This is a genomic window from Nevskia sp. (assembly GCF_051860985.1).
Classification (GTDB): domain Bacteria; phylum Pseudomonadota; class Gammaproteobacteria; order Nevskiales; family Nevskiaceae; genus Nevskia.
Genome location: NZ_JBIMKV010000010.1, coordinates 1 through 55,419 on the forward strand (window position 1 = coordinate 1; position 55,419 = coordinate 55,419).

The 55,419-nt window shown below is 69.0% G+C and carries 53 protein-coding genes and 2 tRNA genes (1 of these 55 only partly in view); 26 read left to right on the forward strand and 29 right to left on the reverse strand.

Features of this window, described 5'->3' with window-relative positions:
• Positions 1–63: 63 nt before the first annotated feature.
• From ACTIGJ_RS11165 to modA, 4 genes are all read left to right on the forward strand, one after another.
• Positions 64–987 (forward strand): porin, encoded by a 924-nt coding sequence (locus tag ACTIGJ_RS11165; protein ID WP_439640396.1) that lies wholly within the window; start codon positions 64–66, stop codon positions 985–987.
• Between the two features lie 174 nt (positions 988–1,161).
• Positions 1,162–1,875: a phosphate signaling complex protein PhoU gene (gene phoU, locus ACTIGJ_RS11170; protein ID WP_439640397.1), complete on the forward strand. Its 714-nt coding sequence runs from the start codon at positions 1,162–1,164 to the stop codon at positions 1,873–1,875.
• A gap of 18 nt (positions 1,876–1,893) precedes the next feature.
• Positions 1,894–2,253 (forward strand): winged helix-turn-helix domain-containing protein, encoded by a 360-nt coding sequence (locus ACTIGJ_RS11175; RefSeq protein ID WP_439640398.1) that lies wholly within the window; start codon positions 1,894–1,896, stop codon positions 2,251–2,253.
• Positions 2,254–2,343: 90 nt separating this feature from the next.
• The gene (gene modA / locus ACTIGJ_RS11180) at positions 2,344–3,123 is read left to right on the forward strand and encodes a molybdate ABC transporter substrate-binding protein (RefSeq protein ID WP_439640399.1); all 780 of its coding nucleotides are present in this window, start codon (positions 2,344–2,346) and stop codon (positions 3,121–3,123) included.
• Between the two features lie 16 nt (positions 3,124–3,139).
• Here the strand turns inward: modA and ACTIGJ_RS11185 are convergent, their stop codons facing one another.
• The 5 genes from ACTIGJ_RS11185 to ACTIGJ_RS11205 all read right to left on the reverse strand — a co-directional run bounded on the left by ACTIGJ_RS11185 (position 3,140) and on the right by ACTIGJ_RS11205 (position 7,211).
• Positions 3,140–3,607, reverse strand: coding sequence for a hotdog fold domain-containing protein (locus ACTIGJ_RS11185; protein ID WP_439640400.1), 468 nt, complete (start codon positions 3,605–3,607; stop codon positions 3,140–3,142).
• 27 nt (positions 3,608–3,634) lie between these two features.
• Positions 3,635–4,594 carry a ribose-phosphate diphosphokinase gene (locus ACTIGJ_RS11190; protein WP_439640401.1) on the reverse strand — a complete coding sequence of 320 codons (960 nt, stop codon included), beginning with the start codon at positions 4,592–4,594 and terminating at the stop codon, positions 3,635–3,637.
• A gap of 141 nt (positions 4,595–4,735) precedes the next feature.
• Positions 4,736–4,810: transfer RNA gene (locus ACTIGJ_RS11195), tRNA-Gln, on the reverse strand.
• A 77-nt stretch (positions 4,811–4,887) separates the two neighbouring features.
• Entirely contained in the window at positions 4,888–5,517 is a 630-nt protein-coding gene (lolB, locus tag ACTIGJ_RS11200; protein WP_439640402.1) for a lipoprotein insertase outer membrane protein LolB, read from the reverse strand.
• Positions 5,514–7,211: a tetratricopeptide repeat protein gene (locus ACTIGJ_RS11205; RefSeq protein ID WP_439640403.1), complete on the reverse strand. Its 1,698-nt coding sequence runs from the start codon at positions 7,209–7,211 to the stop codon at positions 5,514–5,516. Before ACTIGJ_RS11205 ends, lolB begins: the two co-directional genes overlap by 4 nt.
• Before the next feature lie 173 nt (positions 7,212–7,384).
• Here ACTIGJ_RS11205 and hemA point away from each other — a divergent pair, with 173 nt between their 5' ends.
• The 5 genes from hemA (at position 7,385) to ACTIGJ_RS11230 (ending at position 11,889) form a co-directional block, all read left to right on the forward strand.
• Positions 7,385–8,650 (forward strand): glutamyl-tRNA reductase, encoded by a 1,266-nt coding sequence (hemA, locus tag ACTIGJ_RS11210; RefSeq protein ID WP_439640404.1) that lies wholly within the window; start codon positions 7,385–7,387, stop codon positions 8,648–8,650.
• Between the two features lie 101 nt (positions 8,651–8,751).
• A complete protein-coding gene (prfA, locus tag ACTIGJ_RS11215) occupies positions 8,752–9,840 on the forward strand; it encodes a peptide chain release factor 1 (protein WP_439640405.1) in 1,089 nt (362 codons plus the stop codon).
• A complete protein-coding gene (prmC, locus tag ACTIGJ_RS11220) occupies positions 9,837–10,754 on the forward strand; it encodes a peptide chain release factor N(5)-glutamine methyltransferase (protein WP_439640406.1) in 918 nt (305 codons plus the stop codon). Before prfA ends, prmC begins: the two co-directional genes overlap by 4 nt.
• Positions 10,751–11,482 (forward strand): HesA/MoeB/ThiF family protein, encoded by a 732-nt coding sequence (locus tag ACTIGJ_RS11225; protein ID WP_439640407.1) that lies wholly within the window; start codon positions 10,751–10,753, stop codon positions 11,480–11,482. The genes prmC and ACTIGJ_RS11225 overlap by 4 nt, the downstream gene beginning before the upstream one ends.
• A gap of 8 nt (positions 11,483–11,490) precedes the next feature.
• Entirely contained in the window at positions 11,491–11,889 is a 399-nt protein-coding gene (locus ACTIGJ_RS11230; protein ID WP_439640408.1) for a hypothetical protein, read from the forward strand.
• A gap of 15 nt (positions 11,890–11,904) precedes the next feature.
• On the opposite strand, the gene ACTIGJ_RS11235 is transcribed toward ACTIGJ_RS11230, so the two are convergent.
• Together ACTIGJ_RS11235 and ACTIGJ_RS11240 are read right to left on the reverse strand one after the other, a co-directional pair.
• Positions 11,905–13,599 (reverse strand): AMP-binding protein, encoded by a 1,695-nt coding sequence (locus ACTIGJ_RS11235; protein ID WP_439640409.1) that lies wholly within the window; start codon positions 13,597–13,599, stop codon positions 11,905–11,907.
• Between the two features lie 53 nt (positions 13,600–13,652).
• A complete protein-coding gene (locus tag ACTIGJ_RS11240) occupies positions 13,653–15,509 on the reverse strand; it encodes an AMP-binding protein (protein WP_439640410.1) in 1,857 nt (618 codons plus the stop codon).
• Positions 15,510–15,600: 91 nt separating this feature from the next.
• On the opposite strand from ACTIGJ_RS11240, the gene ACTIGJ_RS11245 reads away from it, so the two are divergent.
• The 12 genes from ACTIGJ_RS11245 to ACTIGJ_RS11300 all read left to right on the forward strand — a co-directional run bounded on the left by ACTIGJ_RS11245 (position 15,601) and on the right by ACTIGJ_RS11300 (position 26,442).
• Positions 15,601–16,404 carry a crotonase/enoyl-CoA hydratase family protein gene (locus tag ACTIGJ_RS11245; RefSeq protein WP_439640411.1) on the forward strand — a complete coding sequence of 268 codons (804 nt, stop codon included), beginning with the start codon at positions 15,601–15,603 and terminating at the stop codon, positions 16,402–16,404.
• A 66-nt stretch (positions 16,405–16,470) separates the two neighbouring features.
• Positions 16,471–17,427, forward strand: a complete 957-nt coding sequence (locus ACTIGJ_RS11250) for a TetR/AcrR family transcriptional regulator (RefSeq protein WP_439640412.1) — start codon at positions 16,471–16,473, stop codon at positions 17,425–17,427.
• A 159-nt stretch (positions 17,428–17,586) separates the two neighbouring features.
• Entirely contained in the window at positions 17,587–19,047 is a 1,461-nt protein-coding gene (lpdA, locus tag ACTIGJ_RS11255) for a dihydrolipoyl dehydrogenase (RefSeq protein WP_439640413.1), read from the forward strand.
• Between the two features lie 33 nt (positions 19,048–19,080).
• On the forward strand, positions 19,081–19,803 hold the full coding sequence (locus ACTIGJ_RS11260; RefSeq protein WP_439640414.1) for a YebC/PmpR family DNA-binding transcriptional regulator: 723 nt from the start codon (positions 19,081–19,083) through the stop codon (positions 19,801–19,803).
• A 2-nt stretch (positions 19,804–19,805) separates the two neighbouring features.
• On the forward strand, positions 19,806–20,369 hold the full coding sequence (gene ruvC, locus ACTIGJ_RS11265) for a crossover junction endodeoxyribonuclease RuvC (RefSeq protein ID WP_439640415.1): 564 nt from the start codon (positions 19,806–19,808) through the stop codon (positions 20,367–20,369).
• 11 nt (positions 20,370–20,380) lie between these two features.
• Positions 20,381–20,980, forward strand: a complete 600-nt coding sequence (gene ruvA / locus ACTIGJ_RS11270; RefSeq protein WP_439640416.1) for a Holliday junction branch migration protein RuvA — start codon at positions 20,381–20,383, stop codon at positions 20,978–20,980.
• Between the two features lie 46 nt (positions 20,981–21,026).
• Positions 21,027–21,584, forward strand: a complete 558-nt coding sequence (locus tag ACTIGJ_RS11275; protein WP_439640417.1) for a UPF0149 family protein — start codon at positions 21,027–21,029, stop codon at positions 21,582–21,584.
• Positions 21,585–21,593: 9 nt separating this feature from the next.
• Complete coding sequence (pepP, locus tag ACTIGJ_RS11280) at positions 21,594–22,916, forward strand: Xaa-Pro aminopeptidase (RefSeq protein WP_439640418.1); 1,323 nt, start codon at positions 21,594–21,596, stop codon at positions 22,914–22,916.
• A complete protein-coding gene (locus ACTIGJ_RS11285; protein WP_439640419.1) occupies positions 22,917–23,864 on the forward strand; it encodes a DUF3667 domain-containing protein in 948 nt (315 codons plus the stop codon). It begins immediately after the preceding gene.
• A 19-nt stretch (positions 23,865–23,883) separates the two neighbouring features.
• Entirely contained in the window at positions 23,884–25,068 is a 1,185-nt protein-coding gene (gene ubiH / locus ACTIGJ_RS11290) for a 2-octaprenyl-6-methoxyphenyl hydroxylase (RefSeq protein WP_439640420.1), read from the forward strand.
• Entirely contained in the window at positions 25,065–26,261 is a 1,197-nt protein-coding gene (locus ACTIGJ_RS11295) for an FAD-dependent monooxygenase (RefSeq protein WP_439640421.1), read from the forward strand. Before ubiH ends, ACTIGJ_RS11295 begins: the two co-directional genes overlap by 4 nt.
• A 104-nt stretch (positions 26,262–26,365) precedes the next feature.
• A tRNA-Pro gene (locus ACTIGJ_RS11300) sits at positions 26,366–26,442 on the forward strand.
• An 84-nt stretch (positions 26,443–26,526) separates the two neighbouring features.
• Here ACTIGJ_RS11300 and ACTIGJ_RS11305 read toward each other — a convergent pair.
• Positions 26,527–26,721, reverse strand: coding sequence for a hypothetical protein (locus tag ACTIGJ_RS11305; RefSeq protein ID WP_439640422.1), 195 nt, complete (start codon positions 26,719–26,721; stop codon positions 26,527–26,529).
• A 166-nt stretch (positions 26,722–26,887) separates the two neighbouring features.
• On the reverse strand, positions 26,888–28,513 hold the full coding sequence (locus ACTIGJ_RS11310) for a cytochrome P450 (protein WP_439640423.1): 1,626 nt from the start codon (positions 28,511–28,513) through the stop codon (positions 26,888–26,890).
• A gap of 148 nt (positions 28,514–28,661) precedes the next feature.
• Here ACTIGJ_RS11310 and ACTIGJ_RS11315 point away from each other — a divergent pair, with 148 nt between their 5' ends.
• Positions 28,662–29,234 carry a winged helix DNA-binding protein gene (locus tag ACTIGJ_RS11315; protein ID WP_439640424.1) on the forward strand — a complete coding sequence of 191 codons (573 nt, stop codon included), beginning with the start codon at positions 28,662–28,664 and terminating at the stop codon, positions 29,232–29,234.
• Positions 29,235–29,515: 281 nt separating this feature from the next.
• Here the strand turns inward: ACTIGJ_RS11315 and ACTIGJ_RS11320 are convergent, their stop codons facing one another.
• The 7 genes from ACTIGJ_RS11320 to ACTIGJ_RS11350 form a co-directional block, all read right to left on the reverse strand.
• Entirely contained in the window at positions 29,516–30,574 is a 1,059-nt protein-coding gene (locus ACTIGJ_RS11320) for a DUF5924 family protein (protein WP_439640425.1), read from the reverse strand.
• 121 nt (positions 30,575–30,695) lie between these two features.
• Positions 30,696–32,825, reverse strand: coding sequence for a TonB-dependent siderophore receptor (locus ACTIGJ_RS11325; RefSeq protein ID WP_439640426.1), 2,130 nt, complete (start codon positions 32,823–32,825; stop codon positions 30,696–30,698).
• 164 nt (positions 32,826–32,989) lie between these two features.
• Entirely contained in the window at positions 32,990–33,544 is a 555-nt protein-coding gene (locus ACTIGJ_RS11330; protein ID WP_439640427.1) for a DUF1003 domain-containing protein, read from the reverse strand.
• A gap of 51 nt (positions 33,545–33,595) precedes the next feature.
• Positions 33,596–34,051, reverse strand: a complete 456-nt coding sequence (locus ACTIGJ_RS11335) for a Csu type fimbrial protein (RefSeq protein ID WP_439640428.1) — start codon at positions 34,049–34,051, stop codon at positions 33,596–33,598.
• A complete protein-coding gene (locus tag ACTIGJ_RS11340; RefSeq protein ID WP_439640429.1) occupies positions 34,048–36,402 on the reverse strand; it encodes a fimbria/pilus outer membrane usher protein in 2,355 nt (784 codons plus the stop codon). The genes ACTIGJ_RS11335 and ACTIGJ_RS11340 overlap by 4 nt, the downstream gene beginning before the upstream one ends.
• Complete coding sequence (locus ACTIGJ_RS11345; protein ID WP_439640430.1) at positions 36,377–37,120, reverse strand: fimbrial biogenesis chaperone; 744 nt, start codon at positions 37,118–37,120, stop codon at positions 36,377–36,379. Before ACTIGJ_RS11345 ends, ACTIGJ_RS11340 begins: the two co-directional genes overlap by 26 nt.
• A 19-nt stretch (positions 37,121–37,139) precedes the next feature.
• Positions 37,140–37,652, reverse strand: a complete 513-nt coding sequence (locus ACTIGJ_RS11350) for a Csu type fimbrial protein (protein ID WP_439640431.1) — start codon at positions 37,650–37,652, stop codon at positions 37,140–37,142.
• Positions 37,653–37,837: 185 nt separating this feature from the next.
• Between ACTIGJ_RS11350 and dbpA the strand changes: the two genes are divergently transcribed.
• The gene (dbpA, locus tag ACTIGJ_RS11355) at positions 37,838–39,223 is read left to right on the forward strand and encodes an ATP-dependent RNA helicase DbpA (RefSeq protein ID WP_439640432.1); all 1,386 of its coding nucleotides are present in this window, start codon (positions 37,838–37,840) and stop codon (positions 39,221–39,223) included.
• 72 nt (positions 39,224–39,295) lie between these two features.
• Here dbpA and ACTIGJ_RS11360 read toward each other — a convergent pair whose 3' ends face one another.
• The 9 genes from ACTIGJ_RS11360 to ACTIGJ_RS11400 form a co-directional block, all read right to left on the reverse strand.
• Positions 39,296–39,802, reverse strand: a complete 507-nt coding sequence (locus ACTIGJ_RS11360; protein ID WP_439640433.1) for a hypothetical protein — start codon at positions 39,800–39,802, stop codon at positions 39,296–39,298.
• Between the two features lie 242 nt (positions 39,803–40,044).
• Positions 40,045–41,403: an ATP-binding protein gene (locus ACTIGJ_RS11365; RefSeq protein ID WP_439640434.1), complete on the reverse strand. Its 1,359-nt coding sequence runs from the start codon at positions 41,401–41,403 to the stop codon at positions 40,045–40,047.
• Between the two features lie 25 nt (positions 41,404–41,428).
• Positions 41,429–42,106: a response regulator transcription factor gene (locus tag ACTIGJ_RS11370; protein WP_439640435.1), complete on the reverse strand. Its 678-nt coding sequence runs from the start codon at positions 42,104–42,106 to the stop codon at positions 41,429–41,431.
• Positions 42,107–42,161: 55 nt separating this feature from the next.
• Positions 42,162–42,458, reverse strand: a complete 297-nt coding sequence (locus tag ACTIGJ_RS11375; RefSeq protein WP_439640436.1) for a hypothetical protein — start codon at positions 42,456–42,458, stop codon at positions 42,162–42,164.
• A 45-nt stretch (positions 42,459–42,503) separates the two neighbouring features.
• A complete protein-coding gene (locus ACTIGJ_RS11380; RefSeq protein ID WP_439640437.1) occupies positions 42,504–43,049 on the reverse strand; it encodes a glycine zipper 2TM domain-containing protein in 546 nt (181 codons plus the stop codon).
• 125 nt (positions 43,050–43,174) lie between these two features.
• Complete coding sequence (locus ACTIGJ_RS11385) at positions 43,175–44,446, reverse strand: MFS transporter (RefSeq protein WP_439640544.1); 1,272 nt, start codon at positions 44,444–44,446, stop codon at positions 43,175–43,177.
• An 11-nt stretch (positions 44,447–44,457) separates the two neighbouring features.
• On the reverse strand, positions 44,458–45,882 hold the full coding sequence (locus ACTIGJ_RS11390; RefSeq protein ID WP_439640438.1) for a short-chain fatty acid transporter: 1,425 nt from the start codon (positions 45,880–45,882) through the stop codon (positions 44,458–44,460).
• 91 nt (positions 45,883–45,973) lie between these two features.
• Positions 45,974–46,978, reverse strand: a complete 1,005-nt coding sequence (locus ACTIGJ_RS11395; RefSeq protein ID WP_439640439.1) for a hypothetical protein — start codon at positions 46,976–46,978, stop codon at positions 45,974–45,976.
• A 71-nt stretch (positions 46,979–47,049) separates the two neighbouring features.
• Entirely contained in the window at positions 47,050–47,862 is an 813-nt protein-coding gene (locus tag ACTIGJ_RS11400) for a TIGR00266 family protein (RefSeq protein ID WP_439640440.1), read from the reverse strand.
• A 215-nt stretch (positions 47,863–48,077) separates the two neighbouring features.
• On the opposite strand from ACTIGJ_RS11400, the gene prpF reads away from it, so the two are divergent.
• Entirely contained in the window at positions 48,078–49,265 is a 1,188-nt protein-coding gene (gene prpF, locus ACTIGJ_RS11405; protein WP_439640441.1) for a 2-methylaconitate cis-trans isomerase PrpF, read from the forward strand.
• A gap of 66 nt (positions 49,266–49,331) precedes the next feature.
• Here prpF and ACTIGJ_RS11410 read toward each other — a convergent pair whose 3' ends face one another.
• Positions 49,332–50,474 (reverse strand): hypothetical protein, encoded by a 1,143-nt coding sequence (locus ACTIGJ_RS11410; protein ID WP_439640442.1) that lies wholly within the window; start codon positions 50,472–50,474, stop codon positions 49,332–49,334.
• Between the two features lie 92 nt (positions 50,475–50,566).
• The gene (locus ACTIGJ_RS11415; protein WP_439640443.1) at positions 50,567–51,238 is read right to left on the reverse strand and encodes a LuxR C-terminal-related transcriptional regulator; all 672 of its coding nucleotides are present in this window, start codon (positions 51,236–51,238) and stop codon (positions 50,567–50,569) included.
• A 44-nt stretch (positions 51,239–51,282) separates the two neighbouring features.
• On the opposite strand from ACTIGJ_RS11415, the gene ACTIGJ_RS11420 reads away from it, so the two are divergent.
• Both ACTIGJ_RS11420 and ACTIGJ_RS11425 read left to right on the forward strand, forming a co-directional pair.
• Positions 51,283–53,661 carry a protein kinase domain-containing protein gene (locus ACTIGJ_RS11420; RefSeq protein ID WP_439640444.1) on the forward strand — a complete coding sequence of 793 codons (2,379 nt, stop codon included), beginning with the start codon at positions 51,283–51,285 and terminating at the stop codon, positions 53,659–53,661.
• Positions 53,658–54,323, forward strand: a complete 666-nt coding sequence (locus ACTIGJ_RS11425; RefSeq protein ID WP_439640445.1) for a sensor histidine kinase — start codon at positions 53,658–53,660, stop codon at positions 54,321–54,323. Before ACTIGJ_RS11420 ends, ACTIGJ_RS11425 begins: the two co-directional genes overlap by 4 nt.
• An 18-nt stretch (positions 54,324–54,341) precedes the next feature.
• On the opposite strand, the gene ACTIGJ_RS11430 is transcribed toward ACTIGJ_RS11425, so the two are convergent.
• Both ACTIGJ_RS11430 and ACTIGJ_RS11435 read right to left on the reverse strand, forming a co-directional pair.
• A complete protein-coding gene (locus tag ACTIGJ_RS11430; RefSeq protein ID WP_439640446.1) occupies positions 54,342–55,016 on the reverse strand; it encodes a transglutaminase-like domain-containing protein in 675 nt (224 codons plus the stop codon).
• A gap of 28 nt (positions 55,017–55,044) precedes the next feature.
• Positions 55,045–55,419 carry the end of an acyl-CoA dehydrogenase family protein gene (locus ACTIGJ_RS11435; RefSeq protein WP_439640447.1) on the reverse strand. It continues 789 nt past the right edge of the window, so 375 of the gene's 1,164 nt are visible here — the last part of the coding sequence; the start codon falls outside the window, past its right edge; the stop codon is at positions 55,045–55,047.

Sequence of the window (55,419 nt, forward strand, 5' to 3'; positions counted from 1 at the left end):
AAGGCTGCACTGAAACTTTCAACCCAACAGGGCGCCAGCCTCTAGGCTCCGCTGGTCCGAAGAATGCCGGCAGGTCACATCCTGATTGGGCAGCACAAGCCGTTTCGCGGCCTTGAGGAACTGGCGAGTTCCAACGAACTGTCGTTGATGGAGCGTCCGTCGTTCGCGACCGCTGCATTTGGCGGCAACATCGCGCGCCAGTTTCAGCCGGGCGTGTTCTGGCGGCGGCCGCTGTCGAAAACGCTGCTGCTGCAGCTATCGGCCTACAACGCGCATCACGGTCTCGGTCAGCCGGTCGGACCGGGTGTCGGTACGGCCAATCGCCTGAGCTGGATTCCGGTCAACAGCCCTGAGCAGCTGGTCTACTTCGGTGGCTCGATCGGCTACGACCACTTTTCCAAGGACGCCGCGCCTGGCGTGCGTTCGGTGAACTACGCCGGCCGCAGCAGCGCCGGTGGCAATGTCGTCGGCCCGTCGCAGCGGATCGTCGAGGTCGGCGGCGATGCCGGCCAGTTCTTCACCGGGCTGGAAGCGGCCGTCGGCGTTGGCGCGCTGCACCTGCAGAGCGAAGTGGTGCTGACCTCCAACGAAGACGCCCGCGGCCCGGGTCGTGATGACCAGGTGCTGTCGTACTACGGCCAGGCCAGCTATTTCCTGACCGGCGAGCGCAAGGAGTACCAGGCCAGCAAGGCGCGCTTCGGTACGCCGCACGCGTTTCGCCACGGCTGGGGTGCGGTCGAGCTGACCGCCCGCTACGACTCGATCGAGAATCTCGATCGCCGCGCGGGCGCGGGCAGCGGCACCTGCCTGGCCAACGCCGCCGTCGCGGTGGTCGGCGCCGAATGCGCGACCCATTCCTACACAGTGGGCGCCAACTACTACGTGAACCCGCTGATTCGCGTGATGTTCAACCTGGTCAACGGTTTCGACGAAGTGGCCGACGATCACACGCAGTCCTACAACCTGCGGATGCAGATCGCGTTCTGATCGCAGCCGGATTCGCCGGGTGGTGCGCGATGTTCTGCAACAGACGGCGGGCACCATCCGGTGCGTCGACCGGTCACCGCCACGGGCGGCCCGCGCGTCGGATCGGCTGATAGCTCGGTACACTGACGCGCCATCTTCCATTCCGGTTTTTCCAGTCGAGGTCTGCACGCGCACATGAGCACGCTTTCCTACCGGTCGCACATCTCCAGCCAGTACAACTCGGAGCTCGAGGATGTGCGCCAGCGCGTGCTGGCGATGGGCGGGCTGGTCGAGCAGCAGATCATCGAGGCCACGCGCGCCCTGGTGGAATCGGACGCCGAGTTGGCCGAGCAGGTGTCGCGCAACGACCTGCGCGTGAACCAGCTGGAAGTGCAGATCGACGAGGAATGCAGTGGCATCCTCGCGCGTCGTCAGCCGACTGCTGGCGACCTGCGGCTGGTCTATGCGGTGGTCAAGACCATCACCGATCTCGAACGGATCGGCGATGAAGCGGAAAAGATCGCCCGGATGGCTGCCGACCTGGCCAGCCAGGAACGCACCGGTGCGCCGCTGGTCGAGGTCGGCCATCTGTCGCGGCACGTTTCGCAGATGGTGCATGACGCGCTTGATGCCTTCGCGCGCATGGACGTCGATGCCGCGCTGGCCGTGGCCCGCGAGGATCTGGCGGTCGATCGCGAATACGAGGCGCTGATGCGCCAGTGCATCACCTTCATGATGGAAGACCCGCGCACCATCCGCCGCGTGCTCGACGTGATCTGGTCGGTGCGGGCGCTGGAGCGCATCGGCGATCATGCCCGCAACATCTCCGAGTACGTCATCTACTTCGTCAAGGGCAAGGACGTGCGCCATCTCGGCCTCGAGGCGATGGAGCGCGAGGCGCGCAGCTAGCCCGCTCGCGACGCCCCGATGCCGCTCCGTCATTCGGTCCGCATCCGCTGGCATCTCGACGATGCCATCGCCTTCGGTCCCGGCAAGGCGGACCTGCTGGCCGCCATCCGCGATTGCGGCTCGATTTCCTCGGCGGCGCGCAAGCTCGACATGTCCTATCGCCGCGCCTGGCTGCTGGTGGAGGCGATGAACCGCTGCTTCGATCCACCGCTGGTGGCGTCCGCAACCGGCGGCAGCGGTGGTGGCGGCGCCCGGCTGACCGACAGCGGCTTGGCCGTGCTGGCCGAATTCGAGCAGCTGCAGCAGCGTGTCCAGGCACTCATCGAGGCCAGCCGGCCGGCGTTCGAGCGTCATGCCCGGCGTGCACTGACGACCTGATCGGCGGACGCGCTGTCGAGCCAGCTGCTCTTCGTTGTATTGGCGAGAACATATCGCTACGGTGCGCACTCACCTTCCACGAGGATGCGCATGAAAGCCTTGATCCGGCGCTGGCTGCTGGCGCTGCTGGTCGTGATGACGACCGCACCGGTCTATGCCGAGCCGCCGTCGCTGACCATTGCCGCGGCTTCCGATCTCGCCGCCTGCATGGATGACCTCAATGCCGAATTCCGGCGTCAGTATCCGGAGGTCGAACTGAAGACGACGACCGGTGCGTCGGGCAATTTCTTTGCGCAGATCAAGGCCGGCGCTCCGTTCGACGTCTTCCTGTCGGCGGACCTGAGCTATCCGCGTGAACTGGTCAAGGCCGGCCTTGCCGAGGAATCCTCGCTGCTGCTGTACGCGACTGGCCACCTGGCCCTTTGGACCACTCGCGATGGCGTCGACATCAGCGGCGGACTTGCGGCCTTGCGCCAGCCGGCCCTGGGACGGATCGCGATCGCCAATCCCGATGTCGCCCCGTATGGCCGCGCCGCGAAGGCAGCCCTGCAATCGGCCGGCGTCTGGGATACGGTGAAGGACCGGCTGGTGCTCGGCGAGAACATCGCCCAGACCGCGCAGTTCGTGCAGACCGGCAATGTCGACGCTGGCCTGGTGTCGCTGTCACTGCTGAAGGCGCCGAAGATGGCCGGCGTCGGCCGCTACGTGGAAATTCCAGAGGGGCTGCATCCGCGGCTCGAGCAGGGCGGGGTGATCACCCGTCACGGCACTGCCAATCCGATGGCGGCCGCCTATCTGCGCTTCCTGGCGTCGCCGGGCGCACGCGCGGTGTTCGATCGCTACGGATTCCTGCTACCGGCGAATCCCTGATGCTGGCGGCTCGCGCCTAGCGGCGCGGCGATACGTACATGCTGATGTCGGCTTCCATCACGCATTGCTGGCGGCTGTCGAAGACCTGCACCGGCAGCACCACGTCGCCCTTGAAATCGGCCGGCAGCAGCAGTTGCCATTCGAGCACCGCGTGCAGGTCGGTATCGGCCTTGCGCAGGTAGCGCACGGTCATGCCTTTCGGGATCCAGCGCAGCGAGGCGGGCAGGGTGGCTTCGATCAGCAGCCCGGCCACCAGTTCGCAGAGATTGCACATGGCGATCGCGTGGACCGTGCCGATGTGGTTCTGCACAGAGCGCCGATTGTCGAGCCGCGCTTCGCAGCGGCCGACCCGAAGCTCGGTGACCAGCGGCCGGATGCTGCCGAAGTACGGCGCAGTCCGGCAGACGCCGCGGCTGAAAAGCTCCCGCCCGAATGGCAAGCGCGACAGCGTCGCGAACAGGGCCAGCGGTGACGGCCGTTTCATCGGCAGGGTTGCCGCGCGGCCGGTGCGTCAGTCGACGTACAGCGAGCTGACCGATTCTTCGGCGCTGACTCGGCGGATGGTTTCCGCGAGCAGGCCGGCGATCGACAGCTGGCGGATCTTCGAGCAGGCCTTGGCTTCCTTCGACAGCGCGATGGTATCGGTGACCACCATCGCGTCGAGCTGCGAATTCTGGATGTTGGAGATCGCCGGGCCCGACAGCACCGGGTGAGTGACGTAGGCCACGACCTTGATGGCGCCATGTTCCTTCAGCGCGGCGGCGGCCTTGCCGAGGGTACCGGCGGTATCGACCAGGTCATCGATCATCACGCAGGTCTTGCCGCGCACGTCGCCGATGATGTTCATCACCTGCGATTCGTTGGCGCGCGGGCGGCGCTTGTCGATGATCGCGAGGTCGGAATCGTCGAGCTGCTTGGCCAGCGCACGGGCGCGGACCACGCCGCCGACGTCCGGCGAGACGACGATCAGGTTCTCGTACTTCTGCCGCCAGATGTCGCCGAGCAGCACGGGGCTTGCGTAGACGTTGTCGACCGGGATGTCGAAGAAGCCCTGGATCTGGTCGGCGTGCAGGTCGACGGTCAGTACGCGGTGGGCGCCGCATTCGCCGATCATGTCGGCCACCACCTTGGCGCTGATCGGCACGCGGGCCGAGCGCGGACGGCGGTCCTGACGGGCGTAGCCGAAGTACGGCACCACGGCGGTGATGCGGCCGGCGCTGGCGCGCTTGAACGCGTCGAGCAGCATCAGCAGCTCCATCACGTGCTCGTCGGTCGGCGCGCTGGTCGGCTGGATCACGAAGACGTCCTTGCCGCGCACGTTCTCGAGAATCTCGATCTGCACTTCGCCATCGGAGAAACGGCCGAGGTGCAGCTTGCCGAGCGGCAGATGCAGATAGTTCGCGATGTCCTGGGCCAGCGGCGGATTGGCGCTGCCGCTGAACAACATCAACTGGGCTGAACTGTCGGGCATCGGGGCTCGGGCGTGAATGTTGGGGGTTTCGGAAACTCGCCCCGGTGGTCGACTCGGGGAGATATCAGGCTCTGGACCCCGGCTTTCGCCGGGGCAATCGTTGTTGTGGACGCCTTGAAACCGGCGCCAACGAAAACGGATTGGCTGGGGCGGATGGATTCGAACCACCGAATGGGAGGATCAAAACCTCCTGCCTTACCACTTGGCGACGCCCCAGTGCGAAACGCGGCGGATTATACCGTCGGCGATCGCCGCGATTGCCCGGCGGCGCGAAATTTTCGGCGTCGTCGCGGTCAGGGAATGCCAGCCCAATCGTCGATCACCAGCCGGAAACTGCGCCCCCCGCCGGCCACCGTCATCTTGCGCGGCAGGGTCAGCGAGTTGACGGTCTGGTACTCGCTGTACTCGATGGTCCAGCCGAGCTGCTCGAAACGCTGGGCCCGGCCGACGTCGTCGAGCAGCACTTCGCGCGGTTGCTCGTCCATGAAGCCGGGGGCCGGAATGCCCAGCGCCCAGTAGCGCAGTCGGGCCAGCGGCAGGCTCCAGCCGAGCCGTTCCTGCATGTAGCTTTCCGGTGATCGCGTGTTGACCACGCCTTCCTTGCTGCGAATCTCGACGTTATGCCGATCGCCGCTGATGGCCAGTGCGCCGACGCCGAGCGGCCCGGTGACGCGCAGGTCGATGCGATCACCGTTCTGGGTCCAGTCGAGATCGCCGCGGGCGCCTGCCACGCCGGCTTCGGCCACCCGGCCCTTGAGCACGAAGTTCTGCACCGCCGCGATGTTCGATCGGCGAATGCCCCAGTTGCGTTCCGAGAAGTCGGTGTTCAGCTCCTTGCGCGCCGTGCCGGCGCAGGCGGCAAGCAGCAGGGACAGGGCCAGGGCAGCGAGGCGGGCGATGTTCAACGGACGGCGGCGGCTCATGGCATCAGGCGTTTCATGGTGTCGCGCAGCAGCGTATGGTTCGGCGCCGCTTCCAGCGCCCGGGTCCAGACCGCCTCGGCGCGCGCGCGGTCGCCGGTTGCCCATAGCGCTTCGCCGAAGTGGGCGGCGACTTCCGGATCGGGAAACGCGTCGTAGGCCTTGCCGAGCAGCGAGACCGCTTCGTTCGGACGGCCCTGCCGGAAACGCAGCCAGCCCATGCTGTCGATCACCGACGGCTCCTCCGGCGCCAACGCCAGCGCCTTGACGAGTAGCGTTTCCGCCTCGTCGAGACGGCTGCTGTGCACGGTCAGCATGAAGCCGAGCGCATTGAGCGCCCGGGCATCGGCCGGCTCCACCGCCAGCACGGCGCGCAGGTCGGCCTCGGCGGCCGTCAAGTCGTTGGCACGCTCGTGAGCGAGCGAGCGGAGGTAAAGCAGGTCCGGATGCTGCGGGAATTCGGCCAACCCGCGGTTGTAGACCAGCAGCGCTTCGTCGACGTCGTCGGCCTTCAGCAGGTACTGACCTTCGGCGATGAAGAAGCGGGCCGACAGCTGCGGATACTGGTGGCGCAGCTGTTCCAGCGTGGCGCGGGCGTCCGGCAGCCGGCCGAGCCGCGCCAGCATCTCGGCGCGGCGGCTGGCGGCGTCCAGCACCTGCTGGCCGCTGGTCACGCGCGCGTATTCGTCGAGCGCCTTGGCGTACTCGCCGCGCTTTTCCTCGATGCGGCCGAGGTAGTAGTGGGCATCGACACCGCGTTCGGTGCTGTTGCCAAGGCTGCGGAAGCGGCGTTCGGCATCGGCGAGCCGGTCTTCGCTGAGGTCCAGCAGGCCGAGCATGAAGCGGGCGTCGATGTTGTCGGACTCCAGCCGCAGCACCTTGTCGAGCTGGAGCCGCGCCTGCATCGTCCGCGACGATTCGACCAGGATCCGGGCATAGCCGATGCGGATCTCGGCCTCGATCGGATTGTTGCGGGCCTGCGTCTCGAAGATCTGGTCGGCCGCCGCGATGTCGCCCTTGCGCACCAGCACGCCGGTCAGCAGCAGCGGCGCGTCCTTCGATTTCGGGTCCAGCCGCATCGCTTCACGGGCCGCACGCTCGGCGCGTTCGATGTCGTTGAAACGAAGCGCCAGCAAACCGAGCGCATGCCAGGCGCCGGCGCGTTTCGGCTGGCTGGCCACCAGCCGCTCCATCAGCGTCAGCGCGGCGGCGCCGTTCTCGGTTTCTTGCGCCAGCAGCGACGACACATGGCGGAAACCGTCGTTCGGGCCGGCCGGATGGTCGCGGATGATCGCCAGGCCCTGCTCGTAGGCCTCGTCGCTGTGGCCGGCGCGCAGCGCCAGCCGGGTGATGACTTCACGCGCTTCCAGGCTGGTGTTGTCCAGCTTGATCCACTTGCGGGCCGTGACCAGCGCCAGCGTGGCGTTGTCTGCCCCCAGGGCCAGCATCGTCGCGCGGGCGGCCAGCGACGCATCGGGCACGAACTCCAGCGCCTGCAGGAACTCTTCGGCAGCCAGCAGCGGCTGCTCGCGGCCGGCCGCCAGTTCGCCGGCCATCACGTGGTACTGGGCCTGCGCTTCGCGGCTGGCCATCTTGACCGGCGGATGCTGGGGATGCCCCGGCTCCGCAGCCCGCAGCGCCGGACTCAGCAGGCATCCCCCCAGCACCGACAACGCGAAACCCAGCGGAAGATGCATCGGGGGACGGAAGGCGTGCACGAAGGGATTCGGCCTGTAAAGTGCGGTAGTGCATTGTAACGGTCCGCGGCGTTGGTCGCCCCGGCCTTGGGGGCTGCCATCGTCGGGTCCCTGCCGCTTGTGGATATCGCCCGCTTGCTCGAAAATCCTGAAAACGTGACAGCGGCAACGCAATGGCCTTATTGACACTCGGACTCAGCCATCATTCCGCGCCGGTGGAAACGCGCGAGCGACTGGCGTTCACCGCTGCGGAAATCCCGGATGCCCTGGCCCGGCTGCGGGCGCTGCCCGGCGTCACCGAGGCGGCGATCCTGTCGACCTGCAACCGTACCGAAATCTTTGCCGTCGCCGCCCCTGAGGACGAGTCGCGGCTGCTCGACTGGTGGCAACGCGAGCGGCAGGCGCCGGCCGGTGCCGTGGAGAAGCACGCCTACGTGCTGCGCGATCGCGGCACCGTCCGCCATTCTCTGCGGGTGGCCTCCGGTCTCGATTCGATGGTGCTCGGCGAGCCGCAGATCCTGGGCCAGATGAAGACCGCCTTTGCTCAGGCGCAGGGTGTCAAGGCACTCGGGCCGGTGCTGTCGCGGCTGTTCCAGCATTCGTTCTCGGTGGCCAAGCTGGTGCGCAGCGAAACCGAAATCGGCGCCCATCCGGTGTCGATCGCCTACGCCGCCGTGCAGATGGCCAGCCACATCTTCACCGACCTGCGCGACCAGTCGGTGCTGCTGATCGGCGCCGGCGAAACCATTCAGCTGCTGGCGCGACACCTGAAGACGCATGGTGTCGGCCGCATCGTGGTGGCCAATCGCAGCCTCGAAAAGGCACAGCTGCTCGCCAACACGCTGGGCGGCTACGCGATCGGGTTGAACGAGATCGCCACCCATCTGCCTGATTCCGACGTGGTGATTTCCTGCACGGCGGCGCGCGGCTTCATCCTCGGCCGCGAGCCGGTCGCCAAGGCCATCGGCCGTCGCCGCCGCAAGCCGGTGCTGATGATCGATCTCGCGATTCCGCGCGATCTCGATCCGGCCATCGCCGGGCTCGAAGACGTCTACCTGTACACGCTCGACGATCTGAAGGCCGTGATCGCCGGCAACATGAAGCAGCGCGAGAACGCGGCGCGGCAGGCGGAAGCGCTGGTCGAGGACCAGGCCACCCATTTCGAGAAGTGGCTGGAAAGCCGCGATGCCGGCGTCACCATCCGCCGCCTGCGCGAGCAGGCCCGGCTGAGCCGCGACGAAGTGCTGGACAAGGCAGCGCGCAAGCTCGCCAGCGGCGAATCGCCGGAAGCGGTGATGGCCTTCGTCGCCGACACCCTGACCAACAAGCTGCTGCACGCGCCCAGCAAGGCGCTGCGCTCGGCCGACGCCGTCGAGCAGTCGCAGCTGATGGATGCAGCGGAAAAGTTGTTCGCGCTGCCGAGCGAAGACTTGTCGTGATGACGGTGGCGACGGCTGGAATCGTGCAGCCTTAGCGAGCCGGGCCCGCTGTCTTCCGGCTTGTCCCTGCGCCGTCCCTTTCGTGTCCTGCCGTTGCCCCGATGAAACCCAGCCTGTTGCGCAAGATCGAAGCGCTCGCCGAACGGCGGGCTGACCTCGCCGGTGAACTGTCGTCGCCGGAAGTGCTCGGCGACTCCGACAAGTTCCGCCGCCTGTCGCAGGAATACGCCGCACTCGGCTCGGTGGTCGAAGCCTACGAGGCGTATCGCGCCGCCGGTGAGGAAATCGAAGGTCTGGAAGTGCTGAAGGCCGATCGCGATCCGGAGATGCGGGCGCTGGCCGAGGCCGACCTGCCGGCGCTGCTGGCCCGGCGCGAAGCGCTGCAGGCCGAGCTGGAAGGCTTTCTGGTGCCGAAGGACCCGCTCGACAACAACAACGTGTTTCTCGAAATCCGCGCCGGCACCGGCGGTGACGAGGCGGCGATCTTCGCCGGCGATCTGTTCCGCATGTACCAGAAGTACAGCGAAGCACAGGGCTGGTCGCTGGAGGTGCTGTCGGAAAACAGCGGCGAACACGGCGGCTACAAGGAAATCATTTCCCGCATCGCCGGCTTCGGCGCGTTCTCGCGGCTGAAGTTCGAAAGCGGCGCGCACCGTGTGCAGCGGGTGCCGGAAACCGAGGCGCAGGGTCGTATCCATACTTCGGCGGCGACCGTCGCGGTGCTGCCGGAAATCGAGGAAACCCAGGCGATCGACATCAATCCGGCGGACCTCAAGATCGATACCTATCGCTCCTCCGGCGCCGGCGGCCAGCACGTCAACAAGACCGAGTCGGCGATCCGCATCACCCACCTGCCGACCGGCGTGGTCGTCGAATGCCAGGAGGAGCGCAGCCAGCACAAGAACCGCGCCAAGGCGATGAGTCTGCTGGCTTCGCGCCTGCTCGATGCCGAGCGCAGCCGGCAGGAAGCGGATACCGCGGCCACGCGCAAGAAGCTGGTCGGCAGCGGCGACCGTTCCGAGCGCATCCGCACCTACAACTTTCCGCAGGGCCGGGTCACCGACCACCGTATCAACCTGACGCTGTACCAGCTCGACCGGGTGATGGCCGGCGAACTCGACGGCGTCATCAAGCCGCTCCTGGTCGAGCATCAGGCCGAGCTGATGGCCAGCCTCGGCGACGCCACATGAGCGACGCCGCCGCGCCGTCGCTGCCGCCGCCGGACAGCCTGCCGCGGCCGGTGCCGACGGTCGACGGGCTGGCGCCCGGCGTGGTCGGCAACTGGCTGGACTGGGGGACCGGCGAACTGGCCGGGCATTCCGACAGCGCCCGGGCCGATGCCGAAATCCTGCTCGCGGCGCTGCTCGGCAGCGAACGCGCGCGGCTGCGGCTGCACCATGACGACGCCGTCGAAGCGGCCACGGTGCTGCGCTACGCCGCCTGGATCGAACGCCGCAAGGGCGGCGAGCCGGTGGCCTACATCGTCGGCCTGCAAGGCTTCTGGACGCTCGATCTGGTGGTCGACACCGCCGTGCTGATTCCGCGGCCGGACACCGAAGCCCTGGTCGAATGGGCGCTGGCCCTGGTGCCGGCCGGCGTGCCACAGCGGCTGCTGGATCTGGGCACCGGCAGCGGCGCCATCGCGCTGGCGCTGGCCTCGGAGCGGCCGGCCTGCGAGCTGCTGGCGACCGATGTTTCCGAAGCGGCGCTGGCCGTGGCGGGCGACAACGCCCGCCGCCTCGGAATGGCGTCGATCCGCTTCCGGCACGGCGCCTGGTGGGACGCGGTGCCGGCCGAGGCAGCGCCGTTCGATCTGATCGTCAGCAACCCGCCGTACATCGCCGAGGGCGACGCCCATCTGGCCGCCCTCCGCTACGAGCCGCGCCTGGCGCTGACCGCCGGTGCCGATGGCCTCGACGCCCTGCGCGTGATCAGCGGCGGTGCCGCTGCGCATCTGCGGCCGGGTGGCTGGCTGCTGCTGGAGCACGGGCACGATCAGGGGCCGCAGGTGCAGGCGCTGCTGGCGGCGGCCGGCTTCACGGCCATCGAAAGCCGCCGGGATTTCGGCGGCAACGTCCGCGTCACCGGCGGGCGCAGGCCATGAGCGACTACGCCCGCTACAGCCGCCAGGTGGTGCTGCGCGAAGTCGGCGTCAACGGCCAGAGCCTGTTGCGCGATTCCACCGCACTGGTCATCGGCCTCGGCGGACTCGGTGCGCCGGCCAGCCTGTATCTCGCCGGCGCCGGCCTCGGCCAGCTGCTGCTCAGCGACCGCGACCACGTCGAGCGTTCCAACCTCCAGCGGCAGATCGTCTATCGCAATGCCGATCTCGGCCGCAGCAAGCTCGAAGCGGCGGCCGACAATCTGCGGGCGCTCAACCCGGAGTGCCGGATCGACAGCCGTCCCGGACCGCTCGACGAGGCCGGCCTGCTGGCCGCCGTCCGCGCTGCCGACGTGGTGCTCGACTGCACCGACAACTTTCCCGCCCGCTTCGCGATCAACCGCGCCTGCGTCGCCGCCCGCAAGCCGCTGGTGTCCGGCGCGGCGATCCGCTTCGAAGGGCAGATCGCCGTCTTCAGGCCCGGCGGCCCCTGCTATGCCTGCCTGTTCGGCGAGGGCGGCGAGGCCGCCGAAACCTGCGAGGAAGCCGGCATTCTCGGCCCGGTGGTCGGCGTGATCGGCGCGATGCAGGCGCTGCTGGCGCTGAAGCTGCTGCTCGGCATCGGCGACGACGCCGGCCGCCTGCACCTCTGGGATGCCGCCACTCTGTCGTGGCGCAGCCTGAAGGCCGACCGCGATCCCCACTGCCGCGTCTGCGGCACCCACGACTGAATGCCACGATGACCACGCCGACTCCGACCCCGACCGTCGCGATGCTGATTCCGCGTCGCTTCGCGATTCGCCTGCTGCACGAAGCGCAGATCGCCAGTGCGCCGTTCCTGAGCGCCGTGGTTGCCGACGCGGCCGCCGGCAGCCCCCCGAGTGGCTGGCTGCCGGTGACCGAAGGGCGGGCGATTGCCGAGCTGCAGGCCGAACTGCAGCAGCACGGCAAGCGGCTCTGGGCCCTGTACCGGCACCGGCCGGAACTGCCGAATCCGCCGCTCGCCGAGGATTTCGCCGACCACCCCGAGCTGCTGCGGCTGACTGCCTCGCTGGCGATCAAGGGCGTGCTGCAGCTGCGCGGCTGGTGGTGGCTGGACGGCGCGATCGTCGAGCAGGAGCTGGACGTCGAGCAGTAGGTCGGGCCGGCCCGTTCAGCGCTGCAGTTCGGCCTCGAAGTATTCGTCGGCTCCGCGGCCGCCGCCGGCCCGGCGCTCGGCTTCGATGCGGCGCAGTTCGTTGCGGCGGATCTTGCCGGACACCGTCTTCGGCAGCTCGCAGAACTCCAGGATGCGGATGCGCTTGAACGGCGCCAGCCGCTCGCGGGCATGACGCAGGATCGCCTCGGCCGTGTCGCGGCTGGCGGCCACACCGGGGCGCAGCATCACGCAGGCCTTGGGCACGAACAGCCGGCGTGCGTCCGGGCTTTCGACGACGGCGGCTTCGGCGACGGCCGGGTGCTCGACCAGCACGCTTTCCAGTTCGAACGGCGAGATCCGGTAGTCCGAGCTCTTGAACACGTCGTCGTTGCGGCCGACGTACCAGAGCGTGCCGTCGTCCTCGATCGAGGCGATGTCCGAGCTGCCGTAGGCGGCACCGCCCAGCGCGCGCATGGTCTTGTCGGCATCGCCGACATAGCCCGCCATCAGGCCGGCCGGGCGGTCATCGCCGAGCAGTACGGAAATCTCGCCCTCGCGCGCCGGCCGGCCATCGGGGTCGAGCAGGGCGATGCGGTAACCGGGCAACGGCCGGCCCAGCGAGCCGGGGCGCAGCGGCTGGCCAGGCGGGTTGCCGAGCATCGCCGTCGATTCGGTCTGGCCGTAGCCCTCGCGGATCGGCAGCCCCCAGGCGGCGAGGATGCGTTCGTAGACGTCCGGATTGAGCGGCTCGCCGGCGCTGGTCAGCTCGCGCAGCGCCAGCCCCGGGATCGCCAGGTTCTCCAGCACGATGGCCCGCCAGGCGGTCGGCGGCGCGCATAGCGAGGTGACGCCGCAGCGGGCGAGGGTGGCCAGCGTCCGGCCGGCGTCGAAGCGCGGCTGGTTGACGATGAACACCGTCGCGCCGACCGTCCACGGCGCGAAGAAGCAGCTCCAGGCGTGCTTGGCCCAGCCCGGCGAGCTGATGTTCAGGTGAATGTCGCCGGCGCGCAGACCGAGCCAGTACAGCGTGCTCAGGTGGCCGACCGGATAACTGCGCTGGGTGTGCAGCACCATCTTCGGCTTCGCGGTGGTGCCCGAAGTGAAGTAGATGACGCAGGGATCGTCGGCCGCGGTCGGACCGTCCGGCACGAAGCGGCTGTTGTCGACGCGCAGGCTTTCGAAACCGATCCAGCCGGGCTGGGCGGCGCCGACCGCGATCCGCAGCGGCGCGCCCGGGATCGCCGCGAACAATGCCGTCACCGAGCTGTCGGCGATCACTGCGCGCATCTCGCCGCGCTCGACGCGATCGGCCAGCTCGTCGCTGGACAGCAGCATCGTCGCCGGGCTCAGCACGGCGCCGAGCTTCATCAGCGCCAGCATCGTCTCCCACAGCTCGACCGTGTTCGGCAGCATCACCAGCACCCGATCGCCACGGCGCAGGCCCTGGGCGCGCAGGCCGTTGGCGATGGCATCCGAGGCGGCCGACAGGGCCGCGAAGCTGCGCCGGCTCTCGCGGCCATCGGCCTCGACGATCCACAGCGCGGTCGCCTCATTGCCGTGCGCCAGGTGGTCGAAGTGATCGAGCGCCCAGTTGAACGGCGCCGCTTCCGGCCAGCGGAATTCCCGGCAGGCGGTGGCGGCATCGCGGCGGTGGGCGAGCAGGACATCGCGGGCGGCGCGGAAGGCCTGGCCGGCGTCGGTGTGGGTCATCAGGTGGGCTCCTTGGCTGGCGCGCACCTTAGGCGAGGATCGCCGCCGCCGAACTACTCCAAGGAGGGGGAAACGCTGCGCGTCTGCTCGCGCAGCACCTGCTTGGCGAGCTTGCCGGTGGCGGTGCGCGGCAGCGTCCGGGCGACTTCGTAGCGGTGCGGCCGCTTGAACGCGGCCAGCCGGCCGGCGACATGCGCTTGCAGCGTGGCGACATCAAAGCTGTACGGATTGCGCAGCACGATCCAGGCGACGATCCGCTCGCCGAGCGCCGGATCGGGGACGCCGATCACAGCGGCTTCGATGACGTCCGGGTGCTGGACCAGCACGGCCTCGACTTCCAGCGAGGCGACCAGCTGGTCGTCGCTGATGATGATGTCCTTGATCCGATCGCGGATCTCGAAGCTTCCGCCGGCGTGCATCACCGCCGCGTCGCCGGTATGGAACCAGCCGTCCTCGATCGCCCGCAGGCTCGCTTCGGGATCGCGCCAGTAGCCGCGCATCAGGCTGCTGCTGCGGACGATCACCTCGCCAAGGCTGCGGCCGTCGGCTGGCACGTCGACGCCTTCCTCGTCGACGATCCGCACCTCGCAGGCGCCCAGCGCCGGGATGCCCTGCCGGGCCAGGTGGTGGGCGCGCGCCGATTCGTCGCTGCCGGCGGCGAGGCTGGCCGGCACTTCGTTGAAGGCGACGAACACGGCGGTCTCGGTCAGGCCGTAGCCGTGGGTGATGCGGAAGCCATAGGCGCGGTCGAGCCGGGCCAGCAGTGTCGGTGACGGCGCCGAGCCGGCAACCAGCGCGCGGATGCCGCGCGGCACTTCGGGCAGGTCGGCGGCGGCGGCCTGGGTGGCGGCCTGCAAGGTCGAGCGGCCAGCGCAGAACGCGGTGATCCGCTCGGCGCCGAGCAGCGCCAGATTGCCGAGCAGGCTGCGGTCCCGCGTGCAGACCTGGGTGGCGCCGGCGGCGACCACGGTCCAGACATAGCCCCAGCCGTTGGCGTGCGCGAACGACAGCAGCCACAGGTAGCGATCGTCGACGCCCAGCGGCCAGTGCAGCAGGCAGCGCATGCTGTTCATCCAAGCGTTGCGGTGGCTGATCATCACGCCGCGCGGCGCGCCGGTGGTGCCGCTGGTGTAGGCGATCGCGATCAGGTCGTCATCGGCGATCTCGGCCGCTGGCGGCGGACCGCTGGCTTCCGCGATCCGCAGGTCCAGCGCGATCCAGCCGGGCCGGCCGCCGCCGAGCGCGGCGCGCGGCAGACCCTGCAGTTCGGCAAGGCCGTCGCCGGCGGCGAGGGCGTCGATGGCCTCCCCGTCGGCGCACAGCAGCTGCGCTTCGCAGTGCCGGACCAGCGCCAGCTGGTCGACCGCCGGCAGCCGGGTGTCGATCGGCACGATCACCGCGCCGAGTGCCGGCACCGCGTGAAACAGCGCCAGCGTCTCGTGACCGCCGGCGGCGATCACCGCCACGCGCTGGCCGCGCTGCACCCCGAGTGCCGCCAGCGCACTGGCGACGCGGTCGCAGTAATCGGCGAATTCGCCCCAGGTCCAGCGCACGCTGCCGTCGACCACGGCCTCGCGGTCGCGATGCTGCCGGCGGCGATGGCGCAGGAATTCCAGCGGGCTCAGCACCGGCTCCATCTGCCGGCGCTGCGCCTGGGCGGCGAGCTCGGCATCGGCATCGGCCCCGCGCGGTGCGGCCAACGCCTCGCCGGCGGCCCGGCGGGCCTGCATCACCGCCTGTACCCGGCCGTGGACGCCGAGCTTGGCGTAGATGTTCTTCAGGTGGAACTTGACCGTCTGCTCGCTGATGAACAGCGCTTCGCTGATCTGCCGGTTGGACAGGCCCTGCTCCAGACGGGCGAGCACCCGCTGCTCTCGCTGGGTCAGGGCTTCGGGGATCGTGGCGCGCATGCCGGGAGGCTAACATCCGGGGCCGGCGCACCACTGTCACCGTGCCTGCGCTAAACGCCGTCCCTTCCACCGCCGTCCGCCACCGCTCGCCATGACCCAGACCCCTGCCGCCGCCCCGAAGATCCTCACCGAACGCCGCGGCCACGTGCTGCTGATCACCTTCAACCGGCCGGAGAAGTACAACGCTTTCGACCTGGAGATGCATCACCAGCTGGCCGCCGCCTACGGCCTGCTGGATACCGATCCGGAACTGCGTTGCGCGCTGGTGTCGGCCAACGGCAAGGCGTTTACCGCCGGGCTGGAGCTGACCCAGTGGACGCCGGCCTTCGCCTCCGGCCAGTGGCCGGATCTGGCCGAGCACGAGCGCGACCCGTTCGGCCTGATCCCGGAGAAGCGGGTGTCGAAGCCGGTGATCTTCGCGATGCACGGCATCTGCTTCACGGTGGCGATCGAACTGGCGCTGGCTGCCGATATCCGGGTCGCCGCCGACGACTGCCGCTTCGGCCAGATCGAAGTGAAGCGCGGCATCTACGCCGTCGGCGGTGCAACGGTGCGGATGGTCCAGGAGTTCGGCTGGGGCAATGCCCAGAAGTACCTGCTGACCGGCGACGAATTCAATGCTGCCGAAGCGCTGCGCATTGGTCTCGTCCAGGAAGTGGTGCCGGCCGGCCAGCAGTTCGAGCGCGGCCTGGCGATCGCCGAACGGGTCGCCGCCCAGGCACCGCTCGGTGTCTATGCCAGCCTCAAGTCGTCGCGGATCGCCATCGAACAGGGTGATCAGGTGGCGATCGAGCGGCTGGTCCGCGACCTCTCGCCGATCATGGGCAGCGATGACGTGAAGGAAGGCGTGGCCTCGTTCGTCGAGCGCCGTCCGGCCCGCTTCACCGGCCGCTGAGGCGGCTTGCCGCCAACCCGCTGTCGACCCGCCGCCGCGCCGCCGGCTGGCGGGTCGAACCCGGGCTTGTCGCGCCGCTTGCATGAACGCTCGGAAAGCTTGCCGCCCGGCAAAATCGGAAAATTCGATATTCCGAAAATACGGCGAGTGCAGATACTGCCCTCGCCGTTGAACCGAATGAGTTTTTTGTTGCCGCGTGATTCGCTTGTTGTCAATCCGTGCAGAGTTCCCGCGTACCTGCTAAAACAGCGCCGGAAATTCCAATATCGCCGGGGCCATGACCCCGCGCGAATCCACGGGGTGTACCGCATGTCCATGATTGATCCGTCAGGATCGGCCGCCGCCTTGCTGCCGGGCGGCTCCGGTTTCCGCACGCCGCCGAAGCGGCGTGGCTACGCCGGACGAACGTCCGAACAGCTGGCCGCCGAGCGTCGCCAGCGCCTTCTTGAAGCCGCACTCGACCTGTTTGCCGAACGCGGCTTCTCGCGCACGCCGATCGAGTTGCTGTGCTCGACGGCGCGGGTCACGACCCGGCATTTCTACGAGCATTTCGAGTCGCGCGAGGCCGTGCTGGTGGCCCTGTACGACCGGATCATGCTGGACACCCGCCGGGTGGTGGCCGAGGCGCTGCTGCGCGAATCGCAGACGCCGCAGGAGCGGATGGAAGCTGCACTGCGTGCCTTCGTCGACGGCTGCACGCAGGACCCCCGGCGCACTCGCATCCTGTGCGTCGAGGTGATCGGCGTCAGCAGCGAGATGTTCGATCGCCGGCGCGCCGCGATCCACGAATTCGCCGGCGTGCTGAACAGCTTCACGCGGGCGCTGGTGGCCAACGGCGAACTGCCGGACCGCGATTACCTGCGCACCTGCATCGGCATGATCGGCGCCATCCGCGAGCTGATGACCGAGTGGCTGATCAGCGATCCGCGCGGCCCAATCGAGCAGGTCCACGCACATCTGAAAAGCTTGTTTGCCTGCCTGATGGCCGGCGCCCGGGAACTCGACAGCCGCCGCCAAGGGTAGGCCCTCAGCGCGTTTCGTGAATGTTCGACTTTCGGCAGGTGCGTGCCGGAGGTCGCAGGCCTTGCGGTAAAGTAGCGGCCCCACGACAGGCTCACTGCGGACTGCGCGACAGAGCCTGCGCTGCTTTCCGACCCGCCTTCCACGGAGCTGCACGCGATCATGAGCGACACCTCAAGCCCGGCATCAGACAAGTCCTTCGACGTCATCGTCATCGGTGGCGGCCCCGGCGGCTATCCCGCCGCGATCCGCGCCGGACAGCTGGGCCTGAAGACGCTGTGCATCGACGGCTGGCTCAACCGCGACAACAGCCCGAGCTTCGGCGGCACCTGCCTGAACGCCGGCTGCATTCCGTCGAAGGCGCTGCTGGAGTCGTCCGAGCTGTTCCACAAGGCCGGCCACGAGTTCGCGGTGCACGGCATCGGCGTGTCGTCGCCGACCATCGACATCGCCAAGATGCAGGAACGCAAGATGGCGGTGTCCAAGGCCAACTCCGGCGGCGTCAAGATGCTGTTCCAGGCCAACAAGGTCACCGGCCTGTTCGGCTTCGGCAAGCTGCTCGGCAACGGTCAGGTGCAGTACACCGCGCATGACGGCAAGACCGAGGTTTACTCGGGCAAGCACATCATCATCGCCACCGGCTCCGCGCCGGTCGAGCTGAAGAAGATCGCGCCGTTCGACGGCGACAAGATCGTCGACTCCTGGGGCGCGCTGGACTTCGCCGCCGTGCCGGGCCGGCTCGGCATCATCGGCGCCGGCGTGATCGGCGTGGAACTTGGCTCGGTCTGGTCGCGCCTCGGCGCCAAGACCACGATCCTCGAAGCGCTGCCGGGCTTCCTGCCGATGGTCGATGCGGCCATTTCCAAGGAAGCGCTGCGCCAGTTTGCCAAGCAGGGCCTCGACATCCGCCTCGGCGCCAAGGTCACCGCAGTTGCCAAGTCCGACAAGGACGTGACGGTGACCTACGAGCAGGACGGCCAGTCGAAGACGGAAGTGTTCGACAAGCTGATCGTCGCCGTCGGCCGCCGTCCGTACACCGACAACCTCGGCGCCGACGCGGCGGGCGTGGCGCTCGACGAGCGCGGCTTCGTCAAGGTCGACAAGGGCTACAAGACCTCGGCACCGGGCATCTACGCGGTCGGCGACGTGATCGGCGGCGCGATGCTGGCGCACAAGGCGATCGAGGAAGGCGTGGTGCTGATCGAGCAGCTGCACGGCGAGAAGTCGGAAGTGAACTACAACGCCATCCCGTCGGTGATCTACACCAACCCGGAAATCGCCTGGGTCGGGCTGTCGGAAGAGCAGGCCAAGGCGGCCGGTCACGAAGTGAAGGTCGGCTCCAGCCCGTTCGCCGCCAACGGCCGCGCGCGCGCCATCGAATCGGTGGCTGGCCAGGTCAAGTTCGTGTCCGATGCCAAGACCGATCGCGTGCTCGGTGTCCACATGATCGGCCCGTACGTCTCGGAGCTGTGCGCCGAAGCGGTGCTGGCGCTGGAATTCGCCGCCACCACGCAGGACATCCAGCTGACCATGCACGGCCATCCGACCTTGTCGGAAACCTTCCACGAGGCCGCGCTCGCGGTGGATGGCCACGCGATCCACTCGGCCAACAAGAAGCGCTGAGCAGCGCTTCCATCAGACGCAGCGGAGTCATTCATGGGTCGTGGTCCTTCCATCGAAAGTCGCAAGAACGCGGCCGACGCGGTCAAGGCGAAGAAGTTCACCAAGTTCATTCGCGAGATCACCATCGCCGCCCGCAGCGGCGGTGGTGATGCCAACGCCAACCCGCGCCTGCGGCTGGCGATCGACAAGGCGCTGACCGCGAACATGACCAAGGACACGGTCGAGCGGGCGATCAAGCGCGGCACCGGCGAGGGCGCCACCGAGCAGGTCGTCGAAATCCGCTACGAGGGCTACGGCCCCGGCGGCGTCGCGGTGATGGTCGACTGCATGACCGACAACGCCACCCGCACCGTCGCCGACGTGCGTGCGGCGTTCAGCCGCAACGGCGGCAACCTCGGCACGTCGGGCTCGGTGGCGTTCCAGTTCACGCGCACCGGCGAGATCATTTTCGACATCCGCGACAACGCCGCACTCGAAGACCGGATCATGGAAGTGGCGCTGGATTCCGGCGCCGACGACGTGCTGTCGGAAGACGGCTTCGTCGACGTGCTGACCACGCCGGACGCCTATCTCGCGGTCAAGGGCGCGCTGGAAGCGGCCGGGCTGACGCCGATCGATTCTGATGTCGTCATGCGGCCGGCGACGCGCACTGCGCTGGACGGTGAAGCGGCCGCGCAGATGGCCAAGCTGATCGCCCGTCTCGAGGAACTCGACGACGTGCAGGACGTGCACCACAACGCCGAACTTCCGGCCTGAAGGTGGCGGCCAGCGCCCCGGTCCGCATTCTCGGCATCGACCCCGGCTCGCGGATCACCGGCTGGGGTGTGATCGAACACGCCGGCAACCGCTCGCGCTGCATCGATCACGGCCGCATCCATCTGGACAAGGGCGAACTGCCGGCGCGGCTCTTGCGGATCTTCACCGAGATCGGCGAGGTGGTGCGCCAGTACGCACCGCAGGAATCGGCGATCGAGGAAGTGTTCGTCAATCGCAACGTGTCGAGCGCGCTGGTGCTCGGCCAGGCCCGAGGGGCGGCGATCTGTGCATTGGCTGCGGCGGGGCTGAGCGTGGCCGAATACGCGCCGGCGCAGATCAAGTCGGCTGTTGTCGGCAGCGGCCGGGCCGAGAAGCAGCAGGTGCAGCACATGATCCGCATCCTGCTGGCGTTGCCCGAAACCGCACCGACCGATGCTTCCGACGCGCTGGCGGTGGCGCTCTGCCACGCCCACGTGCGTGGCACGGTGCTGCGCACCGGCGAAGCGCTGCGCGGCGCCTGGGGCAATGCCAGCGTCGCCAAGCCGAGAATCTCCTCCCCGCGTTGAAGGCCTGACCCATGATCGGACGACTCAGCGGCACCCTGATCGCCAAGCAGCCGCCGATGCTGCTGCTCGATGTCGGCGGCGTCGGCTACGAGGTCGAGGCGCCGATGTCGACCTTCTTCAAGCTGCCCGCGATCGGCACGGCGATCGTGCTGCAGACCCATCTGGTGATCCGCGAGGACGCCCATCTGCTGTTCGGCTTCGCCACCGCCGCCGAGAAAGCGCTGTTCCGCGAGATCATCAAGATCACTGGCATCGGCCCGAAGCTGGCGCTGGCGATCCTGTCCGGCATCGGCGTCGAGGATTTCTGGGCCGCGGTCCGGGCGGCGGAAACCGGCCGGCTGGTGAAGCTGCCCGGCATCGGCAAGAAGACCGCCGAGCGCATCGTCATCGAACTGCGCGACAAGGCCGGTGCCGGCGGGCCTGGCGAGATCGGCACGCTGACCTCGGCCGGCGTCACGATCGCCGCCAGTCCGCTTGCCGAAGCGCGCGCCGCACTGGAATCGCTCGGCTACAAGCCGGTGGAAGCGCAGAAGCTGACCGATGCCGTGCACAAGGACGACATGAGCACCGACCAGATCATCCGTGAAGCCTTGAAGCGGGCGGTGCGCTGAGCGGCGCGGCGTCGGGACGCAGGCAGTGGCGGCATATAATCCGACCATGACCAAATTCATCGATTACCCGGCGCTGGTGGCGCTGATGGCCCGTGTCGGCTACGACGACGAGGCCGCCGCCTATCACGGCAGCCTCTGCGGTGCGCTGTGTCGCCAGAAGCCCGAGGAGGTTGACCCGGTCGCCCTGCTCGATGAAGTCGAAAGCCATCCCGAGGCCGGCGATCGTGCCGCGCTGCTGGCGCTGCGCGACGAAGCCCTGGGCTCGCTGACCGACCTGCAGTCGGCGTTCGCTCCAATGCTGCCGGACGACGACGCCAGTCTGGCCGATCGCGCCGCCGCGCTCGGCGCCTGGTGCGAAGGCTTCCTGTACGGGCTGGCCGGCCGCATCAAGCTGAACCTGCGCGAGTGCAGCGAAGAGGTGCGCGAGATCGTCAAGGATCTCACCGAGTTCACCCGCTCGTCGCTGGATTCCGGCGACGACGACGAGGGCGAGGAAAACGCCTACGCCGAGCTGGTCGAGTACATCCGCGTCGGCGCCCAGCTGGTGTTCATGGAACTGCACCCGCGCCATGGCGCACCCGGTGCGTCGCCGACCATCCACTGATTACCGCCCATGCCTGCCCCGACTGCCGCCGAACTTGCCGAGTACGCCGCCCGCCGCGCCCGCCTGCTGGCTGCCATCGGCCCGGACAGCGTGGCGATCGTGCCATCGGCGCGCGAGGTGATCCGCAACCGCGACGCCCATTACCGCTTCCGGCAGGATTCCGACTTCCTCTACCTGACCGGCTTCAACGAGCCGGACGCCATGCTGGTGCTGGCGCCAGGGCGCAGCGAGGGCGCGTTCCTGCTGTTCGTCCGGCCGCGTGACCCGGCGCGGGAAATCTGGGACGGCCGGCGGGCCGGGCCGGAAGGCGCGGTGAGCCGCTACGGCGCCGACCAGGCCTTCGTGATCGGCGACTTCGAGCAGCAGCTGCAGAGCCTGCTGGCCGGCCGCAACCGGCTGTTCTACACGCTGGGCGAGCACCCGGAATGGGATGGCCGGATCGCCGCCGTGGTGCGCGAGATCCGCGAGGTGTCGCGTCGCGGCGCGGCCGCGCCGACCGACATCGTGGCGCTGGAAACAACGCTCCACGAGCAGCGCCTGATCAAGACCGAGGCCGAGCTGGCGCTGCTCCGCCACGCCTGCCAGGTGACGGCCGGCGCGCATGTGCGGGCGATGCGCAGCACCCGTCCCGGCAACTGGGAATGGGCGGTGGCGGCCGAGATCCATCACGAGTTCGAGCGCCACGGCATGGAGTGCGGCTATGGCTCGATCGTCGGCGGCGGCGAGAACGCCTGCATCCTGCATTACAAGGAAAACGAGTCGCAGCTCAACGACGGCGACCTGCTGCTGATCGACGCCGGCGGCGAGTACCAGGGCTACACCGCCGACATCACCCGCACCTTCCCGGTCAACGGGCGCTATTCCGGGCCGCAGAAGGCGGTCTACGAAGTGGTGCTGGCCGCCCAGCTTGCCGCGATCGCCGAGCTGACGGCCGGCAACGCCTCGTCGCGTCCGCATGAGGTGGCAACCAAGGTGCTGACCGAAGGCATGGTTGCGCTTGGCCTGCTCAGCGGTGATGTCGACAGCCTGATCGCCGAAGGCCGGCACCGGCAGTTCTACATGCACGGCACCGGCCACTGGCTGGGGCTCGATGTCCACGATGTCGGCCGCTACAAGATCGATGGCGTGGCGCGGCCGTTCCAGCCCGGCATGGTGATGACAGTCGAGCCGGGCCTCTATATCGCGCCCGGCAGTGAAGGCGTCGACCCGCGTTTCCACGGCATCGGCATCCGCATCGAGGACGACGTGCTGGTCACCGCTGGCGCGCCGGAAGTGCTGACGGCCGGTGTGCCGAAAGCCGTGGCCGACATCGAAGCGCTGATGCGGGGCTGAGTGCACGCCACGCGCCCCCCGCTGCAGCCGGCACCGGTCGACGGCCCGTTCTGCCGCAACTGCGGTGCCCGCGCCGAAGTCAGCTACTGCCCGGTCTGCGGGCAGGAAACCCGGATCGAGATGCCGACGGTCGGGCATTTCATCGCCGAGTTCGCCGAGCAGACCTTTGCGCTGCAGGGCCAGCTGTGGCGCACGCTGCAGTCGCTGCTGCTGAAGCCGGGCGAACTGACGCTCGAATACGTCGCTGGCCGTCGCCAGCGCTATGTGCGGCCGCTGCGGCTCTACCTGGCGCTCAGCATCCTGTTCTTCGCCGTGCTCGGGCTGTCCGGCAACACCGGCTTCATGCAGATCGGCAGCGGGCCGGAAGCGCAGGTCGGCAGTTCCTCGGCCACGGCCGATCGCCCGGCAGCTGCGGCCGACGGCGCCGGCAGCAGCACGACGACCGGCGGCGAAGAAGCCGGCGCCACGGCGCGCCGCCGTGGCGAGATGCACATCGACACCGGCTTCCCGGATTTCGATGCCCGCGCCAATCACCGGCTCGACCTGCTGCTGTCGCTGCCCAAAGAAGAGCTGACCGAGCGCATCTTCGACACCTTCACCAGCTGGGCACCGGCGGCGATGTTCCTGCTGATGCCGCTGTTCGCAGCCTTCCTGAAGCTCGGCTATCTGCGGCGCGGTGCGAACTACGCGGTGCACCTGCTGTTCGCGGTGAACTTCCACTCGTTCATCTTCCTGGTGTTGCTGGCCGGCCTGCTGCCGGTGATCGGCCGCTTCGATGGCGTGCTGGCGCTGGCGGTGCCGGCCTACCTGTGGCTGGCGCTGCGCCGCGTGCATGGCGGTGGCTGGCTGTCGACCGCGCTGTTCGTGCTGCTGCTGTGCCTGGTCTACGTGATCGCCATGGCGCTGGTCATGGCGCTGGCTATCCTGCTTCCTCTGGCCTTGCTCTGATCCCCTGATGAATTCCGCAGTGACCCACGACATCGCAATCGTCGGCGGTGGCCTGGTCGGCGCCAGCCTGGCCGTGCGCCTGGCCCGCAGCCGGCACCGGGTGGTGCTGATCGAAGCCGCCGCGCCGCCGCAGAGCCCTCCGAGCTGGGACGAGCGCTGCATCGCGCTCAACGACGCCAGTCAACGCATCCTCGACGACTTCGGCGTCTGGCCGGCCTTGCAGCCGGACGCTGCCGCGATCCTGGCAACCCACATCTCCGAAAAAGGCCGCTTCGGCAGCACCCGCTTCGATGCCGACGAGGCCGGCCTGGCGGCGCTGGGCTACAACCTGCCGCTGCGGGCGATCGGCGCGGCGCTGACGGCGGCCATGAAGCAGGCCGGCAATCTCGAGCTGCGGCAGCCGGCCCGCGTGGTCTCGCTGGACGATCGGGGCGATGCGGTGCTGCTCGGCCTCGATGACGGCAGCACGATCAGCGCCCGGCTGGTGGCGGCTGCCGACGGCGCGCAGTCCAGCGTCCGCGCGCTGCTCGGCATCGCCGCCGAACAGCGCGACTACCGCCAGCACGCCATCGTGTCAGCGGTTCGCCTGTCGCGCCCGCACCAGGGCGTGGCCTACGAACGGTTCACGCCGGACGGCCCGATGGCGCTGATTCCGAAGCCGGATGACGCCGCGTCGCTGGTCTGGACGGTGCCCAGCGAGCAGGCCGCTGCAATGATGGATTGGACCGACGACGCCTATCTCGCCGCCGCGCAGGCGGTCTTCGGCGGTCGCCTGGGACGCTTCACCGCGCTGGGCACGCGTCGCGCCTGGCCGCTGTCGCGGGTGGTCAGCGAAGCCGTGGTGGCGCCGCGCTGCGTGCTGATCGGCAATGCCGCGCAAAGCCTGCATCCGGTGGCCGCACAGGGCTTCAACCTGGGGCTGCGTGATGTCGCCCATCTGGCCGAGCGGATTGCCGCCGCCGCCGATCCCGGCGCGCCGGCGTTGCTGGCTGACTACGCCAGCAGCCGCCGTAATGATCGCGAGCGGGTCACCGGCTTCACCGATCTGCTGGTCCGGGCGTTCTCCAACCGCGCGCCCGGCCTGTCGCAGGCGCGACACTGGGGGCTGGTGGCCGCCAGCCTGGCGCCGCCGGTCCGCGAAGCGCTGCTGCGCCAGCACCTGGGCCATCTCGGCCTGCCGGCCAGCCATGGTGTTGTCGCATGAGCCGGGCTGATCGCTGTGACATCGCCGTTGTCGGCGGCGGCCCGGTCGGCGTGGTCGCGGCGCTGGCGCTGCACCAGGCCGGCTTTTCGGTGCAGCTGGTCGAACAGGGCGGTCCGCCGCCGCCGTTCGATCCGGCGCAGTACGACGGCCGCGTCTATGCCGTCGCCGCCTCATCCGCCCGACTGCTGGAGCGGCTCGGCGTCTGGCCCGCGATCGCGGCTGCCCGCATCAGCCCTTACCGGCAGATGCAGGTCTGGGCGCGCGCCGCTGAACTCGGGCTGCTGTTCGACGCCGCCGACAGCGGCCAGGCCGCGCTCGGCTGGATCGTCGAACAGGATTTGATCCGCGCCGCCGCCTGGCAGCGGCTCGGCGACTTGCCGGTCCGCACGGGCGCGCAGGTGCTGGCCGTGCAGCTGCCGGAGCCCGGTGACGACGACACCCACGGCGTACTGCGGCTCGGCAACGGCGAGCAGCTGCGCGCCCGGCTGGTGGTGGCTGCCGATGGCGCCGATTCGCCGCTGCGCGAGCAGGCCGGCATTGAGACCGTGACCTGGCGCTACGCGCAGCGCGCGATCGTTGCCCAGCTGACGCTCGCCGAAGCGCCGGCCGGTCGCGCCTTCCAGCGCTTTCTCGAGACCGGGCCGCTGGCCTTCCTGCCGCTCGCCGATGGCCGCCATTCGATCGTCTGGTCCGCGGATACCGCGCGCGCCGCCGAACTGCTGGCGCTGGACGACCAAGCCTTCGCCGCCGCGCTGGCCGAGGCCAGCCAGCACGCGCTCGGCGAGGTCACGGCGCTGGGTGCGCGCAGCGCCTTTCCGCTGCGCCTGCTGCACGCCCGCGACTACCACCGTGCCGGCCTGGTGCTGGTCGGCGATGCCGCGCACGCCATCCATCCGCTGGCCGGGCAGGGCGCCAATCTCGGTTTCGCCGACGTGGCCGAACTGGTCACCGTGCTGGCTGCCGCCCGCGATGCCGGCCGCGACTGGGCATCGGCGCGTGCGCTGTCGGCCTACAGCCGCGCCCGCAAGGCCGCCAATCTGGAGATGCTGGCCCTGACCGACGGTCTCTATCGCGGCTTCGGCAGCGCACTGCCCGGCCTGCGCGACGTGCTCGGGCTGGGACTGGAGACGGTCAACCGGATTGCCCCGATCAAGGCGCTGCTGGCGCGCCGGGCAGCGGCCGGGACCGGTTGATGACCGGATCGATGCCGGTCGCGCGTCCGGCATGCCGACGATCACCGGGTCAGATGCGCCGCACCGGCACCGCGCGATCGGCAAACGAGTAAGATGCGCGCCTTCGGAGAGTAGCTCAGCTTGGTAGAGCACCTGCTTTGGGAGCAGGGGGTCGCAGGTTCGATTCCTGTCTCTCCGACCAGTCATCCAGGATTGAAACGGCAACGGCCACCTTCGAGGTGGCCGTTGTCGTTTCTGGACCGTGGTGCAGTCGAGTTCCCAGAGGCTAGCGATCGCCGGGCTGGATACGCGCGGCGGGTTCGCGTTCGAGGAGGAAATAGGCTGCCGACGGCGACGCCGCCGGCAGGTCCAGCACCCAGCACAGGAAATCCGGGCCGAACGGCGGCGTCGGTTCCTGCTCCGCGAGGCAGCGCGAGCACTCGCGGGTCCAGATCCTGTTGCGTTGATCAAATGACAGCATGGCTGTGTGCTCGCTTGATGGAGGCGATGACGCGGTCTCCGGCGGGGCCGACGCGGCGTCGCAGTGGCGTTGCCTGCAGTGCCGACAGGTGTTTGCAGACGACGCCGCAGCTTCAGGTCCTGCGTCGGACGGACCTGAAGCCGTGACCGCCCCGGCCGGTTACCGATCAGCCGCCGAACGCCTGCTGGGCGACGGCGGTGTTCATGAAATCCCGGAAGTGCAGCCACTTGCCGTCCCGCACGGTGATCACATGCACGAAGTCGGAATCGATGCTGCCGCCGGTGCGGCGCGCGGTGAGGCGCAGGTGGCCGGTCACCACCACCTTGTCGTCGCTGGCGATGAATTCCTCGGCATCGAACTGGTGGATGTCGACCGAGGCCAGCACCGTGTCGAAGAAGCGCCGGGCTTCGCTGCGCGTTTCGTAGTGGCCGGCGTAGGGGATCACCGGCGGGCCATAGAAATCGATCACCACCTGCTCGTCGAGCAGTTCGAGGATGCCCGGCACATCGGCGGCGCCGAAGCGGGAGAAGACTTCCTTGACCATCGCGACATTGCGTTCTTCGAGGCGCATGACATTCGGCTCCAGGATCAGGGGCAGGGTGGTGCAGCTGTGCTGCAGCAGGGTGGCGGTCTGCGGAACGGCGGGCGCCAGGCCAGGCCGCAGGCTGCGATAGCCATCGAGCAGGCCGCTGATCAGGCATTCGACTTCCAGGCTCGCCAGCGGCGCGCCGAGGCAGTAGTGGATGCCGTGGCCGAAGCTCAGGTGCTGGCCGGCGTTTTCGCGGTCAAGCCGGAAGCGCTCGGGCTCGGGGAACACCTCGGGATCGTGGTTCGCCGAGGCGAAGAACAGCGCCACCCATTCGCCGGCGGCGATCCGCTGGCCGCCGATCTCGACGTCGCGCATGACCTGCCGGAACAGCCGCTGCGGCGGGCCGGTCATCCGCAGCGTCTCGCTGAGGAAGCGGCCGATCTTGCCGCGATCCGCCTGCAGCGCAGCCCAGACCTCGGGCTGCTGGGCCAGCATCTGCAGGCAGTTGGTGGCGAAGTACATGGTGGTTTCGCTGCCGGCAACGACCAGCGTGAAGCAGAAGCGCCAGACCTCGTCCTGGCTGAGTTTCTGGCCTTCCGATTCGGCGATCAGCAGCGCGTCGATCAGATCGTCGTTCGGCGTTTCGCCCCGGGCCAGCCGGGCCGCCCGTTCGGCGACCGTCTGCACGAAGTAGCCGACCATCTCGCGATTGCTGGCGTCGCGTTCCTCGGCCGACAGGTCGGCGCTCAGCATGAAGGCGTTGGACCAGCGCTGGAAGCGATCGGTCAGGTCGGCCGGCAGGCCGAGCAGATGCACCATCAGCCGCGCCGGCAGGCCGGCGCACAGCGCCGACACGCCATCGAACTCACCGGCCGGCAACTGGCCGAGCAGGTCGCGGACCACCGCCTCGATCGCCGGCCGCAACTCGCGCACGCGCTTCGGCGTGAACGCCTTGACCACGATGCGCCGCAGCTTGGCGTGCTCCGGATCGTCGTGATTGACCAGCATCAGCGTCGGTGCGCCGGTGTCCTGCTGGAAGTTCGCGGAGGAGAACGTCACCGGATCGCGCGCGGCTGCCTGCACATGCGCATGGCTCAGCAGCGCCCAGGCCTTCAGCGGCGCATCGCGGCCGGGCACGGTGCCAGGCGGCCAGTCGGCATAGCCCGGCAGCGGCGACTGCGCGCGCAGCGCCGCGTAGGCCGGATACGGGTTGGCGATGACCTCGGGTGTGGCCAGATCGCTGGCCCGGTACGGTCGCTGCATGGTGCTCTCCTCGCTGTTCGATAATGGTTCGTGCGCCGCCGCGAACGGCTTTGCATTTTTATGGCTACGGGAAACTATGTCGCGAAGACACAATAAGTCCGATATCGAGGCGCGGTCAAACGGGGCACACCCGCAGGCGGGAGAAACCGTGGACGCTGCTGTGGCCGTCGCAGGGCCTGGCACCGGCATTTCGCGGGCGGCGCGCGACTTTCTCGACCTGTTCTATCCGGTCCACTACAAGATCGGCATCGGTATCGAGGACGCGCTGCGCGGCGGCCGGCTGACGCGGCATCAGGTCGCGATCCTGTGGCTGATCCGCAGCGAAGGCGAGGGCGGCACGCGGATGGCGCGCAAGGACATCGAGCGCTCGATTACTCGCTGGTTCGAGATCGGCAACTCGGCGATTTCCAAGGCGTTGTGGGTGCTGGCCAAGCCGCCGTACGAACTGCTGGCGATCGTCGAGAACCCGCTGTCGGCGCGCGAACGCTATGTGGTGCTGACACCGGCCGGCGAGCAGCAGATCGCCTGGATGGTGGCGCAGGGCCATCGCTTCCTGCAGCGCATGGTCAACCACTTGCGCGACGAGGAATCCGCGCAGGGCGTGCATTTCCTGACCCGGGTCAGCGCCATCATCGACATCGTCGAGCGCGAAAAGCCGGTGCCGCCCGCCGCGCTGGAAGCGGCAACCGCAGCCGTCAAGCCGCGCCGCACGCGGCGCTAGGGCCTGTCATCAATGACTTTGCTTGCTGCGGCGGAGGTCGTTTTTGCCCAGTGCAACTCGATCGGAGCGGCCAATGGTCGAACCATTGGCGCGACGAGAGAGGCAGCAATGGGCAAAAACGGCCCCGCCCCGGAGGGTTGCGGCCAAAAAGCCGCCGGACTTCGTTGCGAACCTTGGCCATAGGATGGCCATGCCCTGCGGTTCACGCCTCGCCCGGCGGCTTTTTGACCTGCAACGCAGCGAGCAAATCAATTGATGACAGGCCCTAGCCGGCACGCCCGTCAGCGCACCTCGAAGCCCAGCCGCGCGATCAGCTGGCCCTGCGGCGTCCGCAGATCAACGCGCCAGGGGCCGAGCGGCTGGTCGCCGAAGTTGAGCTTGCGGCTGTAGGTGCGGAAGCCGGCTTCGCGGCCACCGGAGATCTGCGCCGGGATGCGATCGACGACGGCCGCGCCGTGCCACCACTCGAAGATCACCGCCTGCGACAACCCCTGCGGCGCGCGCACCGCGACGAAGGCGATCAGGCCGTCGGCGAGCATGGCGGCATCGACCCGGGTGATGGCGGCGCCGGGGGCATTGCCTTCGATGGCGGTGGTGATCCGGGCATCGCGCACCCACAGGCCGGCCGGCGGAATGGCGGCCCGCAGCAGCCATCCGGCCGCCAGCAGCAACGCCACCAGCGTGCCGTAGATCAGCCGGCGCTGGCGGCTGCGCGGGTCGTCGGCGTCGCGGATCAGCCTCGGCAGGCTGATCGCCAGGGTCAGCGCGGTGATGCCGAAGGCGATCGGCAGCGCGGTTTCGGCCGGCAGGTGCACGGCGATCGGCAGGATCACCAGTGCGGCGACGAAGGTGCAGCCGGCGTGAAAGCCCATCGACAGCGCCGCGTTCGGCGCGATCCGGTGCCAGTAGACCGGGTCGAGCGCCGAAGCCACGGCGAGCAACGCGGCCAGCGCCACGAACAGGATCTGGCCAGGGACCGGCTGCATCGCGGTGAACAGGAACGGCAGCGAGAAGAACAGCAGTTCCTGCTGCGCCTGCTGGGTCAGGAAGCGGGCGGTGGCAACCGGCAGCCGGCCGCGCGAATGGCGGGCGATCCAGCGGCCGAGCGCGCCTTCGGCCAGCAGCCAGGGCCAGCCGAGCAGGGCGATCACCGCCATTACGCGCGCCAGGTGCTCGCCCCGCTGCACCAGCAGGAAGCTGCCGATGCCGAACGCGAAGCTGCCCAGCGGCAGCAGCAGCGGATGGCGGTTCAGCAGCGCCAGCAGGCGATCGAATCGGCGGCTGGCCGAGGGCGGCAGCGGCGCGGGCGAGGGATTTGCGGCAACGGCGGATTCGGACATCGGAACGAAATCGGGTGGCGATGGCAGCAGGACGTGCTGGCATCGCCACCGTAGCAGGCGCACGCCGCTCACGGCGTGGTGGTCGACCCTGCCGGTACGCTGGACCGCCGGCGTGGCGGCTTCAGAACTTCCATTCCAGCCCGGCCACCACGTTGCGCGGTGCGCCGTAGAAGCCGACCTGATAGAGGCTGGTGATGTACTTCTCGTTGCTCAGGTTGTTGCCGTTGATCTGCAGGCTGACGCCGTGCCCCAGCGCGTAGCGCGCGAAGGCGTTGATCAGGGCGTAATCGCCCTGGCGGATCGTGACGTTGGTGTTTTCGTCGAGCTTGCTGATGCTGCTCTGCCAGCGACCGCCGACGCCGAGCGTCAGGTCGGTCAGCCCGGGAATACGGCCGGAGGCCTGCAGGTTGACGGTGCGGCGCGGAACCCAGTCGTAGACATTGCCGCCGTCATCGCCATGCAGCTGCAGCGCCGTGAAGCCGAGCACCACATCGACCAGCGCATGCGGCTTGCCGCTGATTTCGAATTCGAAGCCCTTCGATTCCACCGCCAGGCCCTGGTAGTAGTACTGGCCGGCGCTGTTGAGGCCGGCGAAGGTGGCGAGGTTCTTCTGTTCGGCGGTGAACCAGGCCAGCGTGGCGATCAGCCGGCGCTGCAGCCAGCCGCTCTTGACGCCCACTTCGTAGTTGACGCCCTTGGACGGATCGAGGAAGCGGCCGTCGATATCGGTCTGGTCCTGTGGCTGGTAGATGTCCGAGTAGCTGGCGTAGCCGAGCAGATGGGGTGTCAGCTGGTAGGTCAGCCCGGCGTACGGCGAGAGCTCGCTTTCGGTCTGGTCGTAGGGTTCGCTGTAGATGCTCCTGCCTTTGCGGCTGTAGCGCGCCCAGTTGAAGCCGAGCACGAGCTTGGCGGCCTCGGTCAGGCTCAGCTGGGTGGCACCGTAGCCGCGGGTCAGCGTCTGTTCGTCGGTGCTGTAGAAGGTGGCGTCGCCGAAGGCCGGCATCGGGAAGGCGTCGCCGGGGTACGGGAACGCCGGCAGGGCGCCGAAGCTGGGGTCGTCCGCCGGCACCGGCCGCCATTGCATGTCGGCGTTGCTGGTGGCGCGCGCCAGGCCCAGCAGCAGCTGGTGCTGGTGGCCGAACAGCTCGAAGCGGCCATCGAGGTTCAGATCGAACAGATGCGCTTCGGATTCGCTCGGGAAGCTGCCGGGATTGCCGACCAGCCCGGTATGGGTGTCCGGGTCCAGGCCGGTCAGCGTGTAGACGTAGAACAGGTAGCCGTCGTCGTCGGTCGCGCGGTAGTTGTAGCTGAGCTTGGCGTTCCAGTCCGGGGCGATCGCGTAGGTGTACTCGGCGAAAGCGGTCTGCGTCTTGGTGTCCCAGAACGTCCAGTCCAGCGAGGTCGATGCGCTGCGCGGGAACTCGGCCTGGGTGCCGTCGCTGTTGGACAGCACCAGCGCGCCCCAGAGATTGCCTTCGGTATTGGCCTGCTGGTGCGAGTAGCCGAAGGTCAGCGTCGAGTGCTCGCCGATCTGGCCGTCGATCACCGCATAGCCGTAGGTCCGGTCGTCCTGCCGGCCGCGCAGCCAGGAATCCTTGTCCTCGCCGGCCAGCACGACGCGCCCGGCCCAGCGGCCGTCGTCGGTCAGCGGCGTGGAGTAATCCGCCTCGATGCGTCTGAAATCGAAGGAACCGACCGACACGCCGATGCTGCCTTCGCGCCGGTTGGTCGGCCGCTTGCGCACGTAATTCAGCGTGCCGGCGGAGTTGCCGACGCCGGTCAGCAGGCCGTTGGCACCGCGAATGACTTCAAGCTTTTCGTAGCCGAAGGCGTCCATCGCGCCGGTGACGATGCCCCAGTCGTTGGGCATGCCGATGCCGTCGATCTGCGTGCTCTTGATCTCGAAACCGCGCGCCAGGTAGTTCGTGCGGTTGGTTTCCCATTCCTCGACATTGATGCCGGTGGCGAGCTTCAGGGCATCGTTGAGGCTGAAGGCGGCGAAGTTGTCGATCTGCTGGCGGTCGACGGTGCTGATCGACTGCGGCGTTTCCAGCACGCTCATCTTCAGGCCGGTGGCGCCCTTGCTGGTGCGCTCGGCACGCTTGCCGACGATCAGCACGGTACCCAGTTCGACCGGCTTTTCGTCGCCGGAAGCGGCTTGGGGCTCGGTCCCGGCCGTGTCCGTCGTGGCCGGAGCGGCGCCGTCATCGACCTTGGTATCCACGTCCTGCGCCTGCAGGGACCCGCTCATCGCCGCGCTCAGAAGTGCTGCGGCACTTGCCAGAACCACTCGCATCGAAACCTCTCCAGCCTGAAAAGCCGCGGTTGCGGCGGGGTTCGGTGGCTGGTGTCGCGCGCTGCCTAATTGAGAGTGATTATCGTTTGCCGATAAAAGTGGCGCAAGCGGCGAGGCGTTCAGTCGCTGCCGTGATCGATCAGCAGGCGCTCCAGCAGCTCGATCTGCCGCCGCTGCATCTCGACCAGTTCGATCCACTGCCGCTCGCGCAGCGTGTCGACCTTCTGGTGCAGCGCCAGGATTTCCAGCTCCGCCTTCAGGTTGACTTCGTAGTCGTGCTCGGCGGCGGCGCGGTCCTTCGTCGCCTGCCGGTTCTGCGACATCATGATCACCGGCGCCTGGATCGCCGCCAGCATCGACAGGATCAGGTTCAGGAACACGTACGGATAGGGATCGAACGGCGTGCCGACCCGCGACAGGATCACCGTGTTGACCAGCACCCAGGCAGCCAGCAGGCCGAGGAAGATCAGGATGAAGGTCCAGGAGCCGCCGAATGCCGCGATGCGGTCGGCCAGACGTTCGCCGAACGTCATCGCGTCTTCGTAGGCGCGCTGGGTGTCGCGGCTGACGTGCAGCCGCCGGGCCACCCGGTCGATCACTCGTTGCTCGCTGCGGCTCAGCTTGCTGCCGCTGGCCTGGGCCTGGGCGCGGAGTTCGTCGATGACGCTGTTCATGGGGCTTCCGAAGGTGGCGATGCGCGCACGCTACCTGAATCCTCGCCGCCCTCAGTAGTTCACCGTGATCACCAGGCTGTCGCTGTAGCTGCCGGCCGGCGCCGGCTGCTGGGCGAGGATGCGGCCATAGACCGGGTGATTGAAGGTGGTGCTGCCGAGCCCGATCAGGAAGCTGCCAGAAACGCCGGTGACGTTGTCCCAGACCGTGGTGTAGGCCGCGCTGGTGTAGACGTTGTACGGCAGCAGCCGGGCCCCGGCGTTCATCCGCCGGCTGGCGACGTTGCCGCTGCCGCCGCCGGACAGCAGGACCGTGTAGCTGACCAGCAGGCCGAGGCCGCTGCAGGTCACGGCGACATTGCCGCCGGCGTAGGTCGGCGTCGCCGCGATCGGGTTGTAGCTGCCGAAGGCGACGCCGGTGGACGAGGCCGTGCAGCTGGCCAGCAGCGCTTCGGTGCGCGGCGCCAGCAGCAGGCCGACCATGACCAGCACAATTGGCAGCCGCGTCATCGGCGCGCCTGCAGATGGGTGACGCGGCAGCGCAGAGTGTCGCCGCTGGCCGGCAGCGCGGCCGTGCAGGCGCCGCCCGGCCACTGGGCGCTCAGGTGTCCCCGGGCGCTGCCGAGTTCGGCGTAGACCAGGCCGTCGTAGCCGACCGGCAACGGCAGCGGCTCGGCATCGCGCCACAGCGCCGCGCCGGCCGGAATCGGCTGGTCGTGCTCGTCGACCAGCCGCAGCCGCTGCCGGCTGTGATGATCGACCTCGAAATGCACGGCGATGCCGGCGCCGGCCGGCGGCACCACCGACTGGCTGCCGGCGACGATGCCGAGCGCCACCGGCAGATCGCGATCGTCGATCGCCAGGCGGTTGCGCTGGAACGGCTGCAGGTCGGCCAGCAGCAGGTGGCCGCTGGCGTCGCTGCGGCCGACCAGCTGGTTTTCGCGCAGTACCCGCACGTCGGCGACGCCGCCGGTGTCGACCACCGCGAAGCTGTCGCGGATCGGCGCCGACCAGTAGCTGTGGCCATCGACGACTGCCAACGCGGTCTGCAGCGCGGCGCTCGGTGCGCTGCGACCATCGATGCCGGCGTAGCCGACGGCGTAACGGCCGCGCGTCGTGGCCCAGGCAGCTTCCGCTTCGCGCAGGCCACGGTCGTCGGCATCGGCGCTGGCGCGCCACGCCAGACCCAGCGGTCCTTCGGGCGCGTGCTGGGCGGTCGCCAGCAGGCGGTTGGCGTCGCCATCGCGGCCGGCCTGCAGGCCGGCGCTGCTGCCGTGGCCGAACGTCGAAGTCAGGCCGATCACCAGACTGTCGCCGCCGGCGCCGTGCAGCGCGTGCAGCCAGCTGGCGTAGGCCTGCAGATCGCGGCCGAACGACTGGCTCCAGCCGAACCCGGCCAGGCGGCTGCCGGCGGTGTCGGCGGTCCAGCCCTGTTCGTCGAGATAGACGAGGCTGGCGGTGCCGCTGCCCGGCAGCCGCCAGGACAGTCGGGCGGCATCGGACAGCCGGAGGCTGCCCGGCGCGCGTCCGGGATCGCTGTAGTCGCGGCTGGCCATGCGGTGGCGCAGCGACAGGCTGAAGTGTTCATCGATACGTTCGAAGGCCAGGTTCAGCTGCGCGCCGGCCCCGTTCTCGCCGTTCGACAGCGCGCCGCCGACGCTGAACAGCCCGAGCGCTGGCACGATGCGGTCCAGCCCGGCGCCGGCGACCTGGCGGCGGTCGGTGGCGCTGGCGCGCAACTGCGCGGTCAGCCGGTCGTCGAGCCCCTGTCGCAGGCCGGCGGCCAGCAGCGGGCGGGTGTAGCGATCATCGGCGCCGGCGTAGTCCTCGCGCAGCAGGCCGGCTTCGAGCACCTGCTCGCGCAGCCCCGAGGCCAGCAGCCTCGGCGAGGCGTAGAACGGCTGGGTGATGGTCTGCTCGCGGCCCAGTGCATCGCGCAGCTTCACCTGCAGCTCGCCGCTGCCGGTCAAGGTCGGCACGCTGTCGAAGCGGAAATCGCCGGCTTCCAGCGGCTGCGGCCGGGTCTGGCGGACGCCGTTGACGTACAGCTGCGCGGTCGAGGCCAGCGCCGCCGAGCCGGCGATCGAGGGCAGCGGAAAGGTGATGCGATCCGGCTGCAGCGCGAATTCGGTGCCCCATTGCAGGCCGGCGAAGCGGACCGGGGTTTCCCAGTCGGCGCTGCGTGTCACGGCATCGCCGAGGCGGATGCGGCGCACCTGATCGGCATCGTCGACCAGCCAGTAGCTGTCGAGCCGGCGCAGGAGGCGGCGATCCAGGTAGACGCTGGACCGGCCGCTGCCGAGCCGGCCGAAGGCGCCGAGATCGATCAGGCTGCTGGCGGCGTCGCGGCCGGCCAGGCCGCCGTAGCGGGCATCGAGGTTCAGATAGCCGCCGAGCGCCGCCGGGCTGAGCTCGGGACGGCTGTCGTCGTCGAAGCGCAGCGCCTGCACGCGGTGCGGATTGGCGTCGATCCACAGCTCCGCCGTACAGGCGTCGTGGCGCAGCGGCAGGCCTTGATCGGCATCGAGCACCGCCCAGCGCTGGCCGTCGGCATCGGTTTCCACGGCCGGCGGCGGCAGCGGCGTCCAGCGCTGCCAGCTGTCGTACGGGGCGCGCCAGCGGGCATCCGCCCCCATCAGCAGCACGGTGTCTTCGGCCGGCTGGCCGGGATGGGCGTGAACGCTGAGCACGGCGCGGCGTCCGCTCAGCGGCGTCATGGCGACGCCGTGGGCCGGGCAGGGATCGGCCCCGAACCAGACCGCCTCGGTAGCGATCGCGCCGGCCTGCGCGGCAGCCGCGTGGCCGGCCGCAGCGACGATCAGCAGCGCGCGCCGCTCATTCCGCCGGCCAGGCCAGCGCATGGTCATCGAGCGGTACGCTGCCGGCGACGCTCAGCTGCGGCGCCGTCGCGGCGATCGCCGAGGCTGGCAGCGGAAAGCGACGCTGCTCGCCGGGAAACAGGTAGACCGGCCCGGCGATGCCGGCTAGCGCGGCGTCGCCGCCGTGCAGCTGGGCGCGGTCGATCCGTTCGGTGGTGGTGCCGCGATTGATCACGGCCAGCGCCGGACTGCTGCCGGACGACGCGCGTTCGAGCTGCCAGTCGAGTTGCGAGCGGACCACAACCGGCAGCCGGAACAGCGGCAGGCTGATCCGCAGCCGGGTGGCGATCTGCACCGGCGCCAGCGCCACTGGCAGCGCCTGAGTCTGAGCCTGGGCCTGGGCCAGCGGCAGTTCCTCGACGACCAGCCGCCAGCGGCCTTCCTCGGCCATGGCGTGACGGCCTGCGAAACCGATGCGGACGATCTGGCTGGCGCCGGGCGCCAGCTGGAACATCGGCGGCGTGACGATCGGCGCGTCGCCGCCGGTGGCGGGCTCGAGTTCGTCGACGCCGTCGCGATGCTGCCAGCGCTGGACGCTGACCTGCACGGTGGCCGGCGCATCGGCGGCGTTGCCGATGGTCATCGAGGTGGCGGCTTGGCCGGCCGCCAGTTCGAGGCGGATCGGATTGACGGTCAGCGCGCCGGCGTGGGCCGCCAGCGGCAGCACGGCAAGCGAGGCGGCGGCAAGGGAGCGGCGCATGGCGTATGGCCTTCCGGGCTCAGTAGTTGACGGTGATCGCGACGCTGTCGCTGTAGCTGCCGGTGGGCACGGCGGCGCTGGCCGGAATCTGGCCGTAGATGGTGATGGTGTTGGTCAGCGCGCTGGCCGATGACGTGGCATCCAGCGTGTCGGTGCCCGGCGTGTTGCCCCAGTTCAGCGTGCGGCTGGCGTCGCGGAACAGGCGGTAGCCCAGCGTGTTGCCGCCGCTGCTCAGGCGCCGCAGCGCCACCGTGGCGCCGGCTCCGGTGCCGGCATCGAGGCCGATCTGGTACGGCGTGCCGAGCGTGCAGGTGAGGGTGACGGTGGTGCTGCCGTTCAGCGCCGAGGCGGCCGTCGGGTCGTAGCTGCCGAAGGCCAGCGTGCCGTTGGAGATCAGGCACACCGACGCCACCGAGGCGGTGACGGTGAGGCTGCCGCTGGCGGTAGCGGCATCGGCGGCGGGCACCGCGATCAGGCTGCCGGCGGCAAGCGCGGCGGCGAAACGTCGGGAGGCAGGGGTTCGGCAGGGCATCGAAGGCTCCGGTGGCGTCTGTCCGCAGATCGGCCGCCGGCGCTGGAACTGGAGTCGCGACGGTTTTGCGGCGGACCGGCGGTGCCTTCCGCACCCCGAACGGCGGCGCGCCTGCACGCGGCCGGGCCTGGCCTCACAATTCGCGGCCCGCGCCGGCCGGCGCGGCTGATCAATGGTGTTCGCCCGTGGAAAACCCGCAAGCCTTCGCAACGCTCCCGCTGAATCCGCTGCTGCTGCAGGCGCTGGATTCGCTGGCGTTCCACACGATGACGCCGATCCAGGCGCAGAGCCTGCCGGTGATCCTCGACGGCCGCGACGTGATCGGCCAGGCCCGCACCGGCAGCGGCAAGACGGCTGCCTACGGCCTCGGCGTGCTGTCGAAGATCGACCCGGCGGTGCCGAACACGCAGGCGCTGATCCTGTGTCCGACCCGCGAACTGGCCGACCAGATCGCCCGCGAAATCCGCAACCTGGCGCGCTGCCTGCCGAACGTGAAGCTGACCGTGATCGGCGGCGGCATTTCCAAGCGGCCGCAGGTGGCCTCGCTGGAACACGACCCGCACATCGTCGTCGGCATGGCCGGCCGGGTGCAGGAATTGATCGACGACGGCCACCTGAAGCTCGGCGGCCTGAGAATGCTGGTGCTCGACGAAGCCGACCGCATGCTCGACGGCGATTTCGAAGCTGCCAGCCGCGCGATCGTCGAACGCACGCCGGCCAGCCGGCAGACGCTGTTCTTCTCGGCGACGTTTCCGGACGCCGTCCGGGTGCTGTCGAAGCGGTTGCAGCGCGAGCCGGTGACGATCACCGTCGACCACGAGGTCGTCACCGCCCAGATCGAGCAGACGTTCTACGAAGTGGAGCCGACCCGCCGCCTCGACGCGCTGGCGCACCTGCTGAGCACCCAGCGGCCGGAGTCCGCGCTGGTCTTCGCGCACACCAAGAACGATGCCCAGGATCTGGAAGCGAAGCTGAGGAAGCGCGGCTACTCGGTGCTCAGCCTGCACGGCGACATCGACCAGCGCGACCGCGACGAAGTGCTGGTCCGCTTCGTCAACGGCTCCGCCCGCGTGCTGATCGCCACCGATGTCGCGGCGCGCGGGCTGGACATCCAGGATCTGGCGCTGGTGATCAGCTATGAACTGCCGCTGGAGCCGGACCAGCACGTCCACCGCGTCGGCCGCACCGGCCGGGCCGGCAAGCGCGGCACCGCCCTGCACCTGTTCACCGCCCGCGAGCGCAGCCGCCTGACGGCCATCGAAGCCAAGCTCGGCTTCACGGCGACGACGGCCCAGCTGCCGATGTCGGCGCTGTCACCGGATCGCCCGGTGCCGCCGGTGTTCGTGACCATCTGCGTCGACGCCGGCCGCCGCGACAAGCTGCGCCCCGGTGATCTGCTCGGTGCGCTGACCGGTGCCGCCGGGCTTGCCAAGGAAGCGGTCGGCAAGATTTCGAGCTTCGACACCCGCACCTATGTCGCCATCGACCGGCGCTTCGCCAAGAGCGCGATCGAAGGGCTGAAGGCCGGCAAGATCAAGGGCAAGAACTTCCGGGTGCGGCCGATCGATTGACCGGTCGCCCCGCAGCGCCTGACGGCGGCGCCGGGCGCGTCCGTCAGCACGACACCGGCTGCCGGCAGGTCCTCAGGCCGGGCTGCGGCCGGCGCGGATGGCGTTGTACAGGCAGATGCCGGTCGTGATGGTGGCCGCAACGACGGCGATATAGAACGTGCCGTAGGACACCAGGTTCGGCCAGTCGCCGATCGGCTGCAGGCCGCGTTCCGGGGCGTAGACGGCGGTGGAGTAGCCGATCATGTTTCCCCACAGCAGCACGATGGCCCAGTAGTACACCCACTTGGCCTGTCGGACGCTGAAGTTCAGCCGCCCGCTCAAGCCCACCATCGCCATCACGTAGATCGAGTTCAGGATCGTTCCGACGTGGACGTTCCGCAGCAGCTCCTTCTGGTCCGGCACGATGATCTCGAAGCGCGGCAGCGGCACGATGTGGAAGACATTACCGGCCAGCGCGATGAGCCAGACGAATCCGCCCATGAAGCCCAAGAACATCATGATGAAGCAGTGCGTGAGCAGCTTGCCGCTGATCCGGTCTGAAAACCCCTTGCCCGCAACTACCCAGGACTCCTGATCCATCGGTCTTCCCCTTCGTTCTTGTTGGTATGTCAGTGCGAGATTGCCGCAGCCGCGCGATGTCTGACGACGCGGGGCGGTGCGGCAGAGTGCGTGGCCAGGCGGGCCGCGATCAGCGGCCTGCGAGGCTGCACCCGGATTCAGTACACAGCATTAACGTAACATCGTCAACGTTAAACGCCACGGCCAAGGCGCTGCAGTGGTCCGGTCGGTACCGAGGTCGCGGAGGAGGCCCGGCAATCCGCTCAGACCGACAGGCTGACCGTCACTCGCGCGCCGCCCAGCCCCGCATCCGCACGCGACAGCTCGACGCTGCCGTCGTAGACCTTCACCAGTTCCGCAACCGCGCCCAGGCCGATGCCCTGGCCGGGCGTGATGCTGTCGGCGCGGACGCCGCGGCTGAGCAGCTTGTCGGCGTCTTCGGGGAAGCCGGGGCCGTCGTCGTCGATCACCAGCACCAGCATGCGGTTACGGATGTCGGCCTGCATGCGTACCTCGGTCCTGGCCCACTTGGCGGCGTTGTCGAGCAGGTTGCCGAGCAGTTCGTAGAGATCGCCCTCGTCGGCGCGGGCCTTCAGGCTGTCGGCGATGTCGATCGTGAAGCGGAGCTGCTTGGTGGCGTAGACCTTGACCAGCGCGCCGACGATCTTGTCGGTCAGCGGCTTCAGTCGCACCGGCTCGGCGAGCGTGCGGCGGCCGGCGGCGGCTGCCTTGCGCAGCTGGTGGTGGGTGATCTGCTGCATGCGGTCGACCGGATCGACCATGCGGTCGCGGGCCTCGGCGGGCAGCGTCTGGTCTTCCACCACACCGCGCAGCACGGCCAGCGGGGTCTTCAGCGAGTGGGCGAGGTCGTCGAGCGCGTTGCGGTAGCGCTGCTGCTGGTTACGCTCGGCGGAAATCATGGTGTTGAGGCCCTCGGCCAGCGGCGTGAGTTCGTCCGGGTAGCCGGCTTCGATGCGCGACTGCTGCCCGGATTCCACGCCGCGCAGTTCGCGGACCAGCTTGCGCAGCGGTGCCAGGCCCCAGCTGAGCACCGCCACCTGCACCAGGATCAGCGCCACCGCCGCGCCGCCGAGCCAGGTCCACAGCACGCGGCGGAAGGCCTGCAGCTGGGCGCGGTAGTCGGCCTTGTCCTCCATGATCGCGACGGTGTAGCGGCTCTGCTTCTTGCGGCCACCGCCGAACAGTCGCAGGCCGCCGGTTTCGGTGACCCAGCGGACGCCGTAGGTCATCGCGAAGCGGTCATCGAGGTCGCTGAACAGGCTGTTGCCGACCTCCGGCGCCAGCAGTTCCGGCACGTCGCCGGCGAAGCTCGGGCTGCGCCAGATGACCTTGCCGCGCTCGTTGAAGACCAGCGCCTCCAGGCCGGACTGCACGCGGCCGAGCCGGGGATCGGGCAGGGTGCCGCTGTTGATCCGCACGCCGCCGCTGTCGTCGAATTCGGCTGCGCCGAGCAGCGCGAAGATCAGGCCGAGCTGCTTGTCGCGCTGCACCTGGATCGACGTGCTGCGGAAGGCCTGGTCGAGGCCGGCGCCGCACAGCAGCATGAACACCACCAGCACCAGCGTGGCCGTCAGCAGCAGCCGGGCGCGCAGCGATTTCACGGACGACGCCCCGCGTCTGCCGCGTTCACGCCCTGGGCAGGGTCCAGCGGTAGCCGCTGCCGCGCTGGGTGGCGATCGGGTTCAGCGAGCCGTCCGGATCGAGCTTGGTGCGCAGGCGGCGGATGAACACTTCGATGACGTTGGAATCGCGCTCCTCGTCCTCGCTGTACAGATGCTCGGTCAGCGTCGATTTCGACACCACCTCGCCGGCGTGCATCACCAGATATTCCAGCAGCCGGTATTCATAGGCCGTCAATTCGACGGCGGTGCCGTGCAGGCTCACGGTCTTGGCGGCGGTGTTGAGGATGATCGGCCCGGATTCCAGCTGCGAGGTGGTCCAGCCGACGCTGCGCCGGACCAGCGCCCGGGCGCGCGCCAGCAGTTCTTCCTTGTGGAACGGCTTGACCAGATAGTCGTCGGCGCCGGCCTCCAGGCCCTCGACCTTGCTCTGCCAGCCGTCACGCGCGGTGAGGATCAGGATCGGATAGCTGCGGCCAGCCTTGCGCACCGCCTGGATGATGGCGATGCCCGGCGTCTTCGGCAGGCCGAGATCGATGATCGCCAGATCCACCGGGTATTCCACGGCCATGTACTGGCCCTGCTCGCCATCGGCGGCGACATCGACGATGTAGCCCTCGTCGGCGAGGTGGCGGCGAACCTGCTCGCGCAGGGCAGGATCATCTTCGACGACAAGCGCGCGCATCGACGGCTCCGGGGGCGGCAGTGGAACGGTGGGACCGGCTGATTCTGGCGGCGAACTACTGCACGTGCACGACGCGGACTTCGCCGTCGCGCAGCAGCTTGACCCGGTAGCCGTTGCCGCTCGGCTCCACCGACAACACGCGGCCACCACCGTTCTCGCGCTGGGCACGCTTGGCGGCCTCGTTCGGGCTCAGGCCGCCACGCGGCAGATCATCCCGGTCACGAGCCTCGCGGCCCGGATTGAGAAACTGGGTATCGAGCCCGAGCAGGCCGCCGCGCCGGTCCGCCATCGCCGGCTGGCTGGCAGCCAGCAGGCTTGCGGCAAGGACGATCATGGCGAGAGCGGCGCGCATCGGAGTGTCTCGGCGAGGCAGGCGGAGTTCGAGGACGGCAGGTTGTTAGTAGTCGGCCGGGCTGACGCTGACGTTCACCGCCAGGCGGTCGCCCGGGTCATACGGCAGGCGGGTGTCGTAGATGCGACCGTGGTAACGATAACGCACGTCATAGCCATCGACACGCTGTTCGTAGCGGCTGTCCTCGATCGTCCGGCAACGTTCCTCGTAGCCGTACGACGGCTCGCGGTAACCGCGGCTGTTGTTGCGGCCGATGCTGGCGCCGGCGCTGGCACCGACCACGGCACCGGCGGCCGTCGCCACCGCACGGCCCGAACCCTGACCGAAGCGGTTGCCGACCACGCCGCCGACCACCGCACCCAGCACCGCGCCGACGCCGCTGTTGTCGCGGCCCCGGTAGCCGTCGTCATAGACGACCTTTTCCTGGTAGCACTCCTCGCGGGGAACGGACACGCGCACGTCGGTGTAGATCGGGCGGCTGCTGATCACGTCGGCGTAGTCGGTGTTGTCATTGCGGCGGCCCGCCTGTGCGGTGGCAGACGTGCCGAGCACGGCGACAGCGGTCAACAGGGAAGTGATCTGGGCGTTCATGACGGCGTTCCTCGGATGGACGTGCGGGGGTGGGGTTTGCACGTTGCGAGGCCGAGACTACGCAGGCTTCCTGAATTGAGACTGAACTGCCGGCGCGTCGTCGGCCAGCGGCCGGATGAGGCCCGTCAGTCGCGGTCGATGCGTGACTGGTCGCGGGTTTCCGGCAGCCGCAGATAGACCAGCAGCGACACGCCGATCATCGCCGCGACGTACCAGTAGAAGCCGGCCTCGACGCCGGCCTGCTTGAACCACAGCGCCACGTACTCCGCCGTGCCGCCGAACAGCGACACCGTGGCCGCGTACGGCAGGCCGACACCCAGCGCGCGGACCGCGACCGGGAACAGCTCGGCCTTGACCACGGCGTTGACCGCCGTGTAGCCGCTGATCACCACCAGCCCGGCCAGCATCAGCGCGAACGCAGCCAGCGGCTCGCGCACGGTGGCCAGCACGGTCAGCATCGGCACCGTGCCGAGCGCGCCGGCCAGGCCGAAGAACACCAGCAGCGGCTTGCGGCCGATGCGGTCGGAAAGCGCGCCGAACAGCGGCTGCAGCAGCATGTAGACGAACAGCGCGGCGGCCGAGATCAGGGTCGCGTCGTCCTTCGAGAAGCCGGCCGTGTTGACCATGAACTTCTGCATGTAGGTGGTGCAGGTGTAGAACGCCAGCGTGCCGCCGAGGGTCAGGCCGACCACCATCGCCACCTGCCTCGGGTGCTCGCGCAGCAAGGTGCGCATCGGCGCGCGTTCCGGTGCCGCCTGCCGCGCGAAGCTCTCGGTCTCGTGCAAGCCGCGGCGCAGCCACAGCGCGGCCAGCGCCAGCAGACCGCCGATCGCGAACGGAATCCGCCAGCCCCAGTCGTCGAGCTGCAGCGGGGTCAGCAGCCAGCGCTGCAGCACGATCAGCAGGGCCAGGGCGCTGAGCTGGCCGAGAATCAGGGTCACGTACTGGAAGCTGGACCAGAAGCCGCGATGCCGGCGGCTGGCGACCTCGCAGAGATAGGTCGCCGAAATCCCGTACTCGCCGCCCAGGCTCAAGCCCTGCATCAGCCGGCAGGCGATCAGGATGATCGGTGCGGCCACACCGATCTCGGCATAGCCGGGCGTGATCGCGATGGTCAGCGAGCCGGCGCACATCATCAGCACCGACAGCAGCATGGCCGCGCGGCGGCCTTTCCGGTCGGCGAGGCTGCCCATCAGCCAGCCGCCGATCGGCCGCATGAAAAAGCCGAGCGCGAACACGCCGGCCGTGTTCAGCAGCTGCGCCGTGGGGCTGCTGCCGGGGAAGAAGGCCTTGGAGAAGTACAGCGCGAACGCCGAGTAGGCGTACCAGTCGTAGTACTCGACCAGGTTGCCGATCGAACCGCTGAAGATCGCCCGGAAGCGGGCGCGCGGCGTCATCGGCGCAGCCGTCACGGCGTCAGCCCCGGCGGCATCTGCGGTGGGATGTAGTCGAGCGTCAGCCCCAGCGCCCAGAGCAGCAGCAGGACCACCGGCAGGTGGACGATGAACTGCATGAACGTGTAGCCGACGATGTCGCGGACCTTCAGCTTGACGATGCCCAGCAGCGGCAGCATGAACAGCGGGTTGATCAAGTTCGGCAGCGCTTCGGCGGCGTTGTAGATCATCACGCCCCAGCCCAGATGCACCCGCAGGTCGTTGGCTGCCTGCATCACGTAGGGCGCCTCGATCAGCCACTTGCCGCCACCGCTCGGCACGAAGAAGCCGAGCGTGGCCGAGTACAGGCCGATGACCACCGGAAAGCTTTCACGCGTGGCGATGCCGGCGAAGAAGTCCGACAGGTGGCCGGCGATCGTCGCGCCGTCCGGCGCCTTGGCGGCGGTCAGCACCATCGCGATGCCGGCGTACAGCGGGAACTGGATCATGATGCCGGCCGTCGCCGGCACCGAATGGGTCACCGCGTCCAGGAAGCGCCTCGGCGTGCCCTGCAGCAGCAGGCCGACGACCAGGAACAGGAAGTTGTAGGTATTCAGGTTGGCGATCGCGGCGACGAAGCCGCGCGCCGCGAACTCATCCCACAGCCAGGCGGCACCGAGCGCTGCCAGCAGCAGGTTCAGCACGATGCTGTGCTCGGCCCGCTCGCCGGGGCGCAACGCGCGAGACTCGGCCGGGGCGGGCAGCGACACGTCGATGCCGAGCTGCGCTGCAGTCTGCGCCTGCGCCGCCTGCGGCGCGGAACGCACGGCGACGAACCATGACATCGCCACGATCACCACGGTCATCGCCAGCGATTGCCACAGGAAGATGGTCTGGGTGAACGGAATCACGCCGGTGATCGCCAGCAGCTCCTTCGACATGCTGGCGGCGTTGGCCTGGAACTGCGCGGCGGTCGACGACAGCCCCAGCGCCCAGACCGCGCCGAGGCCGAGATAGCCGGCCGCTGATGCGGCGCGGTAGTCCATCGGCAGATCGGGGCGCCGCGCCAGCGCCCGCACCAGCAGGCCGGCGGCGACGAAGCCCAGCGCCCAGTGCAGCAGCGACAGCGCCATGCAGGTCATCGCCACCAGCCCGACCGCGCCGGGCCCGGTCTGCGGCCGCGCCGCCAGCCGCTCGATCAGCCGCGCCACCGGCGGCGACAGCGCCACCACATGGCCGCCGATCAGCACGTAGCAGACCTGCATCGTGAACGGGATCAGCGACCAGGCGCCGTCACCGAAGGCCCGCGCCGTCGCGGCAGGTGTGGCGCCGATCGCCAGCGCCGCCACGCAGACGATCAGCACTGCCGACACCGAGAACACCCAGGCATCCGGAAACCACTTTTCCGACCAGGCGCAGAAGCGCAGCGCCAGGCGCGACATCGGATTGCCGTGGTTCATGCGATCCGGGCCGGTTCAGGTGCGCGGGGCGCGGCGTGCAGGCGTTTCGACGCTCGTCGCAGGGTGGGTGCGGAGCGGCCTTCTTCGACCTTCAAGGCACCGGCTTGCCGCTGAAGTACGCCTTGCGGATGTCGCGCCCGCATTCGACGCTGGCCCAGTAGGCATTGGCGCGCAGCACTTCGCGGGCGACGATGCCGTAGGTCTTCTTGTCAGCGGAAATCCACGGATAGAAACCCTGCAGGCCGGGCGAGGAGAAGCTGCCGTCACCGGTGCGCGGGTCGTCTTCCACCCAGTGGTTGAGGCTGTAGTGCCAGGCTTCCTTGACCGGGCTCAGCAGCGCGCCCGGGCAGCGGCCGGGCAAGGTGCAGACCGCGTAGCTGCCGAGGAAATCGTGCATCCGCAGCTGGCCGTTGATGATCTTGCGCAGGAAGCCTGCGTAGTCCGCGGGCGAGCCTTCCATGCCGCCGGCCGGCTGCGGCTTCTTGTAGGCGAGGCCGAGGTCGTTGCCGAGATAGCTGCGCACTTCGCGGGTCAGTTCGCCGGCGCTGAGCCGGCCGAGCCCGAGATCGACCGCCAGCCGCTGGTCATGGCCGCCGCCGTAGGAGAAGTGGCCGACATCGCTCTGCGCCAGCAGCGCGTTGGAGCGGGAGGTCGCGCAGGCTTCCACCGTGCGGCTGAGCAGGCAGGCAATCGGATTGAAGCCGGTGAAGCCGGCGCGCATGGTCAGCGCCTGCACGGTGCCGTCGTCCGGCTGCCGGTTCTTGCCGATCTTTTCCAGCACGTAGGCGCCCCAGACGAACTTCGAGGCCGACGCGATCGAGATCGGCTTGCTGGCCGAATACTCGTCACCAACCGAGCCCGACGCGATCGCGCCCTTGCCGTCGCCGATTTCCCAATAGAAGTCGCCGATCGCCTGGCAGCTGCGGCTGCCGTTGGCGGTTGCCTGGGCGGCGGACGTGCCATCGGCAGCGGGCGCTTCGGCCATCACCGCCGGCGGTGCGGAACAGCCGAGCAGGGCCAGCAGCAGGGTGCCGCCGGCCAGCAGCCGGCGCACGGCGGGGCGGGGCGAGGGCGGCGAGGGCAGATGCAGGTTCACGATGAACTCCAGGTCGGGCGGCGGAAGCGCCGAAGGTCAGACGGGTGGAACGGCGGCAAGTTCGCGGCGGCTCACTCGTCGCTGCCGAGCAGGCCTCCGAGCAGGCCACCACCGGCGACGCCGCCGAGCAGCGAGCCTTCGTCGCGCGAGCGGCCGCCGATCGCCGGTGCCGCCATGACGATGCGGTTGGCCATCCGCGACAGCGGCAGCGACTGCAGCCAGATCTTGCCCGGGCCTCGGAGCACGGCATAGAACAGGCCTTCGCCGGAGAACAGCGCCGACTTCAGCTTGCCGACGTACTGGATGTCGAAATCCACCGACGGCTGCAGCGCCACGATGCAGCCGGTGTCGACCCGCAGGATCTCGCCCGGCGCCAGGGTGCGCTCGTGCATGGTGCCGCCGGCGTGGACGAAGGCCAGACCGTCGCCGTCGAGTTTCTGCATGATGAAGCCCTCGCCGCCGAACAGGCCGACGCCGAGCCGCTTCTGGAAGGCGATGCCGATCGACACGCCCTTGGCCGCGCACAGGAAGGAATCCTTCTGGCAGATCAGCGTGCCGCCGACATCCGGCAGGTGCACCGGCAGGATGGTGCCCGGATACGGCGCGGCGAAGGCCACCTTGCGCTTGCCCATGCCCTGGTTCGAGAACACCGTGGTGAACAGGCTTTCGCCGGTCACCAGCCGCTTGCCGGCTCCGGCCAGCGCGCCCCAGAAGCCTTTGCTGGCCTGCGAGCCGTCGCCAAAGATGGTGTCCATGGTGATGCCGTCTTCCATGAACATCATCGCGCCGGCTTCGCCGATCGCCGCCTCGTTGGGGTCGAGTTCGATTTCCACGAACTGCATGTCTTCGCCGTACAGCTTGTAGTCGATCACGTCCATGGCCATGGGCGTTGCTCCGCTTGAGTGAATGGGTGGGATGCCGTGCGCGATTGTGCCGGAGGCGGGCGCATCGGGGCATGAACGCCGCGCGGATTGCACGCGTTGCGGCGGGCGCGGCATGGCTGCATGCGATAATTCCGGCCGCGCGTCACGCCGGCCGGCTGCTGCCCGGACGGTCGGTCTGGCCCGCTCCCTCTCCACAGCCCGAGGCCCCGCTGCCCATGCCCGCGTCCCCGCAGATCCGGATTCCCGCCACCTACATGCGTGGCGGCACGTCGAAAGGCGTGTTCTTCAAGCTCGACGACCTGCCCGCTGCCGCCCAGGTGCCGGGCCCGGCACGCGACAAGCTGCTGCTGCGCGTGATCGGCTCGCCGGACCCGTACGCGGCGCAGATCGACGGCATGGGCGGCGCGACCTCGTCGACCTCCAAGACCGTGATCCTGTCGAAGAGCACCCGGGCCGATCACGACGTCGACTACCGCTTCGGCCAGGTGTCGATCGACAAGGCCTTCGTCGACTGGTCCGGCAACTGCGGCAACCTGACCGCCGCCGTCGGCTCGTTCGCGATCAGCAATGGCCTGGTCGACCCGGCGCGGGTGCCGCAGAACGGCGTCTGCGTGGTGCGCATCTGGCAGACCCAGATCAACAAGACGATCATCGCCCACGTGCCGATCAGCAACGGCGCGGTGCAGGAAACCGGCGATTTCGAGCTGGACGGCGTGACCTTCCCGGCGGCCGAAGTGGTGATCGAATTCCTTGATCCGGCCGAGGAAGGCGACGAGGGCGGCTCGATGTTCCCGACCGGCAACCTGGTCGATGACCTCGACGTGCCCGGCATTGGCACCCTCAAGGCGACGATGATCAACGCCGGCATCCCGACCGTGTTCATTAACGCCGCCGAGATCGGCTGCACCGGCACCGAGCTTCGCGAGGCGATCAACAGCAGCCCGGAGTGGCTGAAGAAGTTCGAGACCATCCGCGCCGCCGGTGCATTGCGGATGGGCTTGATCAAGGACGTGTCGGAAGCCGCGACCCGCCAGCACACGCCGAAGGTCGCCTTCGTCGCGCCGCCGGCCGACTACACCTCGTCGAGCGGCAAGGCGATCAAGGCCAGCGAGATCGACCTCAACGTTCGCGCGCTGTCGATGGGCAAGCTGCACCACGCGATGATGGGCACCGCTGCGGTGGCGATCGGCACGGCCGCTGCAATCCCCGGCACCCTGGTCAACCTCGCGGCCGGCGGCGGCGCTCGCGAAGCGGTGCGCTTCGGCCATCCGAGCGGCAGCCTGCGGGTCGGCGCGGCGGCTGCGCAGGAGAACGGCCAGTGGGTGGTCAAGAAGGCCATCATGTCGCGCAGCGCCCGCGTGCTGATGAGCGGCTGGGTGCACGTGCCGGGCGACTGCTTCTGATCACTTGGATTTAAAGAAAAGCCCGGCCGATATCCGCATCGGCCGGGCTTTTCTTTTGGGCAGCGATCAGGGCTTGATCATCACCGCCGCCATACCGGTGAACTCGCGGGCCAGCCGCCGCGCTTCGCTGGCGTAGGCCGTGGGGTCGACATTGACGCCGTTGCGCTGGATATCGGTCATCGTCGTGCTCGTCCCGGCGAGCGCGGCCAAGCCGGAGATCAGTTTGCCGCCCAGTTCGTCTGCTTTCTGCAACTTGGTCTGCGCGTCAAAGATGTCCTTGACCGCCGAGGCGTTGCCGATCAGCGCTTCCTTGTTGGTGACGCGGGCCACGAGGCTGGCATCGTTGGCGCCCTGGCAGAAGCCTGTGCTGCAGTCGATCCGGTCGGCCGGAACCATCGTCATGAAACCGGCGGCACTCATGACCAGCTTGGCGTCCACCTTGGCGGTGTCGCTGCCGGCCATGCGGCCGAAGAAGCCCTTCGCGGTATTGCCCTGCGCCGACGCGAAGTCGATCAGCACGCTGATATGCACCGGGCTTGCGTCGACCGCTTTCGCCAGACGCGCCTCGATGAACATCGGGCCGTCCGTGCTCATCGCCTTGAAGCCGGCGAACACCGTGTCGGCACGGCCGAGATAGGTCATATCGACGATCTGTTGGCCGGCCGGGGCGTAGGTCTGGTACGCCGTGCCGCCGCGCTCGTAGGCATACGGTGCCGGCTTGCCCCCGGCGTGCAGCTTGATGAACTCCGGCTGGGCAGCGACATCGGCCGCCGCTACCACGTCATACCCGGCGGCGGTCAGCGTGCTGGCTGCATCGGTGCAGACCTGCTCGGTCAGCGCCTGCAGCGCGGCCGGTTCCACACCGCGCAGTTCGTAGCTGACCTTCACGCGCGATTCCATGCGCTGCGAGCTGTCGCCGAAGCCGCGCTGGGTCTGGGCATCGGCGCCGGTCACCATGCCGAACAGCACATTGCAGCTGGTGATCGCGACGCGACGGACGTTCGCCGATGGCTTGGTCTTTTCAGCCTTCATGAACTTGGCCGCTTCATCGCGGCTCGGTAACTGTTCCGGTACGTCCGGCGCCGTTTCCGGCGGCACCGCTGCTGCAGGGGGAGAGGCCTCGGCCGCCGTTGCGGCTTGGTCGGCGCGGGCATTGGCCAGCGTGGTCAGGCTCAGCGCCAGCAGCAGCGCAAGGGTGGCTTTCGTCATCGTCAGGCTCCGGATTCGGCGGTGGCGACGATTGGACGGCAGCCGGCAGGCGCGGGGTATCCCCGGATCATGGGGTGGCGCCAAGGCCAGGATCAGAGTCCCATTTCCCGTGCCATCAGCGCCGCTTCGGCTCGGCTGGCGATCGACAGCTTGCGGTAGATGTTGCGGACGTAATCGTGGACCGTGTGGCCGCTCAGCCCGAGCGCGCCGGCGGTCTCGGTCACCGAATAGCCGCGGCCGATCAGGCCCAGCGTTTCGCGCTCTCGCGGGGTCAGCGGCGGCAGGTCGGGCGGCAGAGCCGGTGCGGTGACCGGCGCGGCAGGCGCCGGCGGCGCGAACTGGCGCATCAGTCGGCGGGCGATCGCCGGGGACAGCGGCGGCTGGCCGTCGGCCATCGCCTGCAGCAGCACGGCCAGCTGCTCGCGCGACTGCTCCTTGAGCACGTAGCCGCCGGCACCGCGCTGCATCGCCGCGTACAGATATTCGTCGTCGTCGTAGAGCGTGGCGATCACGCACAGCGCCGGCGGTGTCTGCGCCAGCAGCGGCGGCAGCAGATCCAGCGCCAACCCATCGGGCAGCTTGAGATCGAGCAGCGCCAGATCGGGCTGCTGCAGCAGGCAGTCGCGGGCCTCGGCAAGGCTGCCCGCCTGCAGGCAGCGGGCATCCGGGAAGGCGCTGGACACAGCGGCAGTGAGCCATCGGCGGGCGCCGGGATGGTCGTCGAGCACCAGTACCGTATCCGGTCGCCACTTGCCTTCGGTCATGCCCGCTAGGGTAGCCTGCGACGCTTTTCAAAGGACACGCTTCGATGTCGGAACAACCGCTGAAACTGGGGGCCTACACCCTGCTGCGACGACTTGGCGAAGGCGCCAGCGGCACCGTCTGGCTGGCCGAACAGGCCGAGCCGCGCCGCGAGGTGGCGATCAAACTGCTGCATGACGGCAGCAGCGCCATGCGTGCCCGCTTTGCCCGCGAGGCGCAACTGCTGGCGATGCTCGAACACCCCGGCATCGCCCGCCTGTATGCCGCCGAAGTCGCCGACGGGCCGCATGGGCCGCAGCCGTATCTGGCGATGGAATACCTGTCCGGGCCGAACCTGCTGCAGCATGCCCGCGCACTGCCGCTGCGCGCGCGCATCGGCCTGCTGGCCGCCGTCTGCCGCGCCGTGCACCACGCCCATTCACGCGGCGTGATCCATCGCGATCTCAAGCCGGCGAACATCCTCGTCGACGCCTTCGGCACGCCGAAAGTGCTCGACTTCGGCATCGCCCACCTGATGGCCGATGACGAGGGCCGCGACGGCAGCGTGACCCGTCAGGGCGAGGTGCTCGGCACACTGCCGTACATGAGCTGGGAGCAAATCGGCGGCGCAGTCGGCGCCCGCGATCCGCGCTGCGACGTGTTCGCGCTCGGCGTCATCGGCTACGAACTGGTCAGCGGCCAGCGGCCCTGGGGCGAGCCGCCGAAGCCCGGCCTTGCCGCTGTGCTCGAACAGCGGCGCCTGCCGCCACTGCGGCTCGGCCAGCGCCAGCCCGAAGCGCGCGGCGATCTGGAAACGATCCTGCACAAGGCGATTGCCCATGCACTCGATGATCGCTACGACAGTGCCGCCGATCTGGCCGGCGAGCTTCAGCGCTGGCTCGACCACCGGCCGATCGAAGCCCGGCCGCTGACGCCGGCCTATGCGCTGGCCCGCTTCGTCCGTCGCCATCGCGGCTACTCGATCGCCGCTGGTGTCGTGGTGGCCAGCCTCGCCGTGTCGTCGGTTGTCAGCCTGCGCTACGCCTGGGCCGAACAGGCGGCGCGCAACGAGGCGGAGTCGCGCAGCGAGGAACTGCGCGCCGTGAACCGGCTGCTGGAGGACACGCTGGCCGGCGCCAGCCCGGAAAGCCAGACACCGGCCAGCGCGCGGACCCTGCTTGAAGTGCTGACCCATGGTGAATCGGTGCTGGCGCAGGATCGCTCGGTGCCACCGCAGGTGGCCGCACAGGTGCTGAAGACCATCGGCAGCACCTGGCATGGGCTGGAGCAGTACGAACGCGCCCGGACCGCGCTGGCCATCGCACGTGGGCAGTTCGATCGCCTGCCAGAACGCGACGATGCGACGGTGCTGCTGGCGCTGGAAATCCGCGCGCTGGATGCGCTCGCACGGATGGCGCTCGGTGATGTCGAGCCGGCGACCGCCGAACTGCGCGCCGTGCTCGACCAACTGCCGCCCGGCCAGCGCGGCGAGGCGCAGCAGCTGCGCATGGCCGTGCACGGCCGCTACGCCGATGCGCTGCTCGGTCGTGCCGCGTATGACGAGGTGATCGCGCTGCTCGGCGCGGTGGTCGCGGAGAGTGTCGCCACCCTCGGTCCGGACGATGTTCAGACCCTGTTCAACGCTGGCCGTCTGGCCTATGCGCGCCGGCTCGCCGGGCAGCCGGCCGAGGCGCTGGCCGATCTGGAAGCGCTGGTGCCGCGCCTGCTGCGGGTGTTCGGACCGGACAACAGCCTGACCCTGCTGATGCAGAACGAGCAGGGCCTGTGCTGGCTGGCGACCGAGAAGTTCGCCGACGCCGAAGCCGCGTTTCGTACCGTGCTGGCCACCGACGTGCGCCTTTTCGGCGAGGCCGGCCACAGCACGCTGGCCGCGCGCGGCAACCTGATCGGCGCGCTGATCCAGCAGCAGCGCTGGGACGATGCCGCGCAGCTGGCCGAGGCCAATCACCGGCTGGTGATCGGCCGCTTCGGCGCCGAGCACTACGAAAGCCACATGGCCGGCCGCAACCGCGCCCGGGTGCTCGAACAGGCCGGCCGTCCGGCGGAGGCCGAAGCGCTGTACCGCGCTGCAATCGACGGCATTCCGCGCCAGGTCGGCCCGCGCCATCCCGAAGCCTTCCGCGCCCGCAACGACTACGGCGTGTTCCTGATCGAGCAGAAGCGCGCGGCCGAAGCGGTGTCGCTGTACGCGGAGATGCATCCGCGTGCGGTCGAGGCTTTCGGCGAGGACAACGCCAACACGGTCGCCTGGGATGGCAACTGGGCGCGCGCGCTGCACGCCGCCGGCAGGATGAAGGACACCGCGCTGCTGCTGCGCCGGGTGCTGCCGCTGCTGGAGAAGCACTACGGTGCCGACAGCAGCCGCGTGGTCAAGGCGCGGGCGCGGCTGACGGAGGCCGAGGCCGCGCTGGGCGGCGCCACGTGAGGCGCGTCTGGTGGCATCTGCGGTCGCGCTGGTCTGTCCCGCCGCCGGCCGGCACGTTAGCGTCCGCGGCGGCAGATGACGATCTGAATGCCCGGCTGCTCGCCGAGCGCCAGCGCATCTACGAAGCCCTGCACGACGACCTCGGTGCCAAGCTGCTCGATCTGGTCTACGGCGCCGATACGCCTGAGCAGGCCGACCGTGCCCGCGAGGCACTTCAGATCCTGCGCGATGTGGTGTCGCAGGCGCGCCGGCCACCGGGGCCGCTTTCGGCCTTGCTGGCGGCGTTGCAGGACGAAGTCAGGCAGCGGCTGCTGCTGCTCGGCTGGCAGCTGGACTGGCAGCAGGCGGACACGCTGCCGGAACCGGTGCTCGATCAGGGGCAGGTGCTGCAGTTGTCGCGGATCATTCGCGAGGCGGTCAGCAATGCGCTGCGCCACAGCGAGGGCCGGGCGCTGCGCGTGCGCATCGGCCACGTGGCGCCGGAACTGACTGTGGAAATCACCGATTTCGGCCGCATCGACCGGGCAGCGCTTGCGGCGGCGGGCGGCCTCGGCCTGCGCAGTATGCGCGCCAACGCCGAGCGCCTGGGCGCCGATATCGACTGGCAGACCGGCACGCTCGGCGGTACCCAGGTGCTGCTGCGGTTGCCGCTGCCGGCCTGAGCGGCGAGCGGAAAGGGATCAGCGCGCGGCGCGGTGCTCCGCTTCGACATCGGCATCGAAGCTGGCATTGGCATCGAGCTTCATCAGGTACGGGTAGACCCGCGCGAACTCGCCGCGCAGGGTCGCGGCCGGCACGTCGGCCATTTCGCCGCGCAGCTGCAGGTATTCCATGTGACGGTTCCCGTTGAGGTCGAACGGGTGGTAAATCGAGTCCTCGCGGCCGTCGAATTCCAGCGGCTGCAGCGCGAATTTCTCGCACAGCTCGATGTTGAATGCCGGCGTGGCTTTGAGCCAGACGCCGTCGAGCAGGATCGCCGTGTAGCCGTGCCAGTAGAAGACGTCGGTCTGCATGGTCTGGCGCAGCCGCTCGGTCGACAGATGGTTCTTCACGTCGGCAAAACCGACTCGCGCCGGCACGCCGGCGGCACGGCAGACGGCGGCCAGCAGCGCGGCCTTCGGCACGCACCAGCCTCGGCCGGCCAGCAAGGTGGTGCTGGCTTTCAGGCCGTGGTCGGAGAGGTCGATCGCATACGGGTCGTAGCGGATTCGGTCGCGCACCGCGTAGTACAGCGCGACTGCCTTGTCGCGCGGCGCCTGACGGCTGCCGACCACGTCGGCCGCGAACGCGGTGATCGCCGGATGGTCGGCGTCGATGCAGACGGCGGGGGCGAGGTTGTCGTCGGTCGTGTTCATGGCCCGATTGTCGCCCGATTCCGGCGCTTCAGAAGCCGAGCTGCTTCGAGGCGAGGTCCTTCATGATTTCCGAGGCGCCGCCGCCGATCGACAGCACCTTGGTTTCGCGGAAGATCCGCTCGACCCGGGCGCCGCGCAGGTAGCCGGCGCCGCCGAGAATCTGCACCGCTTCGCCGGCCACGTATTCGAGTGTGGAGGTCGCGAGGTTCTTCAGCAGGCAGACATCGGCGATCGGCATCTGCTTCTGGGCGATGCGCCAGCACAGGATGTCGAGCTGCGCCTTGACGCTGTCGATGCGCATCTTCATGTCGACCAGCTTGTGGCGGATCACCTGCCGGGTGATCAGCGGCTTGCCGAACGTCTGCCGTTCGCGCGCCCAGGTCACGGCGTCCTCATAGCAGAC

Bases quoted from the DNA above. Each gene is read 5' to 3' on its own strand.
- ACTIGJ_RS11165 (WP_439640396.1), top strand. From the start codon at position 64: ATGCCGGCAGGTCACATCCTGATTGGGCAGCACAAGCCGTTTCGCGGC.
- phoU (WP_439640397.1), top strand. From the start codon at position 1,162: ATGAGCACGCTTTCCTACCGGTCGCACATCTCCAGCCAGTACAACTCG.
- ACTIGJ_RS11175 (WP_439640398.1), top strand. From the start codon at position 1,894: ATGCCGCTCCGTCATTCGGTCCGCATCCGCTGGCATCTCGACGATGCC.
- modA (WP_439640399.1), top strand. From the start codon at position 2,344: ATGAAAGCCTTGATCCGGCGCTGGCTGCTGGCGCTGCTGGTCGTGATG.
- ACTIGJ_RS11185 (WP_439640400.1), bottom strand. From the start codon at position 3,607: ATGAAACGGCCGTCACCGCTGGCCCTGTTCGCGACGCTGTCGCGCTTG.
- ACTIGJ_RS11190 (WP_439640401.1), bottom strand. From the start codon at position 4,594: ATGCCCGACAGTTCAGCCCAGTTGATGTTGTTCAGCGGCAGCGCCAAT.
- lolB (WP_439640402.1), bottom strand. From the start codon at position 5,517: ATGAGCCGCCGCCGTCCGTTGAACATCGCCCGCCTCGCTGCCCTGGCC.
- ACTIGJ_RS11205 (WP_439640403.1), bottom strand. From the start codon at position 7,211: ATGCATCTTCCGCTGGGTTTCGCGTTGTCGGTGCTGGGGGGATGCCTG.
- hemA (WP_439640404.1), top strand. From the start codon at position 7,385: ATGGCCTTATTGACACTCGGACTCAGCCATCATTCCGCGCCGGTGGAA.
- prfA (WP_439640405.1), top strand. From the start codon at position 8,752: ATGAAACCCAGCCTGTTGCGCAAGATCGAAGCGCTCGCCGAACGGCGG.
- prmC (WP_439640406.1), top strand. From the start codon at position 9,837: ATGAGCGACGCCGCCGCGCCGTCGCTGCCGCCGCCGGACAGCCTGCCG.
- ACTIGJ_RS11225 (WP_439640407.1), top strand. From the start codon at position 10,751: ATGAGCGACTACGCCCGCTACAGCCGCCAGGTGGTGCTGCGCGAAGTC.
- ACTIGJ_RS11230 (WP_439640408.1), top strand. From the start codon at position 11,491: ATGACCACGCCGACTCCGACCCCGACCGTCGCGATGCTGATTCCGCGT.
- ACTIGJ_RS11235 (WP_439640409.1), bottom strand. From the start codon at position 13,599: ATGACCCACACCGACGCCGGCCAGGCCTTCCGCGCCGCCCGCGATGTC.
- ACTIGJ_RS11240 (WP_439640410.1), bottom strand. From the start codon at position 15,509: ATGCGCGCCACGATCCCCGAAGCCCTGACCCAGCGAGAGCAGCGGGTG.
- ACTIGJ_RS11245 (WP_439640411.1), top strand. From the start codon at position 15,601: ATGACCCAGACCCCTGCCGCCGCCCCGAAGATCCTCACCGAACGCCGC.
- lpdA (WP_439640413.1), top strand. From the start codon at position 17,587: ATGAGCGACACCTCAAGCCCGGCATCAGACAAGTCCTTCGACGTCATC.
- ACTIGJ_RS11260 (WP_439640414.1), top strand. From the start codon at position 19,081: ATGGGTCGTGGTCCTTCCATCGAAAGTCGCAAGAACGCGGCCGACGCG.
- ruvA (WP_439640416.1), top strand. From the start codon at position 20,381: ATGATCGGACGACTCAGCGGCACCCTGATCGCCAAGCAGCCGCCGATG.
- ACTIGJ_RS11275 (WP_439640417.1), top strand. From the start codon at position 21,027: ATGACCAAATTCATCGATTACCCGGCGCTGGTGGCGCTGATGGCCCGT.
- pepP (WP_439640418.1), top strand. From the start codon at position 21,594: ATGCCTGCCCCGACTGCCGCCGAACTTGCCGAGTACGCCGCCCGCCGC.
- ACTIGJ_RS11295 (WP_439640421.1), top strand. From the start codon at position 25,065: ATGAGCCGGGCTGATCGCTGTGACATCGCCGTTGTCGGCGGCGGCCCG.
- ACTIGJ_RS11305 (WP_439640422.1), bottom strand. From the start codon at position 26,721: ATGCTGTCATTTGATCAACGCAACAGGATCTGGACCCGCGAGTGCTCG.
- ACTIGJ_RS11310 (WP_439640423.1), bottom strand. From the start codon at position 28,513: ATGCAGCGACCGTACCGGGCCAGCGATCTGGCCACACCCGAGGTCATC.
- ACTIGJ_RS11320 (WP_439640425.1), bottom strand. From the start codon at position 30,574: ATGTCCGAATCCGCCGTTGCCGCAAATCCCTCGCCCGCGCCGCTGCCG.
- ACTIGJ_RS11325 (WP_439640426.1), bottom strand. From the start codon at position 32,825: ATGAGCGGGTCCCTGCAGGCGCAGGACGTGGATACCAAGGTCGATGAC.
- ACTIGJ_RS11330 (WP_439640427.1), bottom strand. From the start codon at position 33,544: ATGAACAGCGTCATCGACGAACTCCGCGCCCAGGCCCAGGCCAGCGGC.
- ACTIGJ_RS11335 (WP_439640428.1), bottom strand. From the start codon at position 34,051: ATGACGCGGCTGCCAATTGTGCTGGTCATGGTCGGCCTGCTGCTGGCG.
- ACTIGJ_RS11340 (WP_439640429.1), bottom strand. From the start codon at position 36,402: ATGCGCTGGCCTGGCCGGCGGAATGAGCGGCGCGCGCTGCTGATCGTC.
- ACTIGJ_RS11345 (WP_439640430.1), bottom strand. From the start codon at position 37,120: ATGCGCCGCTCCCTTGCCGCCGCCTCGCTTGCCGTGCTGCCGCTGGCG.
- ACTIGJ_RS11350 (WP_439640431.1), bottom strand. From the start codon at position 37,652: ATGCCCTGCCGAACCCCTGCCTCCCGACGTTTCGCCGCCGCGCTTGCC.
- ACTIGJ_RS11360 (WP_439640433.1), bottom strand. From the start codon at position 39,802: ATGGATCAGGAGTCCTGGGTAGTTGCGGGCAAGGGGTTTTCAGACCGG.
- ACTIGJ_RS11370 (WP_439640435.1), bottom strand. From the start codon at position 42,106: ATGCGCGCGCTTGTCGTCGAAGATGATCCTGCCCTGCGCGAGCAGGTT.
- ACTIGJ_RS11375 (WP_439640436.1), bottom strand. From the start codon at position 42,458: ATGCGCGCCGCTCTCGCCATGATCGTCCTTGCCGCAAGCCTGCTGGCT.
- ACTIGJ_RS11380 (WP_439640437.1), bottom strand. From the start codon at position 43,049: ATGAACGCCCAGATCACTTCCCTGTTGACCGCTGTCGCCGTGCTCGGC.
- ACTIGJ_RS11385 (WP_439640544.1), bottom strand. From the start codon at position 44,446: ATGACGCCGCGCGCCCGCTTCCGGGCGATCTTCAGCGGTTCGATCGGC.
- ACTIGJ_RS11390 (WP_439640438.1), bottom strand. From the start codon at position 45,882: ATGAACCACGGCAATCCGATGTCGCGCCTGGCGCTGCGCTTCTGCGCC.
- ACTIGJ_RS11400 (WP_439640440.1), bottom strand. From the start codon at position 47,862: ATGGCCATGGACGTGATCGACTACAAGCTGTACGGCGAAGACATGCAG.
- prpF (WP_439640441.1), top strand. From the start codon at position 48,078: ATGCCCGCGTCCCCGCAGATCCGGATTCCCGCCACCTACATGCGTGGC.
- ACTIGJ_RS11410 (WP_439640442.1), bottom strand. From the start codon at position 50,474: ATGACGAAAGCCACCCTTGCGCTGCTGCTGGCGCTGAGCCTGACCACG.
- ACTIGJ_RS11415 (WP_439640443.1), bottom strand. From the start codon at position 51,238: ATGACCGAAGGCAAGTGGCGACCGGATACGGTACTGGTGCTCGACGAC.
- ACTIGJ_RS11420 (WP_439640444.1), top strand. From the start codon at position 51,283: ATGTCGGAACAACCGCTGAAACTGGGGGCCTACACCCTGCTGCGACGA.
- ACTIGJ_RS11430 (WP_439640446.1), bottom strand. From the start codon at position 55,016: ATGAACACGACCGACGACAACCTCGCCCCCGCCGTCTGCATCGACGCC.